The sequence below is a fragment of the Paenibacillus sp. alder61 genome, assembly GCF_020179875.1.
GTDB lineage: Bacteria > Bacillota > Bacilli > Paenibacillales > Paenibacillaceae > Fontibacillus > Fontibacillus faecis.
The window spans coordinates 1-56,872 of the sequence record NZ_JAIUDG010000028.1 but is presented as its reverse complement, the minus strand read 5'-3'; the positions used below and the strand labels follow the sequence as shown (position 1 = coordinate 56,872).

Below are 56,872 nucleotides of genomic sequence, written 5' to 3'. Positions count from 1 at the left end.
GTACGGGGATGGATGCTGCAAATCAGCCTCCGCCCGTAAGTCTCGGCGACCTTGTTCAAGCCGGACATAATCTCGCGCAAATGCTCCGGCCGATCCACGTTCTCCGCGCGGTGGGTCGTCACCAGGAAGTAATCACCCGGCCTGAGGCTCAAGCGCTCCAAAATGTCGCTGCTTGCGATTTTTTTCTCGTAATGGCGCATCACTTCATAAATCGGATTGCCGGTCAGCACGATGTTTCGGCTCGGATAGCCTTCGGCGATCAAATGGCTTTTGCTCTGGGCCGTATATGGCATATTTACGGAGGAGATCGCGTCGATCACTTTCCGGTTCTTCTCCTCCGGCACATCCAAATCAAAACAGCGGTTCCCCGCCTCCATATGCACTACGGGAAAGCCCATCCGTTCCGCAAGGATGGCGCACAAGGCGCTGTTCGTATCGCCCAACAACAGCACACGGTCCGGTTGCTCCAGCTCCAAGATCCGCTCCACTTGGGAAAACATCGCCGCCATTTGGCCGCCAAGCGAGGCCTGGCGGTCCTGCAAAACGTAATCGGGCGCACGGAGACCGAGCTGCTCAAAAAAAATACCGCTCAGGCTGGCCGTAAAATTCTGGCCCGTATGGACCAGAACATGCTTGCTCGCATACCGGTCCAGCAAGGGAATAATCAGGCTCAAGCGGATGATTTCCGGTCGCGTCCCCAGGATCGTCATAACCTTCACCTTAATCTCCACCCCCTGAAGTTAAATGGTCTAATCCGCCTTCACGGTTACCTTCTTCCCGCCGCAGCTCTACGCCGGGAACGACGGCGTCTCGAACGACCGCGCCGCACCGTCCGGCGGCTTCTTCCCGGTTTTCGCCTCGCCTTCCGGCTTGCGGAGAAGCGAGTCCGCCGCCGCGGCAATCCTTTGCGTTTCAGCCTCCGGCCCCGCCGTTTAAGCGGTATTCCCGCGGGTCGGGCTGGTGTCGGTCCGACAGGCTCCGGCAAAGGAGCGGGCGCCTCCGGGGAGGCGTCGAAGGCATACAAAGCTTCCTCCATCGGGACCGTCTGGCCCGAAAGGGACAAAATATGCCCCAAAATGCTGAGCAACCGGCTCTCATAGGCTTCGGAGCCGAAAATGCTCTCCACACGCCTTTGGTTTTCCAAACCGACTTGTTGCAGCGCATCCGGTAATTCCAGCAGCTCCGAAATTTTGGCCGTCAACCCTTCTTTATCTCCGGTCGGTACAAGGTACCGCTCATTTCCCGTAAATTGGAGAATCTCCCGAAGCCCGCCGGAGGCATAAGCCACCACAGGCTTACCGAAGATCATCGCTTCCATGGCCGTCATGCCGAACCCTTCACTGAGCAGGCTCGGGATGACCACCAGGTCCATCGCGGAATAAGCTCCTTCAATGTCCTTCTCGTAATCAATGAAGAGAAACCGGCTGCTCCGGCCCGAATCGGCGGCGTTCTTTTTGAGGGAAGCGTAGTAAGTCCGGTCCACCTCGCCGCCGATCACAACAAAATACAGCTCCGGGTATTTCTTTACCAGCAGTCCCGCCGCTTCGACGAAATGATCCGCCCCTTTCTCGGCGATGAGAAACGAAGAGATGTATCCGATCACCTTCGCATCGGCTGAAATCCCCCAGGCCTTTCGTTTCGTCAGCCTTTTGGCGGGCCATTGGTCCGGATGAAATTCATCTCCCCAGGAGGGATACAGCAAACTCACCTTGGATTCGGCCGGCTTCCCTTGAAAAGGAGCGACCGCGGTCTCCGAAATCCCAATAATCCAATCGCTGTATCGATCGACAATCGCCACAGCCCCTTCCGTGTGGGCGTTGTCCCGGATGATCTCCGTAATGTGCCAGATGACCGGAATGCCCCGGGATTTTGCGGCCATAGCGGGAACGATGTTCACGCACGTATTGACGAAAACGTAAGCGGGAGCTTCCCGAACGAGCAGGTCCACCAGACCGGCCGTGGCCGGATGGTTCTTTAACTGCTGCGCATCCCGGTTCAGAAATTCGTTGGGGTCACACATGGTATAAAGCATGGGCGTCTCATAAAACAGCACCCGGATGCCGTAATCCTCGGCGAGTTTCGTTAAAATTCCCTCATGGGGAGCCACGATCACACAATCGAAATGGAGCGACAGCTTCCTGGCCAGAAACAAGAGCAGCTTTTCGGCACCCGTGATACTCCGGGTATTGCATACATGTGAAAAAAGCATCAGCTTTTTTCTTTCCGACATCTTCGATCACCTCAGCATCGTTATGAGGAGCTGCCGCCTCCCGGTATAGTCCGTATTCGCACCGGTTATCCGAAAATAATGCGAAGCATTTCGTCAATCCGGTTGCTGTACGTGTGCTCACGGTACGTTCTCTCCAAGGCCCGGAGGGCGATGTCCTGTCTCTCTTTTTCATGGGTCAGATAAAAGTCCACTTTCTCCAAGAGCTCCTGCGGCGAGGTAAATGTCTCGATTTCCACGCCGGGTCTATAGAAAGAGGCCAGATCGTCCCGGGCGTCGACCATTTGCAGCGTCGCGCACGCCGCAATTTCAAAGGTCCGCGGGTTTGGCGATATGGCGGGAATTCCGGCCGCGTTTTTATTCACCGTCTCTTCAAAGGGGGAACGATGCAGATTGATCATAATTTTTGTGCTGCCGTAGACTTGCGACGTCTCCAGCGGCCCCATCCATTTTCCGAGATCGATTCGTTCGGCGTAAGCCGGGTATTCCGGGAGGCGGTCCCACCATAGGCCGTTCATGCTCAATCCCCGGTCCATCAACGGTCCGATAATCGGCTGGAAGAATGTTACCCGGTTCCAATACGCGGATCCGATAAACCCGACGTTCCGGATCTCGGGCACTCTCGCGACGATAGGCCGATAATGTTCGGGAAACGCCGCAAACGGCAAATAATGGACATTCGGGCATCCGAGAGACCGATAAAGGTCGATGCAATTGCGCTCCAGCGTAAAAACGTAATCGTAATGAGGCGCCATATTAAAGGTAATATCCGTATAATAAGGGTCATCGGTCATCCATACGGCCGTCCGGATGCCGAGGGTACGGACCTGGTCGATATGCTCCAGCGATTGTTCCATACCGTCCAGCACCAGCACCAGATCCGGCCGGGTTGATGCCGCAAGCTCGGGCAGGGGAACGCCGGCCTCGCAAATGATCGTCTCCGCGGTCATCTGGCGCAGGGTGGATATCACAGCCTCATCGATCGGCGAGTAGGGGAATCCTTTACCGGAACCGACATAAAGCACCCGGACCTGGCGAAACGGAAACTGAGGTTTGACCCTTTCCACAATCGCATTGGAGCGTCCGCGTAAATATCCTTCGAGATAACCGTCTCTCAATCCGTCCTGTCTTCCCCGTTCCCAGGAGGTCAATAGTTCCCCGCCCACAGGTGAAAAAACTGTTGTGGTCATTTCGTCACCGTCACTCCTTCTGTTATTTTCGCGAAAACACCGCCTTCAGAGTTGCATCGCCCCAAGCAGCCGGTGGATCCGGTCGGTGAACGTATGATACCGTCTCGTCGTCCACAGGGACCGCCAGGCGATTCGAAGCCGATCTTGCTCGTGATTCAGATAGTGCTCGATTTTGTTCCGAAGTTCGTCCGCGTCCCGGAACGTTTCAATGTCATATCCCGGCCGGTAATAGTCCGTCAGGTCCTGGCGGATGTCGGTGATCTGGAGCGTCCCGCACCCGCTGATCTCATAAGTTCTCGGATTGATGGAGGAACCCGGCACATTATGGGAGTTGCGGTTATCGTGACCGGCGGCCGTAGGCCGGTGCATATTGATCACGATTTTGGCTCCGTTATAGAACGAAACCGTTTCTTCGACGGGGATCCATCCATTGTGAATAAAAGCGGATAACGACTCATAATTTTGAAGACGATCCCAATGTCCTCCGGCGATCATCACTTTCTTGCCCTGCAGGAATGGGGCCAACCGATCGAACAGCTCCACCCTGTTCCAAAACGCGTTGCCTATAAAGCAAATGTCGTATTGCTGCTCCCGGGGAACCTGCAGCGGGCGAAAGAGCGCAGGATCCGCGGCTAGCGGAAGATAGTGCACCTGCCCGCAGCCGGCTTGGCGGTACAGCGGGACACACTCCAGTTCGTGGGTGAATACGGCGTCGTAATATTGCGACAGGCGTACCGTATCCTCCGTAAAATAAGGATCGTCTACAAACCATACCGCCGTCCGGATCCCAATTTGACGAATCTGTACGATCTGATCGGCGTGATTCTCGGGGAATACATGCAGCGCGTTCATCACGAGCACCAGATCGGGACAATGGCTGATAGCGGCCTGAAGCATCGTATCGGGGGAAGCCACGATGCATTCTTCCGTCATCGCTCGGAGCGCATCGGCCACACCGCCGTCGATCGCCTCAAACCCTTGCTGAACATAGAGCACGCGGAGCTTCCGTTTGGGTGCGGAAAATTGCGGAACGCGGGCGAGAACCGCCCTGCATCCCCCGTAACGGTAGCCTTCGGTATACCCGGCCCGGTATTCGTCTCCGGTTCTCGCATCCATCACGTTGTTCAAGGCATTCATCCTATCTTTTTGGATTTCCTGGGTCCCTATAAATATATGCTCCAAGGACACGTGCATCATGGACGACTACCCGGTAGCCTGAGAAATTGGCGAATGCCTTGAATGCCCCTTGAATGCCAATAAAAAAAGAACCCCCTATCCCGAATGATGATCGGAATAGAGGGTTCTCCCCCATGAAGCCGGGCAGCCGTGACCTGATTAGACCCGCTCGGTATAAGCCATCGTATGCCCGTCCTCGTAACCTTTGGCAAAACCGGAATTAAATCCTTCCTGGTACGCTTCGTTATAGGACTGTTCATAGGCGGCCGGATCTTCCGGAGCGGCGGCTGGCGGAGCCGATTCCGGAGCGGCCGTTGGCGGGGCCGCCTCCGGAACCGCGGGTACATTTTGAGGCAAAGGCTGTTCCGGAACAGGCGGAAGCAGGGCGGGGCCGGAAGCTGGGACCAAATGCAGGCGCCGCTTAGGGCGAAGCTGTCTTTTACGCCCCCGCTTCAGGCCAAGCAGCCTCCGGCTGCGCCGCACGATTCGCTTGCGCTTGGGTATCCGCGCCTTTACCGGCTTTCTCGTTTTAACCCGGCGTCTCCGCCGCAATTTCGTCATCGTTGTCATCTTATCCCTGATCCTCCTGTTCTCCTCGGGTGGCGGATGCTGCTGGGTAGCACAAGTTCGTAATCCATGGCGACGAAGGAGTTCCATAGTGTACGCGATGTACGCGGATGCCGCATACCGTCCGCGCCATCGCGTCTTGGTATTTCGCCAGAATGGTGATATTGGCGGCCAAATGGCGGGCCGTCTCCCCGGAATGGACGGAGACGTCCGCCAAGCTGTCCAGAATGCGGGCCATCGCCATCTGGCTTCTCGCAATCGACTCGATGAGTTTGAGCTTTACCGCTTCTTCTTCCTGAAGGTTCCAGGTCATTTGTCCGAATCCTCCAGGTCGAGACTGCCGCTGAATAAGCCGCCGAAATCGCCGTCGTCCCCCCCGGATTCCTCTTCTTCAGGAGGAAGCACCGTCTTTAAGTTGCTGCACAATCCGTTCTGCAGCTTGGTGAGCCCCTCGATCACCTCCACGAGCTGCTCATGGACATCAAGCGGATCGGACAGCTGCTTCTCATGCGTTTCGAAGCTGTGGGCGTGCACATGATTCACGATCCAGTTGCGAACTTTCTCGGCCTCCACCGCCTTCGCTTCCAAAATCATCGCGACGTTCCACTGGATTTTGGAGGCGGCGTCCAGTATTTGCAAATAAGCCTGTTCTCTGCTCATCCCATCATCCCCGCAATCCTCATCCTACTCTTCCTCCTGCCCCCGGGTCTCCTTCAGAACCAGGCCGAGATTCTCGGCCATAGCCTCTTGAAGATCCGCTATGGCATTTAAATAGGAGATCACGCTCTTGTTTACGCGACCTGTATTCTCCAGCAACCCCGGCGTCCCTTCGAAAACCGGTTCCCCATCAGGAATGGCATGCACAATCTGAGCCATGCGGACGGCGACTTCCCGTTCGGCATCGATGATTCGCGCCATTTGCTGGTGGGAATTTGACATATGAACGATGATCTCCGATATTTTTTGCTCCATCCTGATTCCTCCAACTAAGAGCTTGGATTGCCCCGCAGGAGCCACGGCGCTTCCGCCGGTACGATCCTGTTCTAGCATATGCCGGAGTGACCGGAGCCGTTCCTTGGCGCCCCCGGTTTATAGCACATCCGAAGCCAGAATGACGGGCGGCAAAATAGGATTTCCTTCGGGCATTTCGGACAATCCGGCGACCGATGAAGACGGAGACGGCGTCGACAGCCCCCAGATTTGGCAGGTGTAGGGCGACAAAATTTCCCTTCGCGCGCCCCGGTCGATTAAATAGAGGCGTCCCCCCGCATCCTGAAGAACCGTCAACTGTTCTCTCTGTCTCCGCTGCAAAGCAAACAGTTCCTCCGGGGCTGAAACTTCGGGTCCGGCGGGGATCTGCATCAGGTCGACGACGGACAACCTTACCGCCCGATTTCGGATCTCCCCGGTCGTCAAGTGCGGGGCCAGAAGTCTGCGGGTGCCGCCTTCCAGCCAGTAAATTCGTCCCGAAGCGCTTCGGACCCAGCACAACGGCGGATAAAAGTCGGACATGTCCATAACGCTGCCGGCGGTCCGCAACCGCTCTTCCCGGGTTTGCAAATAGGCATAGACGGATCCCCACTTCTCATTAAAATAACCGCCGTTTTTCCCGTTCACCTCGGAAACCTTCCGTTCGCCCAGTTCCTTCATCGTCACGCTTCCATAGTGATGGACGAAGGTATCCCCGGCGATCTTCAGCTTTTTCCCTTGAAGCCGCAGCCGGAGAATCCAGTCATCATCCTCGTAATTACCGACTTCATAACCTTCGTCAAAATAACCGATTTGTTCAAAAGTACTCCGCGGAAAGAGCAGACAAAATCCGACCAGCCGATCCGCGTCCCGCCATTTTCCCCGATCGCTCCGGTTATGGGAGGCCGCGAAAGCGCGCATCCCCGGGATATCGCCATAAGCCGTCTCGATCTGCTGCTCGCCGCTGATATAATTGGTAACCGGCCCGACGGCGGCGGCATCCGGACTTTCGCTCAAGCATTTTAACAATTGGACGATCCATCGCTCCGTAACCAGCACGTCGTTATTCAGCAGGACCAGATAGCGCCCCTTGGCCATCATCAGGCCGGTATTGACCGCCCGGGCAAACCCCAGGTTGGTCTCGTTGACGGCCAGACGAAGCGGACCTCGCCGCCTCCGCAGTTCCTCCACCGTACCGTCCTGCGACCCGTTATCAACGACGATCAGCTCGTAGGGATAATCGGTAAAGGCCTCGATACTGTCCAGGCACTCCATCAGCATTTCCTTCTTGTTAAACGTAGGAATAATGATGCTGACGCCGTCAAAATACCTGCCGAAGCTTTGCCTTCCCGCCGAAACTCCTTGGGCATACCCCGCTTCATACCCTCTATGAAAATCGGCCTGTCGATTCGGCATCCGGCACTCCACCTCCCATTATCATATCAACGGGACCTCCCCGCTCACGAGTTTGTCGGCCATGTGGCCGAAATCCAGCGCGGCCTTTCCCGATACGGCGGCGATGCCGGCGCAAATTGTCACGGCCGCGATGCCGGCGGCCACGAGGGCGAGATCAAATTCGATTCCCGCCGCCTGTTTGACGATCCGGTCCGCGTCATGGATCCCGTTGACGGGAGCGATCACGCCGCAAATCCGACAGCCTTCGGCCGCCAGCCGTTCGGCCAGGGCCGGCGCGGCATTGCCGACAAGGAGCAGGCGGCGCCCGGCAATCAGCTTGCGGAGCCAGCCTTCCTCATTGAGCGCATAATTGATCGTTGAGGATGTCATCTTCAGCGCCCGATAGTCCAGGCCGTAGTACCGGAGAACCGGAAACAGCAGACCTTGGAAGAAAGGGTGCCTCGATTCCGGCACGCCGACCAGATCCGCTTGCCGCAGCGCCCCGGCCAGCGCCTCCCGGGCCGCCCGGTCCGGCAAATCAACGCCGGCATAAGGAAGAAACGTGCCGTACCGCTTGACCTGTTCGGTCGGAAGGACGGTATCATGCGCCAAAGTGAGCAGTTCCCCGTCGCCCAGGCGAATGAGGGAGAGCGGTTCTCGTTCGTGCAAAGTCCGCTCAAAGGCCTTATACACCTCGGAGGGCGTTTTGAGCCGCATCAAAAACGAAGACAGCGCCTCAAGACCCGCACGGATCACGTCATCCAATCCCAGCTCGGGAAGGATCATATAGCGGGGAAGCTGAAGGCCCACCCGGGCTTCGCCGCCGTCAAACAGACCCGAACGGTATCCCTCGTCATAGGCTTCCGCCCGGGCCGCCTCCAGGCTCTGCTTCTTGGCCGGCAGCGGAGCCATGCCCGGCGGGAGCCCGGCGGAAATACCGCCATGCGAAGCAGGCGGCGAATCCGCTGACGGTGGCGGCGCTGCAACACCCGCTTCTCTCTCGCGGTTTACGGCTATCGTCCCGCCATGGCTCCCCGGGATCCCCTGCTCCCCCCTCCGGGTCAAGACCCCGCTATCTTGCGGTGAGCCGACCCGGAGCGTTCCGTTTCGGGTCGGTCCGGGTCTGCGACTGGCGGCGAAGCGTTTTTTGCGTCGTGCTGGGGTCAACCGCAATTTTCTTCGTTTCGGGAACCTAAGGCCGAACCTGGACAACGGTCTCTTCCGGCGTCTGGCTCGCATTCGCATTTTCTCCCTTCCTTGGTCTATGGCAGTACCCCTTTCATATGCTCGGCGGCTTCCTTCAGCGATTCGAAGGTTCCGGCATCCCCCCACCACAGCTGCAGTACGTCGTATTCCAGCTTTCCGTTACGAGCGTACAGATTGTTCACATCCGTAATTTCCAGTTCCCCGCGCGCGGAGCGGTTGATGCCCTGAATCCACCCGAACACCGCGCCGTCATACATGTAAATGCCGGTGACCGAATAGTTTGATTTTGGGTTCTGGGGCTTTTCCTCAATATAAGAGATCAGATCCGGGCGATCCGGGTCGAAAACGGGAACTCCGTACCGCCGGGGGTCCTTCACGGGTTTAAGCAGCACTCTGGCGCTGCCCGGCGGCTGCTGCTTAAATTTATCCACGTAGGGCGTCAAGTCGTCCAGAAACAGGTTATCCCCCAGGAGCACCACGAATTTTTCGTCCGGGGCAATGAATCCTTTGGCCAGTTCCAGCGCTTCCGCGATGCCCCCCGCCGACTCTTGAACCCGGTAAGTCAAATTCACTCCAAAATGTTCCCCGCTCCCGAAATATTGGGTGTACAATCCACCCGACTGCTTTCCGATCACCATGAGAATATCGGTGATTCCGGCTTGGCGCAGCCGTTCTATCCCGTAACTAACCATGGGATGATTCCCGACCGGAAGCAGATGCTTATTGATCAGCCGGGTTAGCGGGTATAGACGTGTACCGGTGCCTCCCGCCAAAATCACACCTTTCATGAGCTCCCCTCCTAGTAAGATTCCTTGATATTGGAGCGGGCGGTTTCCGCGGAATTTCAGCTAAACGAATTCCCATGGATCCACCCCCCATTTATCGATAAACAGCCTTCGGTTTTTTCGGATCAGGTCGTTCCAGCCCTCCGGATTCTCGGCTTTAAAGCTGGCGCTTCCCGCGTGGTAGACCAGGGTGTCCCCGCACACGAGCAGTTTGTACCCCCGCTGTCTTGCCCTGTAGCTGTAGTCGTCATCTTCATAGTGTCCCGGTGAAAATCGTTCGTCCAGGTAGCCGACGTTCTCCAGCACCTCTCGCTTCATCAATAGACACATCCCGATGAGGCGGCGAACTTCCTGCCACTTCGCCGGGTCCGGTCGGTTCATCCGCTCGGCGAGCGAGGTAAAATCCGCTTCTCCGGCCCACGGAAGATCGATTTGCTGGCGGCCGCTGGCGAAGTTGGTAACCGGTCCGACTAGACCGACCTCACTTGCGCTCCATAGCGCCGCCAGCATGTTGGAGAGCCAGCGCGGCTGCACCTCTACATCGTTATTGAGCAGGAGCAGTTGATCGCCGGACGCGATCGACATTCCCCGGTTGCAGGCCTCGGGGAACCCCCTGTTTCCCGGCAACGCAAACAGCACCAATTGCTCCCGCACCGCGTAAGCGACCGTCTCATCGGAGGAGCCGTTGTCCACGATGATAATTTCATAAGGAACCTCCGTATGGCGCCGGATCGACTCCACGCAGGAACGCAGCAGACCGAGTCCGTTGTAGGAAGGAATGATGATGCTGGTCAGGCCGAATTCGCTCACCTTGCGTTCCTCGCTTTCGCCAGCTCGCTTCGCGATAACCGCGTTGTATCGAGCCGGATTCCCTTCATCTGCATTACCGTTTCCAACGCCTCGATATGGTCGCCCACGATCAATTTCGCCACGGCGTTCCCGGCACCGGTATTTCCGGCGCGTATCCGGTTTTTGCGCAGGACGTTAACCGCGGAAGGAGCCGTCACTTCGAAGCCCCGGGCTATCGCGAGAGCTTGGGCCTTCGGGGGAACGGCCAATGCCGGCGTCCCGATGGCGTCGATCAGCTTCCGGGACAGGGCGTGAGGCACCGCCGTCAGCGAATTGGCCTGCAAATCCGGCCGGCCCAGAAGCAGATTGAGAAGCGTTTTGCTTCGGGTCACCTCATCCTGTTGGGGAAAAGGCGGGAGAAAGGGCGTTATATCGTTCAACGCCATATCCGTCCCGCGGTCGACGGCCAGCAGAAACGGGGCCAACTCCTCGGCGACAACCGGAAGGTCTCCGTCGACGAACAGGATCGTTTCCCCCCGGACCGCCTTGGCTCCCACCGCCCGGCCCACGTCGTGGCCTAGGCGTTCCGGAAAATGGAGCTTCAGCACCCGAGGATGGCGGAAAACGGCCTCTAAACTTCCGTCGGTGCAGCCATTGAGCACTACCATGATCTCCTGAAGCGGCAGCTTCTCCAGTTCGGAGAGCACGAGAGGCAGCGTCTTTTCCTCATTGCTTGCGGTGACGACCGCCGATGCGGAGCGTTGCAGCGGAAGCGGAATCTCCTTCGGGGGGATGCCCGAGCCTGCCGAATACCCTTCGCGGAAAGCCAGCGCGCAGTCCGTGATTTCCCGGACCGTCCCGCCCCCCTTCCGCGATTCCGCCGCTGCGGAAAACCAATCGTTAAAGGCTTCCCTGAATGTAGTTCCGCATCCTCTCGAAGCGGCATGGCCGGAGCCTGCCGTAAAACCCGCCTTTCTCGCGGCCGTTTCCATCCACCCCGGTCGTCCGGTTTCATCGGAAGCCGCGCGCTGACTCAGCGGCGGAATTCGGCCGTGTCCGGTACGCTTTCGTCTTATGCCTCCGGCACGGCTCTCCGGGCGGCCTCGGCGTAATCCCTTGCGGTTCATGTTATCACCTAACCTTATCGCGCAATCGTCCAAGATCGTCATAGCCGCCTCTTGCGCCTTTCTCCCGGATCAGCCCGTGGATCGCTTGCAGGTGATCCCCCAGCACCAGCGAGGTCAGTAAATCGCGGCAGCCCTTCCGGCGGCGGCGGGGATTTAATCGTCCCACCTGAACCGTATGAACCGCGCGGACCTCCAAGCCCCGGAGTACCGCCGCCGCCAGCGCCAGAGGCGGGACGTCCAGAACGGACGAACCGATCGTCTGCAGCGCTTTCCGGCTCAAAGCGTGGGGAATTGCCGTCAACGAAGCTCCCCGCAGGTCCGGACGGGCCAGCCAGGCGTTCAACACATGCTTCGCGACGACAACCGGATGGGGTTCCCGCCGGTTCGGCGGCCCCGAGTAGCCGTTAAGCGCCACGTCCACGCCGCCTTCAAGCACGGCTTCCGCGAATGGGCGCAACTGCCAGGCGGGAATGACCATATCGGCGTCGATGAACAGGAGCGCCCGGCCCTTCGCCGCCTCCGCCCCTACCCGGCGTCCCACGTCATGGCCCAGCGGGTCCGGGCTCCAAATGACCCTGGCGCCGAGTCTTCGCGCCACATCAGGCGTCCCGTCGGTCGACCCGTTCGCCACCACAATCGTTTCGCTTCGCGGATGAACCCGTCCCGCTTCGCGCAGGACAGCCGGAAGCGTGGCCTTCTCGTTCAAGGCCGGAATAATGATAGAAACCAGGGGCTCGGGATGATTGATGAGCGGCTTCCGCTTCTTGGGACGAATCGTTTTTTTTCGGTTCGTTCGAATGCGGGGGGTTCGCTTGCGAATCAAACCTGTCACCTCCCAGTCCTGTATATACTGAGCATATACCTCAGTGTATGTCGGTTGCGAAGGGTTGCAACGGCAAACGTACAGCCTTTCGGGTGCCTTCCTGAACAAAGAAAGGCACGGGGGTATCCCCCGTGCCTAAAACTTCGGAATCCTCAACAAGCCGGAATCCCGTTAATATCGGCCCTCCCGAATCAGTCGGACCCAGCGGCTTGCGGTATGATCCCAGCGAAAATGCTGCCTGGCCAGCTCTCTGCCGCAGCAGCCCATTCTTCTTCGCAAATCCCGGTCTCCGAGCAATTGCAGAACGCGTTCGCTGAGCTGCTCCCTCCAGGCTTCCGGCGAATAAAGAAATCCGGCTTTGCCGTCAGCCACGACTTCGGGGATGCCCCCGACCCGGGCGGCCACCACCGGTACGGCCGAAGCCATGGCTTCGACGTTGACCAGCCCGAACGCCTCCTCCTCTCCCGAGGGAACGACGAGAACGTCGGCCAAATTGTACCAGTCCGCCACTTGGGGATAAGGAACAAACGGCAAAAACCGGACCGAACCGCCGTACGTCGCGGCCTCCGCTTTCAATCTCCTCGTATATCCCGTCTCCCGGTCGTTCCCGTAAAAGGCGCTGCCGACCATCAGCAGCATAGCTTGGGGCTCCGCCTTCACGATCTTCTCCCACGCCGTCAGCAGGTGATGCCCCCCCTTGGATGGAATGAGCCTGCCGACGAACAAGACGATTTTGGCGCCTTCCCAGCCCAAATCTTTCAACCTGGCCTCACGCAGCGCTTCTCCCGCCGGGGTCCAGCGGGGAGCGAAATCATCAAGGCTGACTCCCAGCCGGTTGACGTAAATTTCCTTGACAAGGGAGGGGAATCTCCGGCGGATCTCCAGCTTCAGATACTCGCTGTTCACGATCAGGCCGTCCAGGGCTTCCAAGTAACGAAGGGCCCGGTCGGGCCGAAGGCGGGGCGCGGATATGAAATTCGTCGAATGGAGGGTGAGGAGGACACGGGAACTCGGAAGTTTTGCCTTTAACCGATAAGCCAGGGCGGGCCGGTTGTGGACTTCCACGGCATCCGGCCGCCATAATCTCAAGTGACGTAATATGGAAGGAATGTACCGGGAGCCTCCCGGCAGCCGCCAGCACGGAACCCCGGCTACCTCCCCCTTCGCCGGAAGCCCCGAACCGGCCACCCCGTAGATCCGAACATCGAGCAGCCCCGAGGCCAAAGGAGACACTTTTTCCACCACGCGCTCCACCGAACTGCTGCGCCCGGAAGGAATGACGAAGGACCCCGGGGTAACGATCGCCACCTTACGATTTGCCATTTCCCATCCCCCTCTTTGAGATCCTATACGTAAACCTTCAAGCTCCGCCGAGGGTTTTATAAAACAGGCTGTCGCCGGAGTACAGTCGTCCACGCCATTTCGCCCGCATCCCATATATTGAACAAGAAGCCGTATCGAGGAGGAGACACCTATGGGACAGAACCATGTCGGTATTCTGCTTAATTCCAGCATGTACAGGGGGATCCCCCGGCGAAAGACCGGTCAGGAGTCGCTTGGCAACTATGAAGAAGCCGCACGGAGATACGGATTAATTCCCTGTTTTCTTCGTCTCGGGGATATGGATTTAAAGCAAAACAAATGCGTCGCCTATATCTGGAACGGACGGGATTATGCCAAAACCGTCATGCCCATTCCGACCGTCATTCATAACCGGGCGCTCTATAGCGATCAGGCCGCTCTCCGCAAATTGGCGGCGTTAGGCGCTCGCGGTAAAATTATATTCAACATGAACAACCGATACGGCAAAGACGTCATTCACCGGATTTTATGGAGCGATCCCGATCTGCGTCCTTACCTGCCCGAAACAGTGTCGGCATCGGCGGGTTCGCTGCAAACGATGATGAAACGGTATTCCGATCTAATTTTGAAACCGGTGCGCGGGTCGGTCGGCCGGGGAATTATGAGGTTAAGAGACACCGGCAGCGAGTGGGAGGTTCTGTATCCTCCCTCCAAAAAGTCGTTCCCGCCTCGTTCGCCTGCCCGCCTCAAGCGGGAGAATGCCGCAGCTTGGCTCAGACGTCAAAGACTCCCGGTCCCCTACCTGATCCAGGAACGGATTCCGCTGGCGGAGGCGGAGAGTCGCCCCGTCGACCTTCGCGTGACCGTACAGCGCGGGCTCCGGGGCACCTGGGCGGTTACCGGTCTGTTCGCCAAAGCCGCGCCGCCGGGCAGTTTCATCTCCAACATCGCCAAAGGCGGCGGCGCATATCCCGCGGCGGAACTGCTATCCACCGTACTCCCGGGGCACCTCGTCCCCGCCATCATCAGCCATGTGGAGGCGCTCTCCCTGGCGGTGGCGCGACGCCTATCCTCCGGTTTGCCGCTGCTCGGCGATCTGGGGATGGATATCGGGATCACCTCCAAGGGGTACCCTTACTTTATAGAATGCAACGGCCGTGACCAGCGTTACGGTTTCCGGAAAGCCGGGATGGAGAGCGTCTGGAAGGAAACCTACATCCAGCCTATGGCCTACGCCAGCTACTTGCTGGAGCAGCGGGAGTTTATGGCCCGGTTTCCCCTCGGAAGCCGGGCGGAACAATTATAACCACCCGTCAAACGGGTGGTTTGCTCTTAGGCTATAAGCCTTTATTACCGGCTCAAGTCTAAAGACGCTAGCTTTCACTTCATTCAAACTACTATGCCGTTGCTGCTTTTGACGACCCCTGAAGGGCTGCGTTTAATACTAGTCCCGCTTCAGACAACCTTGATCATATAGAATTCCTGCAAATCTGCATGTTTTTTTCTCGTTCGGGGCCCAAAATTTCAAAGTTCCTGCAAATCTGCAGGAATTTTCGACGAAACCGGCTCGTTTCTCTAAAATCGCTGGAAATGCCTGCAGATTTGCATCTTTTTCGTTTTCCCCCGCGGGGATCGGCCTAAATACCTGCAGATTCGCATCTTTTTGGAGTTTGGAGTTGGAAGCTTGGAAGCAAGCACACTAGGCGCCTCTTTATATGTGACATATCACTTCGATTAGCCATCAAGCCACCTTTCCTTTCGTTATACATAGCGGCTTGAACGCTCCTATTATAACGACCCCATCGGGTGTTTTGTTGTTTCGCACACTTCGCGTGCTCAAATGGCTAAAGCCGCTAACAAAACGGCTGTCTCCTGTAAAGGATGCAGCCGTCGTTGTTAATTTTGGGGTGTCTGAACACCGCCGAGCCCGAGCTCTCTTTTTCTTGAATTCTTCCTGCAAATTTAGTAATTTCTAATATCCGCTATACTGAAAACCGGCAGCGTGCCGCCAAGCAGCAGCGCCAGACTTACGGCTCCGAGCAAGAGCGCGGCGATCAGCAGATCGAACTTCGTGAAAACCGAGGGATAGTAATACGTTCTTCCCCCTTTTCCGTCGAACGCTTTGGACTCCATCGCGACGGCCACCCGGTGAGCCCGGCGGATGCTTTGGGAGAGCAGCGGCACCGCATACAGCCGGATTGCCGCCACCCATCCGCGGGGACCGCGAAGCCGCTGTCCCCCCCTGATTCGCAGCGCATTTCTGCGGATGAGAAGCTCCTCCCAAACCATGGGGAGAAGGCGAATGGAGGCCATAAAGCTGTATGCGAATTTGGGCGGAAGCTTGGCGTTTTGCATCAGGGCATAGAACAAGCCCACCGACGGCGTGGTCAGCACAAAGAGCAGCCCTTCCGCCGCCAGCGTAACCGACTTGAGTCCGATATGAATCCCCCGGTAAAAACTTTCCTCCGTGATCCGAATAAGCCCCCATTCCCACCATAACGCCTCTCCTTTACCGAACAGCATCATGGTAGAGGAGGACGAGATAAACACCAGAATGAAGGACAAAACTACCAACAGGATTTTCCAGAAGGCATATCCGCTTTGCCAAAACAGCAGCAAGATAAACACAACGGCCTGATACAGCATAAAATCGGGCCGATGCGTAAACAGAGCGAGAAAAAACAGCAAGATCGACCCGCCCAGCTTCAGAACCGGGTTGGCCCGGTGCATCCAGGTCCGGTACGAAGGGGCAAACACGCCTTTCATACGCTCACCCTTTCGCCATTCGCGGCGGCCGTTCCCTCAACCCCAACGGTAGCGGGATTCGCGATGCCCGCCCGCGGCCGCCCCCGCTCCGTCAAGCCGCAGTCGGTCAGCACCCCGTCCCTGACTTCCCACTTCCGGGTAGCGATCGTTTCCGCGATTTTTTCCTCGTGCGTGACCATGAGAATGGCGGCCCCTTCACGCCGGAGCTCTTCGCACAGATCCAAGATCGCAAACGTATTCACCGCATCCTGACCAAAAGTGGGCTCATCGAGCAGGAGCACCGGTCTTTTCAGCACCGCGGCTCCCGCCACGCTCAACCTCCGTTTCTGGCCGAGCGACAACTGATACGGATGACGGGCCTCCAAACCGGCGAGACCGAAGCGGATCAAAGCCTCATCGACCAAGCGCGATACTTCCTCCGAGCCGGCCGTCTCTTCCAGTAAGGAAAAAGCGATTTCTTGGTCTACCCGGTTCCCGACAAACTGGAACTCGGGATTTTGAAACACAAAGCCGACCTCCCGGGCGACGGCTCGAACCATCTTGTTGCGGAGCTTGCTCCAGCTCATGTCTTGGCCTGACAGACGGTAGCCCCCTTCGGAGGGGAGAAGTCCCATCAGGCTGAGCAGCAAAGAGCTTTTCCCCGCTCCATTCGGCCCCGTCACCGCGATAAAATCGCCGGGGTATACGCTGGCCTGCGCGGCGTGGATAACCGGCCGTCCCTGACGGAATCCGCGAAAGTCCGTCAGGACCATGACGGGTTGCCCGACAGGTTGCCCGGCGGGTTCTCCGACGGATTTCCTTTCCGTCAACGGAGCGGTTTGCCCGTGCTTTTTCCCGGCCGGCTTGCACACCTGCGCCCCCTGCTCCCGGCCTTCCGGCGCTTGCCTATACGAGTCCGCCTTCTGCCCGCCGACTGTCGGACCGGTCTCTTGGTATGCCTCCAGGAAGTCGGCAACATAGCCGTCCCAAACTCCCGGATGCCAGATTCCGTACGCCAGCAGCTCTTTGCGGTAACTGCGGAACAACTCTTCCGGCGGCCCCTGTCCCAGCAAACGGCCCTCCGGCCCGAACAGAGCGACCCGGTCGACGAGCTCCAGCTCCAGCAATTCTTCGATCCGGTGCTCGACGATGATCAGCGTCCGCGCTTCGGCCACCTCCCGCACCGCCTGCCAGATTTGTTTCCTTCCCGGCGGATCGAGCAGGGCGGACGGCTCGTCGAGAAACAGCACCTCCGGCTCCATCAACAGAATGGACGCCAGGGCCAGCCGCTGCTTCATCCCTTGCGACAGCGTCCCGATCGGCACGTGGAGCTCTTTTAGCTCGAGCCCCACCTTCTTCAGGACATCCCGCATCCGCGGTGCCATTTCCTCACGCGGCACACGCCGGTTTTCCAGCACAAATGCCAGTTCCTCATCGACATACGGCATGCAAAACTGCGTGTCGGGGTCCTGGAACAACATCCCCCAGGCAGAGGGAAGCACCCGCTCCGAATAGCGCATGGGGACATCGACGAGCTCCGGGATCATCCCGGAAAGCACCTGCAGCAGGGTCGATTTCCCGCTGCCGCTCGGTCCGAGCAGCAGCAGCTTTTCCCCGCGCTCCACCCGGAACGTCAGATCTTTGAACACGAACGTGTCCTCACCGGGAAACTTTAACCTGAGATCCCTTACCTCTCCTGCCGGTTCCCCGGACATCGGCGTTTTCGCTGCGCCAGCCGGCGGGAGATCCGCATGGAAGCCGCCCATATCAATCGTCCAATGCCGCCACGTCTTTGGCGGTAACGGGACGGATCAGCGAAGTAACCCCGGTGGCCTCCACCGCCTTAGCCAGGGCATAAGCCAAATACCCCGCAAACAGCATGGAGCTTATGGCGCGCATGCCATACTTCGCGAACAACATCCACGTTTCATAATCCGCCACATAACCATAGTAGATATCGGGAATGAGGGAACCGATCGCCGAGCCGACTCCGGCCATGGCAGCCACCGTGCCCGAATAGTTGCGGTAGCGGAACAAGGCGAAGACCAGCTCGGCCCCAAGCCCCTGCAAAACGCTGTAGAGAACGAGCTGTATCCCCCACTCGCTGCCGAACAAAATTTCCACATGGGCGGCCGCCACTTCGGCCAGCAAGGCCACCCCGGGCTTACGAATCAGCAGAAACACGAGCGTGGCGGCAATAAACCACATCCCGTAAACGAGCTCATCCGCTTGAAAAAATACCGGAGGTACCAGGCCGTAAACAGAGCTCCAAAAATGATAGACGACGCCGATTACCAAAGATACCAGCACAGTCACCAAAATATCGCTCAGTTTCAACCCCTTTTTTAATACCGCATTCTCCTGTTGTTTCATGTGTTACCCCTCTCCTTTTTCGTAAATATCGTTGGAATGGAACAAAAAAACCGCCTGAATAAGCTCAGACGGCTGCTAGGTCCACAGGAAAATACACCCCATAAAGTGAACGTGCATTTCGGACGACAGATTCTCTACGCTGGCATTATCCAGTTCAGATTAACGGTCCGCAGCGGAGTATGCTGCCATCTCAGCCTGATTCACTCAAGCCCCCGTATCCCATATGCGATTGCAAATAATATACTCCAGATGTTTACAAATAGGCAAGGAAAAAATTTAAGCAATCGCTTTCGCGGTTGATTTCGTACCTATTCTGTGTCAATATAAGCGGAAGTGGAAACGGGTCCTGAGCGACCCGTTGAACCTGATGATGTTTAGGAGGAAACGACTTGGCTGCACACTGGATGAAATGGATGACTGAACTAACCTCCCGGAAGTGGATTTCCGGGCTAATGGGCAGGTTCTCGCATTCCAGGGCGAGCCGCCACATGATCCCGTGGTTCGCCAAATCCTATCGGATTCCGCTGCATGAAGCGGAAAAAGAATTGAAAGAATACCGGACATTAAACGAATTTTTTACGCGCAAGCTGAAGAGCGGTATGCGCCCGATTCACCCGGAACCTTCGGGACTAATCAGTCCGGTCGACGCGCTCATCACGTTTATGGGCGAGATTCAATCCGGCACGATTTTTAATGTAAAAGGACAGGATTACACTCTGGATGATTTGCTAAACCATTCTCCCCGGGTGGAATCCTACGCGCACGGATACGCCTTCGTGCTTTATTTGAGCCCGACCGACTACCACCGGATTCACGCGCCGGTAACCGGCACCCGGCTGGAAAGCGAGCACATCAAAGGAAGAGTTTACCCGGTGAACGACTTCGGAATGAAACATATGAAAGGCGTACTCACCCGGAATGAAAGACTGATTACATACCTGTCCCATGAACGCGGCGAAATCGCCTTGGTCAAGGTGGGGGCCATGAACGTCAGCAGTATCCGTTATAGCGACGAATCCGCTTCATCCTGGAACCAGGGCGATGATTTGGCCTATTTTGAGTTCGGCTCCACCGTCGTCCTTTTGATGGAAACCGGGACTTTCGAGCCGCTCCCAGACAGAGCCGTCGGCCAAAAAGTGCGGATGGGCGAACCGCTGGGCCGATTCTTCGCGCCCTCTACGAAACAGCCCTAATCCCAATCATGAGATCATGCGGTAAAAAAGGAAGAGCCATTACTGTACCGTAATGGCTCCCACGGAAGCGTTCAGCGACAACAGCGGTCCTCCGCTGCCCCGCCGGCTCCGGCCATCGGGGACCCCGCTGATTTCGCCCAACTCCGCCTTGGCCTCCACCTCGCAATTCAAGGAATCCGCCAGCTTGGCTTCAATGCTGCCGATCTCCGCCTCAACCTGCAGATCCGCTGCCTCTTCCATCCGCGCGATTCCCAGCTCAATGCTTCCCGTAGAGGCGCTGATCGAGGAAGCCCCTGCTATTCCCGCATCACTTAATTGCACCGAACCCACTTCACTCCTGACGCGGTAGCTTCCCTGAAGTCCGGTCATAGCCACATCGCCAACCTGGCTCGTAACATCATAGGAGACGATGCTCTCCGGAAGCCCGAGCGTATAATCGATGCTAAAATCGGAGAACCGGTATTTCTTTTGCGCCCATTTCCACAAGTTCATATCCGGATCATCCTTGGCATGCACGGCAATATACATTTCATTGCCTTCGGTAGTCACCGATATTTCCGCCTGGTCAAAAACCTCGGTAAGCACATCCCGGTTAGCCAACTTGTTCGCGGACCAGATTTCCGCCTCAATTTCGAGGTCGCTGCCCTCCGCGGCCCGGATCGCGATATTTCCCACCTCATTCTCCAGCCGGATTCCCGTCGCCCGCCCCGCCGGTTCGGTTGCGGATAAGGATCGTGAAGCGCCTTCCTTTTTCAGTTTGCCTACATGGGCGTCGACCGTATCGCTGACCGCTTGCCCCAGGCTTTCCGTCGTCCGGCTAACGATTTGCTTCGCCTGTTCCTCCGCCTTCAGCGTCTCCGTACATCCCGCCAACAATACCAGCACGGCCGCCGCCCCCGCCATTGCCGCGAGCTTGGATTTCGTTTTCATTTTTATCCTCCTGACAATGATGAGATCGGGGGACCGAGCATCATAAGCGCTTCATCAATTCGGCCCCCCGCCTTTATGTATGATCCTTCACAAAACAGATACCCTTATCATAATTCTTCACGAGCCTGCCGCACACGGTCTATGGACCGGACCCTCCCTGGACTTAAGTCGGGAAAAGTTCCTGCCTGCTTAGGGGATAGTGGAGTTGGTGGAGTTGGTGGAGTTGGTGGGGTGCGTTGAATGCGTTGAGTGCGTGGAGTTTGTGGAGTGCGTCGAGTGCGTGGAGTCGTCGAGTGCGTGGAGTGCGTCGAGTGCATGGAGTCCGTCGAGTGCATGGAGTGCGTGGAGTGCATGGAGTGCGTCGAGTGCGTGGAGTGCGTCGGGTGCATGGAGTCGTCGAGTGCGTGGAGTGCGTGGAGTGCGTCGAGTGGATGGAGTGCGTGGAGTGCATGGAGTGCGTCGAGTGCATGGAGTCGTCGAGTGCGTGGAGTGTCGAGTGCGTGGAGTGCGTCGAGTGCATGGAGTGTCGAGTTGCATCGAGTGCGGCGAGTGCATGGAGTGCGTCGAGTGCGGCGAGTGCATGGAGACGACTTCGGCAGCCGCTATTGCTTAGCTGCCCGCCGCCTTAACAGCCTTTTGGGGCGCTATTTCGGCCAAAATCGGCTTTTCCGGGTGAATAGCGGTCAAAAGAGGCCTTATTTTGCTTCGGCGGGCCCCAAAACGGGGGTTGCACCGCTTTTTCCCCGAAATAAGGCCTCAAACGTCCGCTATTTCTCTCCACTCAGCCATTTTCGACAAAATAGCGCCTCTTATGGCCCTTATGGCTCTGCCAGGCTAAGCGGACGACTTCGGCAGCCGCTATTGCTTAGCCGCCCGCCGCCTTAACGGCCTTTTGGGGCGCTATTTCAGCCAAAATCGGCTTTTCCGGGTGAATAGCGGTCAAAAGAGGCCTTATTTTGCTTCGGCGGGCCCCAAAACGGGGGTTGCACCGCTTTTTCCCCGAAATAAGGCCTCAAACGTCCGCTATTTCTCTCCACTCAGCCATTTTCGACAAAATAGCGCCTCTTATGGCCCTTATGGCTCTGCCAGGTTAAGCGGACGACTTCGGCAGCCGCGGATTCCTTAGCCGCCCGCCGCCTTAACGGCCTTTTGGGGCGCTATTTCGGCCAAAATCGGCTTTTCCGGGTGAATAGCGGTCAAAAGAGGCCTTATTTTGCTTCGGCGGGCCCCAAAACGGGGGTTGCACCGCTTTTTCCCCGAAATAAGGCCTCAAACGTCCGCTATTTCTCTCCACTCAGCCATTTTCGACAAAATAGCGCCTCTTATGGCCCTTATGGCTCCGCTAGGCATAGGCAGAAATAAAAAACGGCCGGCAGGTATCCCCGCTCGACCGTTTTTGCCTATGATTTGCCTATATGAAGACCGGGAATCTTCATCCCCGACTTAATATCAAGACTGTGGTTAGAACCAGGTTTCTTCTTCCCGATCGGGACGTCTCCAACGCCGGAAACGATATCTGAATATGCTGCTGCCCGGCACCGAAATTCCCCGGCTGCGCATCCGCCGTCTTCTTCCCATACTGCCACCTCCTCCCAGACTCCGGCTATAAAATGGATTTACCCGCCAAGAATTGGGATGAAACAGCCAGGGAGAATTTTTTTTGCGAATTTGGAGATATCAGCGAATTTCGGAGGGACTTTTGCCGGTGTATTGCTTGAATTGTCGGCTGAAAAAGAAAATATCCCTGTATCCGAGCGCATCCGCCACCTCGGTTACATTCATCCCCGCATGGAGCAGGAGATGCTGGGCCCGGTCGATCCGCGTCTTGATGATATAGGACTGGACGGATTGCCCGATGATTTCCTTGAATTTTATGGAAAAATATCGCGGCGACAAGCCGGCACGTGCGGCCAAATCCTCCACTTTATGCGGTAAACCGGGATGCTGAAGGCAATAATTGGCCACCTCTTGAATCACTTCGTTCAACTGGTGACTGACCTTCTTTTCCTTCGGCGTTTCCTTTTCCGCACGCAGCAGGTAAATGAGCAGTTGCTTCAGAATCAGCCGGGCTTCTTCCTCGGCGCCATACGCCTTGATCAGGAACAACCGGACATACCGGGAAAGCATATATTCAAAGTCCAGCGTCTCCTCCAGCTTGCGGTAAGGACCGGGAACTTCATCAACCGGTTCGTCGATATCGAAATGGATGTACGTTAACACCAGCGGGCGCTGAGGATTATGCGTGGCACTGGTATGGTCCCCCTTCCGGAACAAAAAGCAGCTTCCCGGACCGACCTGAATCGGCTGATCGTTCAACACCACGGTGCCTTCACCGCTCCATACATAAAACAAATCGTAGTTTTGCAGCGGCTTCTCCCGCTTATGCCATTTCCAACCGGGCTCGCATACAATTTTGGCGAACGCGGGCTTCAGGATAAACGAAGACGGGGATACGTGAAGCATCTCCTCACCTCCTCGGATTAAATGATTGTATTCATTACCTGGTCTTAAAAACCGATTAAGCCGATTATACTCCTATTTTTTCATTTCATAAATATCTTTCCACGCCTGCCCCATGCGGTATACCCCTTCGACCAAAGCGGCGTCATCCAGATGGGAAAGACTGAAGCAGGCCGCCGGTGGGCCTGGGGTCAGCCGGTACAACTCCCCGTCGCGAAACGTAACCCCTCGGCGCCCGGCCGCTTCCCGAAACGCGGCAAATTCCTCGGGCGCCCGCTTCCAGTCCGCATAGACGAGCAGGCCGGCCTCAGCCATCCGCAGCCCGAACAGTTCCGGGATGACCTTGGCCAGCGTTTGACGGAACAGCTCGTGTTTGGCGCTGTAGATCCGGCGCATCCGGCGCAGATGGCGCTCATAATCGCCCCTGCGCATGAAGCAGGCCAGCGCGCGCTGCTCCAGCCGCGCGGGGGAAACCGGCTCGTACAGGGCTTTGGCCCGTACGGCCGGGCCGACCAGGCCGCGCGGCAGCACGGCATATCCAATCCGCAGGGAGGCGAACATCGTCTTGGAAAAAGACCCGATGTATACGACCCGATCCTCGCGGTCCAGCGCCTTGAGCGGCTCCAGCGGGCGGCCCCGCCAACGGAACTCGGTGTCGTAATCGTCTTCGACGATGACCGCGTTCCGCTTGGCCGCCCAGGCCAGCAGCTCCTGCCGCCGCGCCGGCGACAGCACCGCCCCGGTCGGGAACTGCCGACCGGGCGTGACGTACAGCACCCGCGCGTCCCAGTCGCGCGGGAGGATGCCGTCCCCGTCCACGGGGGCGGGGACGGCCACCCCTCCGCAGGCGGCGACCGCCCTGGAGATCCCGTGATAGCACGGGTCCTCCAGCACGGCCGGCTCGCCCTCCCCCAGCAGCAGCTGGGTGAGCAGCATGATCGCCTGCATCGAGCCCTGGAACAGGCAGATCTGCTCCGCCTCTGCCGCAATGCCCCGGCTTCGCCGCAGGTGCGCGGCAATGGCGGCGCGCAGCTCCGGATCGCCGGCGGCTTCCGCCGCGCCGGCCGCGGGCACGGCCCGTTCCCGCGCGGCCCAGGCGAGCGCGCTCTTCCACGCCGCCTGCGGGAACCCGGCGGCGGGCGGCCCCGCATCCTGGAACGTGATGGTTCCGGCAGGGTCCGGAACCGGCGGCGAAGCGGATGCGGCACCCCCCTCCAGCGGCAGCGCCGGCTTCATCACCCTTTGTCCCCAAGGGGACAAAGGGATGTCCGCCGCGGCAGCCCGCCCGGGTATGGCCCGCCGGGGCTCGATGCGGGCCACGAAAGTGCCGCTCCCGACGGCCGAGCGGACGTAGCCTTCCGCATGCAGCAGGTCGTAAGCATGCGCGACACTGCCGCGGGACAAGCCATAAGCTGACGCCAAATCGCGGGAAGAGGGAAGGCGCGCGCCTTCCTGCAGGGTTCCGTCCAGAATCGCCGTCCGGATCGCATGATAGAGCGCCTCGTATTTGTAGCGGTATTTCCGCCCTTGCGTTTCCAGCGGAATCGAGAAATCCAACAGGAGGCCCCCATTCTTGATCTTTTTATAATTGGACTATAAAAAATAATGTAAATTGGTTCTTTTTATATGTCAATCGAGCGGCTAGACTTGGAGAAAACGTCAAAACTATCAGCCGAAAACAAGCTTAAGATTAGGATCAGGAGGAACTACAGATGAGAAGAAAAGAATTTACCGTCGAGGACCCCAGGGAAATCGAATCCTTTTTGCGGGAGATGAGCTTTGGATTTCTTGGCACCGTAGGCCCGGACGGATGGATTCGGGTCACGCCGCTCAACTTTGTGTACGACGGCCGCTGTATTTATTTTCACGGCAGTCGGGCCGGCGAAAAAATGAAACACCTGAAGCAGGATCCCCGCGTCAGTTTTACCGTTGCCAAGGAGTATGCGATCATCCCCTCTTATTTCACCGATCCGCAGCTGGCCTGCCCGGCCTCGGCGTTCTTTAAAAGCGTCATGGTCCGCGGCCTCGCCGAGTCTGTGGACAACCCGGAAGAGAAGGCCTCGGCGCTCACGCTCTTCATGGAAAAGCTCCAGCCGGAAGGGGGGTATGATCCCATTACCCCCGAAGACCCCAAATATACGGGGCAGCTTAAGGCGGTATCCCTTTTCAAAATCGTTCCGGAGGAGATCAGCGCCAAATTTAAATTCGGGCAAAACCTGACCGAGCCGCGCTTTAACGATGTCACGTCCGGATTGGAAAATCGAAATCTGGAGCTGGACCCCGACACCGTTTCGCTGATGAAACGATTTTGCCCGCAGCATGCCGGAGAGACTCCTGGGGACGCGTGATTAGACCGTGACGGTAGAGGGACGAAATGATATAATGTTAGGCAGTCAAAACGGCATTGTCCCTTAATAACCGATTGGAAGGATGAACGCGTGATGAACCCACTTGCGGAGCAGTTAAACGAGAATCTGAAAGCCGGCAATATCCATGTGTACGAAATGCTGTCCACCTTGGGGAAGGAGATTTATTTTCCCAAGGAAGGCATTCTGAGCCAATCCGCCGAAGCGGCGGCCGGGGCGAAGAAGTACAATGCGACGATCGGGATCGCCACCGAGGACGGCGGGCCGATGCATCTGTCGGCCATTCAGGAAACCTTGTCCGCATACAAACCGCAGGATTTGTACCCGTATGCGCCGCCGGCCGGGAAACCGGAACTCCGCAGCGCATGGCGCGAGAAGATGATCGCGGAAAATCCGTCGATCGCCGATAAAAGCTTCGGCAACCCGGTCGTTACGAACGCGCTGACCCACGGTCTCAGCATCGTCGCCGATCTGTTCGTAGATGAAGGCGACGCGGTCATTTTTCCGGACAAGAACTGGGAAAATTATGAACTGACCTTCGGCATCCGCCGTCATGGTGTGATCGTCAACTATCCGCTTTTCACGGAAGACATGAAATTTAACAGCCAGGGGCTTCGCGAGGCCCTGCTGTCCCAGAAGGATAAAGGAAAAGCGATCGTCATCCTGAATTTCCCGAACAACCCGACAGGCTACACGCCGGGAGCGAAGGAAGGGGACGAGATCGTCGCCGCGATTACGGAAGCCGCCGAGGCGGGCATCAACGTTGTCGTGGTGACGGATGACGCTTATTTCGGGCTTTTCTTTGAGGAGTCCTTGTCCGAATCGCTTTTCGGCAGATTGGCCGGACGCCATCCACGGATTCTGCCGGTGAAGGTCGACGGCGCGACCAAGGAAGAGTATGTCTGGGGCTTCCGGGTCGGGTTCATCACTTATGCCGCCGAAGATGCCGCGGTTCTCTCCGCGCTGGAGCAAAAGACGCTCGGCATCATTCGCGCGACCATATCGAGCGGCGCCCATCCTTCCCAAACCTTCGTGCTGCATGCCTTGAAATCTCCGGAATTCCATGCCCAGAAGGCGGAGAAATTCCGGGTTATGAAAGGCCGCGCCAACAAAGTAAAGGCGCTGCTGGACAGCGGAAAATACGGAGATGTATGGGAATACTATCCGTTTAATTCGGGATATTTCATGTGTCTCAAGCTTAAAAACGTAAACGCCGAGACGCTGCGGCAGCACTTGATCCGCGAGTACGGCGTCGGGACGATCGCGTTGGGAGATACCGATCTGCGGATCGCCTTCTCCTGCATAGCCGAGGAGAATTTGGAGGATCTGTTCGATCTGGTGTACCGGGGAGTGCAGGATCTCCAAGCGTAAACCCAATTGTCGGGAAGCCGTTATATACGCCCAAGCAGGGTTCCCCCCCTGCTCATAGAATACTGTGTACTAAATGATATCTATGAGAAAGGGGATTTGCAGAATGAGCGGTGTTGGAGAAGATAGAGGCGGATACGGCGGCGGATATGGCGGGGGCTTATGGACTAGCACGGGGGTTATCCTGGTGCTCTTCATCCTGCTGGTGATCGTCAGCCGTTCGTTTTTGTACTAATTGATATGCCAAAAGACCGTCGGAGCTTCGTGCTCCGACGGTCTTTTAAATTGGGAAGGCGGCGGCCGCCCGGTAACCCCAAGAAAGGCATCGTTCCCGAATTTTATCGAAAGAAATCCCCGTTAAGCTTGCCTTCCCTTACTCTTCCTCTTCTTCCCGCCATTTTCGCTTCCAGGTGGACCGTAGGCCCACAACCAGGACGATTCCTACGGCGAGACTGCCGATCAGATAGGTGAGGTTCCCGCCTGGGCCGAAGATCATCGGGATCCACAGAACCACGGCGATTCCCGACAGGACGCGGGTGGCGAGATTCACGATCTCCTTCGGGCGGGAGCCAACGGGAATCGGGTAGTAGGCGTCCGCGGGTGTGTCGCTATGGACATGCCGCAGCGCGCTTAACTGGGTTCCGGCGAGAAAGATGAAGAACAGGTAGATCGCCGCGCCGAGCCAGGTTTGTCCGTTCCATCCCACAATCAGCATTCCCAGCAAGGTCAAGCGGGCGATGATGCCCAGCAGCTCGCTGCGAATGAACGTTTTGGTCAACAGATAGCGGTAGGCGCCGGCCCGGGACCACGGGATGCGGTTTCCGAACGCGGAAAGCCAGCGGCGGCGAATGACCTTCTGCCCTTCCGCGGGCACGTCCACGAACCAGCCGAGCAGCAGCATAACCCGGGCGGCTCCCGATTTTTCCGCGGCGATGAGGTTTTCCCAAGGAACGTTGTGCTTCATGGGGAACCGCAAAGCCAAAACGTAGTTAATTCCCACCAGAACCGTAAACAGGGCGCTCTTCCACGCCGGCTGCCATAGCCAGGCGGCCAGCATCAGCCAGAGAAAGGACCAGCGAAGCAGCCTGTAGCCCATGCGGGCACGGGCGGTCGAGATCCGCAGCTCCTGCCATGCGCCGTAGGCGCTCAACAGCTTCAACACAAACAACACCGACACGATCAGCCACAGCGGGTGCCGCACTTCAAGATCCGACCGGATGTAGAGCGGCCACACTGTTAAAAGAAGAATATAAAGGCCGATGAGTTTATACACGATTCCGTTTCGGAAAGCGGGCTTAAGATATTCGCTCATCCCGGCTTCCTGCGGCAGCAGAAAGATCACGTCGGCCGGCTGCATATAGGTCCGGAAACTGGAGTACACCGTCAGCGGCCCGAGGAGAATCAACAGGATCCAGAGGACGGGAAGCCCCGGCGGCAAATTTTGCAGAAAAGCCGTATACCAGGCGGAGAAGGCAATCAGCAGCAGCAGGAACAGGACCGCTACTCCACTCTGGAATATATAAGGCACAAACGGGAGCACTTTGCTCCAAAAAGACGATTTACGCTGCCTGTACAGCTCCTGAAGCTTCATTTTCTAATCTCCGCCTTTAACTAAGCTGTAGAAAATATCTTCAAGCGCGGCACCCGGCATCCCGGCCTGCTGAGCGATCTCCTCCAGGGTCCCCCGCGCGATGACCGCCCCCCGGTGAAGCACGATAAACCGGTCACAGTAATTTTCGATCGTGGACAAAATATGCGAGCTGAGCAGGATCGAAGCCCCGCTCTCTTTCATTTCCAGCATAAAATCGAGAAGGGAACGGATCCCGAGCGGATCGAGACCCAGAAAAGGCTCGTCGATGACGTATAACGAAGGCCGGGCCACGAAGGCGCACATGATCATGACCTTCTGCTTCATCCCTTTGGATAGATGGATGGAGAGGCTGTCGGCTTTTTCCTCCATGTGGAACAGCTTAAGCAGCCGCTCGGTTCTTTCGCGGTAATCATCCGGGTTGACCCCGTAAGCGCGGGCGGCAAATTCAAGATGCTCCCGCACCGTCAATTCCTCGTACAAAAGCGGGGATTCGGGGACGAACGCCAGGGAGGATTGGTAGCCTTCAGGGTCCTCCTCCCGCGTCTTCCCCCGGACGGCCACTCCGCCGCGATGCGGTGTCATCAGTCCGAGGATATGCTTCATCGTCGTGCTTTTGCCGGCACCGTTCAGGCCGATCAGACCGACCATTTCGCCCGGCATCACCTCGAAATTGATATCATGAAGAACCGGACGTCCGAGGCTGTAACCCCCGGTCAACTCTTCTATTTGTAAAACGGGCGTTTCACTCAACACAAGATCCTCCTCTAACCAAACTCGTACTACCGCTGGATTCCATCACTAGCGTTCCTAGCCGGCTAGCTCCGCGACTGCTTCTCCTTCAGCCATCTTGGAGCCCCTTTGTTCTTCCCGTCCGTCTTCTTCCGGTCGTTCTTGCGGGAAGCGGACGGTTTCGGTGCCGCTTTGCCCGAGCGGGCGGACGGGCCGGGCTTGCCGCGTCCCGGCGAAGCTTCAGCCGTCCGGCCGGAGGCGTGGCGGGCTCCTGCCGTCTCAGCGGCTTGGAGCGCTTCTCCGCTTCCGGGCTTCCCGCTTTCACGCTTCTTTCCGGGGGCGGCTACCGTCCCGTTCCGGCGACTGCCCTGCGCGGACTGCGGATCCACCACTTGTCCGCCGTACATGCCGCGCTGCCGGATTTCGATCCCGAGCTCCTTGGAGAATTTGCGCATGATGAACTCTTCTTTCGGCGCGACGATGGAGACGGCCAGACCGTTTCGCCCCATCCGGCCGGTCCGTCCTACCCGATGGACGTAATGCTCCGAATCGATCGGCGGATCCAGGTTGACCACAAGCGATAACTCTTCGATATCGAGCCCCCGTGCCGCCACATCCGTGGCCACCAGCACCCGGATTTTACCTTCCCGGAATTTGCGGAGCGTGACGCTTCTTACCGTTTTGTCCGCATCCCCATACAGAGCGCCGGCGCTCAGGCCCACGAAGTTCATCTTCGCCTCCACCTCGGCGATTTCCGAGGTGTTATTGATAAACACGATCGAACGAGCAGGGTCATAGTGACGGAGAATCCGGCGCAGCATATCGATTTTGTCACGTTCGCTGACGAAGTAAACATGCTCCACCGTCTTGGAGGTCCGATGCTCCGGCTCGATGCCGACTTCCACCGCGTCCTTCATCTCCTGCCCGGCCAGTTTGCGAATTTCCGGATTGATGGTCGCGGAGAGAAACAGGAGCTGCCGCTCGCGCAGGGTACCGCGCAAAATATGCTCCAGGTCGGCCGTCCCACCAAGCTGGAACATTTGATCCACCTCGTCGACGACAACGGTTCGGACCGTGTGCAGCTTCAATTTGCGCAGCGCGAGCACCTCCCGGATCCGGCCCGGCGTCCCGACGATGAGCTGCGGATGCTGCTTCAGCCGCTCGAGCTGGCGCTTGATGGCCGCACCCCCGATCAGGGCCTGTACCCGGATTCCCAGCGAATCGCCGTATTTCTCGGCCTCCCGGACGATCTGCATCGCCAGTTCCTGGGTCGGTGCCAGAATCAATCCCTGCAATGCTTTCTCGTCGGGATTGGTGTTTTGCAGCAGCGGGAGAAGGTAAGCTAGCGTCTTGCCCGTCCCCGTCTGCGATTGCGCCAAAATATCCCGGCCTTCCAGAGCGGCGGGGATGCACTCCGCCTGAACCGGGGACGGCTGCGTAATGCCATAGTCCGCCAATTTCGCGGTCAGCGCCTCGTTAAGGCCCAGACCGGTAAACGTTGTTATCGTCATGTAAGTTCATCCTTTATCAATTCAATCGCGATCATTATTCTCATTATATGCGAAAAAACCGCCCCGACCAAATCCATCCAACCTTTCGGGACTTGCCGGCCGAAAATAAAGGGACGCTGCACCCTTAACGCGCAGCGTCCCCTTTCCATCCGGCACTATTTTATGTGATTAATGAACTGGTGTGTACGGACGAACCACCCACACGCTAGCTCTATAAATATGTCCGTTAAAGGCTGCCGTGATCTGTGTAACCCCGGGGCTAATCCCCCGAATATTCCCGTACTCGTCCACTGCGGCGACGGCAGGGTCATCCACAGCAAACACGGTATCCTCCGTAACCTTGGAGGTCAGGCCCGTTTCATCCGTGTAAAAGGCGGCTATATCCAGTTCGGTTCCTACCGACAGGGAATATTCGTCAGAATCGAGGAAAAAGCGGCCGGGGCCCGTTTGCCCTTCCGTCACTTCCACCGTTACGCTGGCCTGCAATCCCGAAAAAGTTGCCTTAATTACCGTCGTTCCGGGGCTGATGCCGGTAATATTTCCAAGCGGGTCAGCTTTGGCAATGCCCGGGTCCTGCGAATTGTAGCTCGAGGAATAGGTTACATCCGTTACCGTAGCGTCGGAGTAAACCGCCTCAACGACGCTATGCACGGCTTGTCCGACGGCCAGATAAAGCTTATCCGTTTGAAACCGGAGCTTGGAAAACTTCGGGTTAGTCGGGGCTTGGCCGGGCACGGCGATTTTTGCCAAAGGAAACGTTGTTTTAGAGCCCGTTTCTGTTTTTGTTAGGAGGGTCCCCGTGTAGACAAGCCCGCGGTCATCCAGGGAGATGCCGCCTTTCGAAATGTACAATTCGTGCGTTCCGAACAAGTATTTTTTGATCGGAATCGCATTATCATCCGTCAAGGTGACTTTATATTTATAAGACTTTCCGGCATATTCCGTAGACTGGTTGGAGATTACGGCAAACCCGTCCTCCATAGGCTGAGCTTGAACTATATCGCCGATCGCTGAAGCGGATAGCGCATCCGAAACTTTTTCCCACAAAATGTCCCCGGTTTCGGTCATCTTTTGAAGATAGTATCTCTCCTCCTCCGAATTGTATCTGGTCAGCAAGAAGGTTCCGTCCTCGGAAGGGAGCACCGCCCGAATTTCGTCGGTCTCCTTCATTTTTTCCCACTCCTGATCTCCATTCGGGCCGAATTTGGTTATGAACCGATGACTATACGGGCCCCATCTGGAGTTTACCTTCTCACCGGTTACAATAACTCCGTCGTCGGGAGTGACGACCATGTTATGAAAATAGGTATAGAACCCGAATGAATAAGTTTCGTACCAGGCTACATCTCCATCCGCATTTATTTTTAGAAGGAATGTGTGCGTCGGATACCAGTTGTCTGTTCTGGCCCCCCCGCCGATAATCGCCCCTCCATCCGAGGTTTTTTGGATCAGCTCCGCCCGTTGAGTGTAGTATGAGAGGTCAGGATAATTTTTTTTCCACAACAACTCCCCGTCGGGACTCAGCTTGAAGACAAACGGAACCGCACGGCGCTTCCGGTCAATATCTTTCCGGATTTGTTCTCCGGCGATCAGGAGACTTCCGTCGGAAGTCTCCGTCACGGCAAAGGCTCTATTGGTTGAATAATCTCCGTGTTGATCCAACACATCGATATCGTTTTTCCAAACGATCTCACCGTTGCCGTTTACCTTAACGACATGGGAAGCCCCCTTCTCGGTGAGTGAGGAACCACGATAGCCTACGAAAACATAGCCTCCGTCTGAGGTTACAGTAACAGCGCTTCCCTTCGCATCTGTTTTCGAGACATCGATGCCTTCCAACTCATGCGACCATTGCACAGAAGCTGCTTCTTCCGGAGCCGCGGCGTGACCGCTTCCGGACCACCCCGTCCAAAGCAGAACGGATGAAAGCATTACGACAAAGGGCTTGTACAGGTATTTCCGCATGAACAACACTCCTTCTAAAATGGAATATTCGGGAATAACAATGCAATTCAATTCCATTATTCACAAGGATATTAAGGTTTGAAAATACTTCCAATTACTTAATTTTCTGGGACTCTCCCGTGGATTCTGTCGAGCTGATTCTAGTCCTTCAGGATAACAAGGGATTGGTGGGCATGAAGGCCGAATGGCTCCCTCCTTAACGACCCGAATCATCGCCGTAGTCACGGAACGCGTCCGAAAGGACCGTACCCCCGCAATGGGCCTTTGAAAAAAGGGCCCAGAAGTGTCGGGGTCGGCCGCGCCCAGTCCGAAGCCCGATCGTAAAATCTAACGGACGCCATAGCGCCTATTTCGTCCTTTTCGGACGAATCGGAATTCTAACGGACGCAGTAGCGCCTATTTCGGCAAAATGAGCTCAGTTTGGCGGTGAAATCCGCAAATAGGCGCTACTATTTCCGTTAAAATCCAATGGAAGCCATTTCTGGCGAAATAGCAGCTATTGCGTCCGTTAGAGCAATCGGTGTGAGCGTAGCGTGATTCATCCGCTAGAGCACCTGCGTCAGCGCGGCAGCGATTCATCCGCTAGAGCACCTGCGGCGGCGCGGCAGCGATTCATCCGCTAGAGCACCCGCGTCAGCGCGGCAGCGATTCATCCGCTAGAGCACCCGCGTCGGCGCGGCAGCGATTCATCCGCTAGAGCACCTGCATCAGCGCGGCAGCGATTCATCCGCTAGAGCACCTGCGTCGGCGCGGCAGCGATTCATCCTTTAAAGCACCCGCCGCCCCCCCAAAGGCCGTTCTGCTCTATGTGTCGTGCCTCCCGCTGGACAGTTTACGGCCTTGGCCAGATGGTTTCTTTTTTCAAAGGAAGGACAGCCCTGGGCAATCACCTTTTGAGCGGCTATTTCGCTCGGGCCAACAAAAAAACACCGACTGCGGGAAGTCGGTGTTCATCTTATTTCTTATTCAGCATGCGATAACTGAGACGATCGGCCAGACGGGGAAATACTTGATAAAATTTCGCGCCGACCCCCGCGGTCCACGGAAGATTGATTTCCGTCGTACCGGTGCGAACCGCGTGGACCAGCGCCTTCGCCACCCGTTCGGGCTTCATCATAAACCATTTGACATTGTTGACGTAATGCCCCTCCGGGTCGGCCAACGAGAAGAACGGCGTATCGATCGGACCCGGGTTGATCGTGGACACGGTGATGCCATAGGGGCGGACCTCCTGACGGAGCGCGCTGCTGAAGCCCAGTACGGCATGCTTCGTGGCCGTATAAGCCGTGGATTTCGCCGTTCCGATCTTGCCCGCTATGGAGGCGATATTCACGATCCGGCCGGATCGGGCCTCTTTCATCCGCGGCAGAACCGCCTTCGTGCAGCGGACCATTCCCATATAATTCACGTTCATCATCGCTTCAAACTCATGAAGCGGCATTTCATCAAAGGCGGTAAATTTCCCGTAACCCGCGTTGTTGACGAGGCAGTCAACCCGCCCGAACTCCGCGTAGATCTCCTTGAAACCCGCTGCGACGGATTCGTCGTCGCCGACATCGAGTTCCACGATCTTGCTGGGCCCCATCATCCCGTTCCGGATTTCCTTCAACTTATCCGCCGACCTGGCGGCGAGCACCAGCGTGGCTCCCTGTTCCGACAGCATGCGCGCGGCTAAAGCCCCGATGCCGCTGGACGCGCCCGTGACGACGATTACTTTATTGTTAAGCGACATGCTACCCTTCCCTTCAGATCAGTTTCCTCTATTTTAGGAGATCATGACCTGAATATCCAATTCGCCGATTCCGTCCATGACGAGCGGAATGCAAAGCGCCTTGCGGGGAGCGGCTTGGCCGCCTTCGCTTTGGATCACCTTCGGCGGTGTAATATCCACGACATAGCCCTGATTGGACAAAATCGTGCTGGCATTGCCGCTGATCATATTGCCCAATTCGGAGATGGCGCTGCGGCCCATTTCGTCCATTTCCGTCAGCACGAACCCGCCCATCATCGCCGAGACAATGCGGAGAGCCACCTCTTCCTGCAGGCCGAAAATCACCATCCCGCTAAAATGTCCCGTCATGTCGATTTGAATCCAAATATGATCTTCCACCGGCTGGATTTCCTTGACTCCCAAACTTCCCGTCGAAGGAGAAACCTGAACGACCTGCTGAATTACGGTACGAGCCGATTCCAGAAAAGGATTGATTACTTCCGCTTTCACTATTACGCCCCTTTTCGCATAGAAGTTTAATAAACCGATACAAAAGTCCCGAACAAGTTTGGAATTTATTATACTTTATTCCTAGGTATAAGTCATTAAAAATCGAGCGGTCTCCGCCAAGTAAGTCTTATATCCTGAAAACCTTCCGAGGGGTTGTCATATCCGTGTCATTGATTTAGCCTAAAAAAATCCTCTATAATTAATGAATACGAGATTTCGGAGGAAAGGAGGATTCGGGTGAATATCAGTCAATTGGAAACGCTGATCACCATTTCGAAGACCAAAAGTTTTCGAAAGGCCGGAGAACTGTTGAATTTGACGCAGCCCGCCGTTTCCGCCCAGATCAAAAGCCTGGAGGATGAATTCCGCACGGTGCTGGTCGACCGAACTCAGCCGGTGACCTTAACGGACCGGGGGCAAGTATTTCTGGAGAAAGCGGAGCAAATACTGGATATTGTCGAAGAGCTGAAGCAGAAATTGACCGATCTGGAGCATACGCCACAAGGACATATCGTCCTGGGTACAACGACCTCCATCGCCATTCAAATTTTGCCGCGTATCCTGTCTTATTTTCAAGACCAGTTTCCCCTGATCAAAACAACGATTCAATCGATGCCCTCCAGTTTGATTTATCAAAATGTGGAACAAGGCCTGGTCGATATCGGGATCGGCTATTTAATCGAAAACAACCCGCAGGTGCTATCCACGGTGCTGTATTACGATACGTTTGAGCTCGTCGTCTCCCCACTCCACCCCTTGGCCGGTAAACCCATTCCCACGCTCGAATCGCTGCGAGAAGTACCTTTGATCATGCTGTCCCCCGATACGGTCGGACGCCGCTTCGTGGACGAAGTTTTCCGATCGCATAACATCGAGCCGCATATCGTCATGGAGCTTTCCAGCAGCGAGGAAGTGAAACGGATGGTGGAGATCAATCTCGGGGCGGCTATTATATCGAAGCAGTCCATCCTGAGAGAGCTGCGCCAAGGCTCCTTAAAGGTCGTACGCATCCCGGAACTCGAAGTCACGCATCCGGTGGGCGTCATTTACAAATCCAGCAGGTACGTCAATTCCGCCATGCAGCAATTTCTCGGAGACTTGAAAGGCATGCCGGAAAACCGCTTTATCAGTTCCGAATAAAATCCAGCCAGAAGGTTAACCAGGAAGGAGCCAACTGCATGAAGTTCGATTTGCACACCCATCATTTTCGCTGCGGCCACGCCGACGGCAACATCCGCGACTATGTGGAAGCCGGAATCGCCGCCGGTCTCGCGGTGATCGGAATCAGCGACCATACGCCTTACTTCGGTGACCCCGAAGAGCACCCTCTTCCGCACATCGCCATGGCCAAGGCGGAATTCGCCAATTATGTCAATGAAGTGCTGAAACTGAAAGAGGAATACGCCGGGAAGATCGATGTCCTGCTCGGGATCGAATCCGATTATTTTCCGGCTCATGCCGAGGTTTACCGTAAGATTCTCTCCCAGTATCCTTTCGACTACATTATCGGGTCCGTCCATAGCGTGAAAGAGGTCAGCATCTTCAACAAACGACGTTGGAAAGGCCTGAATGAACAGCAGCGTATTGCGGATAAAGAAGCCTACTACGCGCTGATTCGGGATTCGGCCCGCAGTGGCATGTTCCAAATTTTAGGCCATATCGATGCGATGAAAGGAAACTATCCCGCTTTCTCCGATATTCCGGCAGCGGCGGCGATCGACGAAACCCTGCGGGTTATTGCCGACAACAAGGTCGCGATCGAAATTAATACGTCCGGCAAAACCAAACTGTCCGGTGGCTGGTATCCTTCCGATGAAATATTGGAGCGCGCCTTATTTTTCGGCGTGGATGTCACGTTCGGGTCCGATGCCCACACGCCGAAGCGCGTCGCCGATGAATGGGAGGATGTGGCCAAGCGTTTGAAGGAAATCGGGTTTACCGAATGGGTATATTACAAAAACAAACAGAGAATGCCCGTCCCCCTGTAGGGGAAATTGCGGGCAAAAAAAAGGGAACCCGTACGCTACTCGCCGGATTCCAAGAGACAAATATATTCAAAAGGGGGTCATGTAATAAGTGTACCCTCTCTCTATTAGAGATTGATCACAGGTATATTTCATTTGTGTAACAAATGCTCGCCGGCTTGCTTAAATAAAAGGAATGGATCTCGTTCCCCGGCCCGCCGCCATAATCCGAACCGGATTGAAGCCGCTCGCCCGCAAGCTTGACCGGCGTAAACCCGCATTTGCGCAGCACCTTTTCCGATGCCGGGTTATGAATGCTGCATCGCGCCTCGATTCGGCTTAATTGCAGGATGTCGAATCCGAATTCCACCACGGACCGGGCCGCTTCGGTGGCGAACCCCCGGTTCCAGCAGCTCGGAGCCAGCAGATAGCCCAACCGGGCCCTGCCGGCCTCCCGATCCCAAAACTGCAAGGAGCAGATGCCAATCAGCCCCGTCCCCTCCTTGATTTCTATCCCGAAGTGAAGATCGCGCAAACTTTGATAAGTGTCGTCAAAATACCGAAACAAACGATCGGGAAACAGCAATGTTCCCTTTTGAAAGGACGTATGGCGCCGTACCGACGGGTCATTGACACAAGCAAACAGCGTTTCCGTGTCCTCCTTTTCGATTCTCCTTAGTCGCAGCCGTTCACTTACCAACACCGGAAACCGTTCCCTCAAGCGATTTCGCAGTTCCAAACCGACCCTCTCCTCTCCGGATTATTCGGGGGATGCCCCGGCATCTTCCTCGAGTTCCTTTTCATTACTCATCGATTTCGAGGCGTCTCCCCCCATCTCCTTGTTAAAGATTTGGCGAAATACCCCGATCATCGATAGCGCGTAGGCGACCGTAATAAAGCTGAAAAAAATCTCCATCACCACAATCAGCCTCGACGTATTATCCATCGGTTGGATATCTCCGTACCCTACCGTCGTAAATGTCGCCACGCTGAAATAGAAGAACGTAATCAATTGGGACAAGGTATCTTCCCCCAAATGATCCCCCGCAAAGCTCGCCCCTTTAAACAGCTTGTATATCGAAGTATACACGACCGTAAAAAAAACAATGCAGCTCATGGCGGCAATGCTGATCCGAATCACGGCGGACTTGAGACTGACCTCGCGCTTTACCGCCGAGTCCGCTATCTCATGAAAAATAAAGAGAAGATAGAAAATAACGGATCCTAAGACAAACAGAAGGATCACGGCCCTTAATATGGCCTCCGATTGAAAAACCGCTCCGAAATCAACGAGGCCGAGCAAATCCTCCAGCGAGACGGCGACGTAAACGAGAATCGGTGCCAACAAGATTACCCGGCTGGACAATTTTTTGTCGAGCAGATAAAAGAGCAGGGACAAGCCGATCAGACCAACCGCATTGAGCCAAAGCACCCAGGATTGCAAACGAATCCCCTCCCCTAGACGGCGTTTGGGAACCTGAATAACTATCATTACCCAAACAGGGGAGGGGAAAATCGAGCTTCCCGCTGGATTTTATTTTTGTTCCGGGACCGGACCCGAGAGCCGCCTAAGACGGAAAGCGCCAAGAAAGTAGGCAACTGCGTAACTGAACGCCGTGAGAAGAAACATCCATTTGCAAAAAGCCAAAGCATGCCGTAAATGGCCCGGATCCATAAAATAGACGGCCATTTCCCTAAGGATATAGATCGGGCGATGCCAAATATCCCAGCTGTTAAAGCGGATAAACCGGCCGAGATAAATCCCGAAGCTGCTGAGCAGCAGGACCGATACCGCGAAAATCCAACCCGCAGCGCTTCCGAGCCAGCGGCGAACCAGTCCGTGAACGGAAGCCAGCGAGACAGTTCCCAGGGCCAGACCGAGCAGCGCCGTAAAGAGAACGGTATACAAATGATCCCAGAACAGTATATCCGACCAGAACCGCCCTGCCCCGGAAATGGGAAAACGGGCAAACGGATGGAGCAGATCGGTTACCATGTAGGCCGCATTGGGATAAAAGAACAGCCATAACAGCCCGATGAACAACACCATCGCACTCTTCAACACGCTCCGGCGCATCAGGCTGGCCAAATCCAGCAGAATCGCAAGCCCCGCCGGGATCCAAGCCAGGAACGTATTCCAGACCAGGAAAAGATAGGGCGGTCTACCTCCATCCGGCAGTCTCACCTCAATCACGTATTTCATGCCGATTATAGTGGCAGCGACGAGAATCGCATATAATATCCCTTTTTCCGGGTAACCCAATTGTCGTAACGGATGTTGCAAAGTCGCTTCCTCCCTAGTCAGCCTTTTTTAAACGTCCATAGCTTATTTACAGCCTATATACGTCCGGGCAAGGCCGAAAGTTACGGCTAAAGAGGGAGCAGCTTGGCCATGTAGAACTCGTCGATATACCGGTCTCCGAGCCGTATCGCGTGCTTTCGAATGCCCTCGACTTCAAATCCGCATTTTTTGTACAAGGCGATCGCCGCCTCATTGTGGGCCATCACCGTAAGCTCCAGCCGATGTATCCCCCGTTCCGCCGCCCAATCATTCAACTCGGCGAACAGCCTGGCCCCCACACCTCTTCCCGAGTAGGACTGCAGAATGCCTAGCACCAGGCTTACCGTGTGTTTGTTCCGCTTGTAATTCGATCCGAACGCACCCAAATAGCCGATCCATCGCCCTTCCGCCTCGGCCGCAAAGATCATCGAGGTTCCCTGCTCCAACAGCGAAACCAGTCGGTTTCTCTCCTGCTCCAGCGTGGTGACGCGCTCGTCAGGCTGGAGCAGCATAAACTCAGTTTCCCGGTCCAGACGACGGCGAAGCTCCAGATAGGCCTCGGCGTCGGCTTCGGTGACTTGGCGAAACTTGATTTGTGGTTCCTCTCTCATGTCAGGATGCTTTCCCCTCTCCCAAAATACATCGTTCCTATTCCATGGCCTCGTTCCGCAGCACCATATGAATGTGATCCTCCCATTTTCCATGGATGTTCAAATATTTCAAGGCCAACCCTTCGTGATAGAACCCCAGTTTCTCGACCACGCGGAGCGAGGCCGCGTTCCTCGGCATGATGTTCGCCTCGATGCGGTGCAATCCTAATTCTTGGAAGGCGTACTGGACGACGGCCTCGACCGCTTCCGTCATAAAGCCCTTCCCTTGCTCCTCCCCATCCAGCCTGTATCCGAGATGGCAGGACAGAAAAGCGCCCCGCACTATATTGCTGAGCGCCACGGAACCGATGATCCGCTCCGGCCGGTCCTTCCGAAAGATCCAAAGTTTGTATAAATTCTCTTGTTCATGTTGGAGCCGTTCGTTGGCCAACAGTCTTTTTTGAACATCCAACGTAAAGTACGCTTCCTCCTTCTCCCGCTCCCAAGGCCTCAGGAATTCACGGTTGCGTACGACATAGTCCAGAACATCCGCCGCGGCCGCTTCATCCAGCACTTTCATTAACAATCGCTCCGAGTGTAAAATAGATTTCATAATTTCCCTCATTTCTATCGTCAGATCCATGTTCTATCACCATAAATGGAAGGAGTATCGGAATGCAACCTTTTACCGCACAAGTAATTGAAATCATTTCCGCCATTCCGGCGGGTAAAGTCATGACTTACGGTCAGGTCGCCGGTGCCGCGGGGAGTCCAAGAGCCGCCCGGCAGGTCGTTCGGATCCTGCACTCGATGAGCGGCAAACACGGTCTGCCTTGGCACCGGGTCGTCAATGCCCGGGGAGAAATTGCGATTCGCGAAGAGGAAGGTTTTTTTCTGCAAAAAATGTTTCTGGAGGGGGAAGGGGTCGAGGTGACGGAGGATGGGCTCGTCAATTTGGCCCGGTACCAGCATCACCCCTCTTAAGCGGTATAAAGGGATATCGTCAACGGATCTCGTACGTTTTCAGAACGTCGGCAATACCCGCGTTTATCGCTTTCTGATCCGCCCCCTGTGCCGGTTTGTCGGTCAAGCCGTATTTTATTTTCAGCTGTAAGATGGGATAAACCCGTTCATCGAGCATTTCCCCGCTGATCTCCCCCTGTTCGACCGCCCGTGTTATCGCCTGAATTACAGCCTCCTGCTTGGCCGGATCATGCCCGACCAGGGCGATATTTCCGCCGGCCCGGATAAAGCGCACCGCCGCTTCTTCGATTTTGTAATGCTGGGTAATCGCCCCCATCGTCAAATCATCGGAAATGACCACGCCTTGAAAATCCAGCTCCTTACGCAGCAGGTCATGAATGATCGCCTCGGAGAAGGAGGCCGGGGCTTTCGGGTCCAGTTTCGGCAGCAGCAAATGTGCGATCATCACGACGTCGGCCCCCTCGCGGATCGCATCCTGAAAAGGAAGAAGCTCCAATTGACGCAGTCTGTTCAGATCATGCGAGAGCACCGGCAGGCCAAGATGGGAGTCCACCGAGGTGTCGCCGTGACCGGGGAAATGTTTGACGACGGGGATCACGCCTTCCGCCTTTAATCCGTTCATAGCGGCGATCCCCATTCCGCCGACCCTTTTGGCCGTGTTTCCGAAGGAGCGGTCCCCGATCACCGGATTATCGGGGTTGCTATGAATATCGAGTACCGGGGCGAAATCCATATTCAGGCCGAAGCCGGCCATTTCCTTCCCGATCAGGCGATACAAAGCTTCCGCCGCTTCCACTCGCCCCGTTCCTCCGATGGCCGCGGCGGACGGAATGTCGCTGAAATCGCCGGGCATCCGGGATACCCGTCCGCCCTCCTCATCCACGCTCAAGAACAGGGGAACCGGGTTGGCGGCATTGTCTTGCTTAAGCCGGTTGAACAGGGCCAGGGATTGGCGGCTCGTTTTGATGTTGTCCTTGTAAAAAATAAAACCTCCGACATGAGCGTCTTCGATAAATTTCCGGGTCTGCTCGCTCGGTGTCGTCCCTTCCATGCCGACGAGGATCAGTTGGCCGATTTTTTCCGCCGTGGTCAATCGGTTCAGCAGTTCCTCGGCGGGATCGGCCGAGCCTGACTCCGGGGCCGACGGATCTTGGGACTCCGACGGATTCTGAGGATTCGGCTGGGGAGACGTCGCGTCGGAATGTCCCGGTCCGGCGAAGTCGGCGCGCTGCGGAACCGTTCCCGCTCCATTCTTCGCCGGTTCGGAAGTCCCTCGATTCGAGCAGCCGCCAAGGGTCAGGATGACGGCGAGAAAAATGAGAACGGCAGGCCTGGATTTCCAGTCAGGTCTCATAGCGTAGCGTATCCTCCTCTCCTTATTCCCCGGAAGGGGATGTCCCCTCCGTTCCGTTCCGCGGCGGCACCTTCGCTTCCTCGGAAGCAAGGCCCCAGCGGTGACGGTATTTTTCCAGCCTGGGATGCAGGGCCTTCGGTTCTTCCGTTAATAACAGACGGATTTTAACGATCCATTCCTCAAAGGAGGAAAACGACGCAAATTGGTTCCCCATCTCCGGCGTGAGGTACAAAAAATAAGGGGAAGGATACTTTTCGGTCAAATACCTCAGCGCCGAGTCGATCGGCGTGTATTTCTTCCGTTTGCCCTCCCAGCCTTCAATGGAAATATCTGCGTTGTCCTGCCCGCGTTTCCAGTCATGGAGCTCGTCCTCCCGCTTGTAGAACGAACGCACCGCGTCCTTCGTCATTCTTCTGACGGTCTCCTCATGAAGCGGGTAGAGCACCAGGCGCTCAAACGCCTTTTGCCTGGCAACCGTCGCGGCCCTCTCCAAATCTTCCGCCGTCGTCCGCTCGAAAGCGTCGTAAAAGATCAACGTGCCTTTCCGCTCCTTCACAGGCGGCTCATAGCCGTAAGGAACCTGAATGTTATTTCGTCTCATCGCCTCGGTCCTCCAGTTCATTTAACATCGAAACCTTTGCGCAGAAAGAATCAAGTAAAAATTACCCTTCCCCCTCCCGTTTTATTCGCTTTCCGCGAGAATCGCCAATGTTTCGTTATCTTGCTATTCTATCCCAAAGCGCGTACATACGCACGCGGATCGAGGTATAATGAGGTCCAGAGGGGTGAACGAAAATGAGCGAGATTACGCAAGAACGCTGGCAAGCCATCATCGGGAACGACGCCGCGAGCGACGGGCAATTCTACTACGCGGTCAAAACGACGGGGATATTCTGCCGTCCTTCCTGCAAGTCCCGGCCGCCCAAAAAGGAGAACATCTCGATCTTCGCCAGTCCGGATGAGGCGATGTCCGCGGGGTATCGCCCGTGCAAACGATGCAAACCCACCGGCAGCCGGCTGCCCGACGAGGAGTGGGTGGCGGTCGTCACGGAATACATCGACGAGCACCCCCATGAAGCTTTGAATCTCCATTCGCTGGCCGAATTGTGCCACGGGAGTCCTTATCATCTGCACCGGACTTTTAAACGGGTAAAAGGGATCACGCCGCTGGAATATATCCAGGCTGTACGTGTGGAACGGGCCAAGCGGCTGCTGTTGGGTACGGACCTGCCGGTTTCGGACGTCGGCCGCCGGGTAGGTCTGCCGAATACACCTTATTTCATCACGCTGTTCAAAAAAAACACCGGCCTTACACCGGCCGGCTTTCGCCAATCGCCGGTTTCTCCGGCTCAAGGAGGCTTATAAAATGAAGACGAAACCTACTCTGTCCATCTACTGGATGCATTATCGCTTCGAGAACTGGAGCCTTTATCTCGCGGCCACGGAGCAAGGACTCTGTTATGTAGGATCGCAAGGGGCGGATTTTCAAGAGCTCGTCGACGGGATCAACCGCAGATTCCCTCGCGCCGCCCTGATCCGGGACGAAGCACGGCTACGGCCTTACGCCGCGGAGCTCACCGCCTATTTTCAAGGAAGCCTTAGCCGCTTTACCCTACCTTTCGATTTACGGGGGACGGCGTTTCAATCGGCGGTCTGGGCCGCGCTGCTTCAAATCCCTTACGGGCAAACCTCGTCGTATTCCGATATCGCTGCGCTCATCGGCAGGCCGTCTTCCGTCCGTGCGGTCGGGTCGGCCATCGGCGCCAATCCGGTGCTCATCACCGTGCCCTGCCACCGTGTCGTGGGCAAAAACGGGACCCTAACCGGTTATCGCGGAGGACTCGAGATGAAAGCCCGGCTGCTGGAACTGGAGCGGAAGGGGAGCGAGGGAAACGCGAGGGGCACCGAGAGTCTCGACCGAACGGTAGGCTAGACCGACAGCTCCCACAAATAAATGGAGGCGACGGAGCCATAGGGCGAATACCTGGCACGATAGGCGTCGAACTGGGCTTTCGTCAAGGCGGACAGCCCATACAGCCTCATCATCCCCCGGCGAATCGCCAGGTCTCCCCAACTGACGACATCCGGCCGCTCCAGACTGTGCAGGAGCAGCATCTCCGCCGTCCAGCGGCCAACCCCTTTTAACCGCATTAACTCCGTGATGATGTCTTCATCCCCAAGCCGGGACAAGCCGCTGAAATCCAGTTCGCCTTCCGCCGCCTTTCGGGCGATTTCCCAAATGCACAGCGCTTTTTTCATCGTCATGCCGCAGCCCTGGATCTCATCCGCCGAACGGGACGCCAGGCTACCCGGCGAGATCTCGCCAAACCTCTCCTGCATGCGTCCCCAAATCGTATTCACCGCCTTCGTCGAAACCAACTGGCCGATAACGGCGTGTACAAGCGCCGTAAACAAGTCAGGAATGACGGGCCGCTCCGGGCGGCCGATTCTGGCTATCGCCTCCCCCAAATCCGGGTCCGCCTGCGTCAAATAATCGATCTGTTCCTGACCATAATCAAAATATTTAATGGATAGGCCACTCATTTCGCGATCGCCTCCTCTTATACCTCTAACTATAACGGATCAGAGGGTTGAACATCCCTTTTGGCGAGTGAAAAGGCAAGATATCGAAAGGTAGTATTACATGCCGTACAGCAGGGGGACATGAAAACCGAAAGATAGGATTACATGCCGTACAGCAGGGGAACATGTAAACGTAACATAGGATGGACATGCCGTGCAGCAGCCGAACATGAAACCGAAACATAGTATCACATGCAGTGCAGTAGCCGAACCGCGTCTTGATGCAGCCCGATTGTCTCTAGTCTGCGGCAGATCATCCGGAGCGCCTCTGTATCCGTATTGAATTCCGCTTGAAAATCCCGCACAAATGCCAGAAACGGCACCACATCCGCCCGCGCGATAAAATCCTCGATTTCGTCCGGAGCGTTCCACGGAATTTCCGTCCCGGACCACGGGTGCGTCGGATAGGTTTTCCCCATCTCCTCTTCCGAACGCGGCAGGATGCCTAACCCGTCTTTTGTGGGAAGCACTATGGATTTTTCGCGCTCAGCCCGCAAGGTTTGAATATAGCGAAAAGGATGTTCAATAGGCTCGAATTGAAATTGATCGATCGCCGCCTCGCTGACCCGCTTTTTTTGTTCTCTCCATTTGCGGTGATCAAAATACGCCGTGGTTTGGTCCTCCTCTTCCCCCACCCGATACCGGGCATATTCCTGTTCCGTACGAAATTCATTAAACAATAATCCCTCGTGACCATAGAAGAGAAGGGAGAAAAAGTCGCTGAGATTCCCGGCAACAAGGTTTACGCAGTTCCCGAAATCCATAGGAGCTACGCGAATGACCGGAGCTTGTTCCAAATCCGCCGCCTTTCCGAAATCCGTTAACAGCGAATAGTGGACCCCATCCATGCCCGTGTTGGCGAACAGGATCGAGTCGGCCGGGGAACAAGCGTAGCCTCCGTTTTCATTTTCGCGAAATCCGAGAAACAGCCCCGTCGGCTTTTCAAGATAGGGAACCTCAGGTACCATACGGCGCTCCCACTCGATGATTCTTCTCAAAAGGTCGGGAATGGAGTAACTATCGTTCATAAATATAAGACCCCCTTATCTATTATAAAATGTAAACTCCCCTGTCCCCCCGGTCCTGTGTTACGCTTATGAGCGGAAACGCAAGGCTAGCTTTTTCAAGACAGCACCAGGATCGGAGGAAAACTTAAATGGACGTTACCTCATTTCAAGAATGGGTGAAAGACTACTATGAATCCAGAGGCTGGTCCGAGTTGGACATTTTTATAAGGATCGGCTTTCTGGCGGAGGAAACCGGGGAAGTCGCCAGGGCCATCCGAGCCTTGGAAATCGGCAGAGATCGACCGGACGAGCCCCCGGGAACGTATGAGCACAACAAGCAGGAATTAACCGAAGAGCTGGGGGACGTACTGGGCAACCTAATCGTGATCGCCAATAAGTACGATATCCCGCTGGAAGACATTTTTCAGTCGCACAAAAATAAACTGTCGGCCCGTTATGCCACCGTCCAGCGGAAGGAAGCTTCATCCCGATTGAAGCGGGCTGACGTCGCGCTAACGGAAGGAAACACCATCCCGATAGAAGCGGGCTGACGGCGCGCTAACGGAAGGAAACACCATCCCGATAGAAGCGGGCTGACGGCGCGCTAACGGAAGGAAACACCATCCCGATTGAAGCGGGCTGACGGCGCGCTAACGGAAATAATAGCTGCTATTTCGCGAATATTCGCCTTTTTGAAATTCTAACGGACATAGTAGCGCCTATTTGGGCTCTTTCCCGCCAAAATGACCTCATTTTGCCGAAATAGCGGCTACTGCTTCCGTTAGAATTCTAGTTCGGCCTTTTTGGACGAAATAGCGGCTATAGCTTCCGTTAGAAATTCGACCTCAGCCCGGACAGGCCCCGGCGGAACATGGTAGAGCTACGCGCTGTTTTTTTACAATGGAACTCTCGCTCTGCCCTGCTCTCGCTCTGCCCTTGCCCTTTACGAAGCCTGCTACCCGCGCTAACGGAAATAATAGCTGCTATTTCGCGAATATTGGCCTTTTTGAAATTCTAACGGACATAGTAGCGCCTATTTGGGCTCTTTCCCGCCAAAATGACCTCATTTTGCCGAAATAGCGGCTACTGCTTCCGTTAGAATTCTAATTCGGCCTTTTTGGACGAAATAGCGGCTATAGCTTCCGTTAGAAATTCGACCTGAGCCCAGACAGGCCCCGGCGGAACATGGTAGAGCTGCGCGCTGATTTTTACTATGGAACTCTCGCTCTGCCCTGCTCTGCCCTTGCCTTGCCCTGCCCTTTACGAAGCCTGCTAACCGCGCTAACGGAAATAATAGCTGCTATTTCGCGAATATTGGCCTTTTTGAAATTCTAACGGACATAGTAGCGCCTATTTGGGCTCTTTCCCGCCAAAATGACCTCATTTTGCCGAAATAGCGGCTACTGCTTCCGTTAGAATTCTAATTCGGCCTTATTGGACGAAATAGCGGCTATAGCTTCCGTTAGAAATTCGGCCTGAGTCCGGACAGGCCCCGGCGAACATGGTAGAGCTGCGCGCTGTTTTTTTACAATGGAACTCTCGCTCTGCCCTACCCTGCCCTCGCTCTCGCTCCGCCCTGCCCTGCTCTCGCTCTGCCCTGCCCTGCTCTGCCCTGCCCTGCTCCGCCCTGCTTTGCCCTGCCGTACTCTCGCTCTGTTCTGCCCTAACCTCACTCTGCTCTTCCCTACCCTTTCGAAGCCTGCTAGCAGCAGGAATATCTCCCTTCTCCGGCCGGAGTCACTCCGCTCTCCATCTCGTCTATTCAGCTGCCCCCATCAGCGATTCCGCAGCGGCGGCCAGATAATAAGCCAGGCCGGTTTGCTGTCCTTCCAGCATGCGCCGGTGAAAGTCGTCCTCCCGGAAAAACCGGGTCTGCTCCACAAAATCCTCGATCCGGGCGGGATGGCCATGCCGCTCCAGGAAGTTTAAATGACGGCGAATCAGTTGTCCAACCTCTTCATCATTATGCTTAATCCCATCCCTCAGCGCTTCGGCCATCCGGGCCATGAAATCCGCCGCTTCCGCCGCCTGCTCGTTTAGCGTCGGAACATCGATCCGCTCCGAGTCCAACAAATCGACGCCATAGCTTTCTTTTAAATGCCGGTTTTGCTCTTCCAGCGCTTCGGCCCAAGCCGCTTCGTTGTCAAAACCGCGAAACATCTCCCGCCCGTCCATCGGCTCGCCCCGTTCCGCCGCAGCGATCGATTGTTCCAAGGTCTCAAGGATGGCACCCAGTTTCCTCCGCTTCCGCAACAGTAGTTCCTTTTGCTCCTTCAAAATAGTTCCCCGATCGGTTCGCCCCGCAAGCAGCTCCTTGATTTGCTCCAGAGGAAAGTCCAACTCCCGATAAAACAAAATTTGCTGAAGCCGCTCCAATTCCCCGTCACCGTATAAGCGGTAACCTGCCTCCGTGACTTCCGCCGGGGCCAGCAAGCCGATTTTGTGATAGTGATGCAGCGTTTTTACCGTGACCTTTGCCAGTTCAGAAACCTCTTTTACAGAAAGACGCATCTCGCCTCACTCCTTTCGCTCCCCAGCTTAGCCCCTGCCCTAAGGTAAGAGTCAACACTTTAAAATTTCCGGCCCCCCTTGACCCTCTCCTCGGGTTAGAGCTTACGCTGATCCAGAAAAAATAAAACTGAGGAGGCCGTTCTACATGGTAAAAAACAACCCGTTAAAGCTGTTCCGGAGCCGGTATGTTCGTGCGGTTATCGGATCCAGTCTGTTCTCGCAGTTGGGGATATGGATTCGAAATTTCGCCGTACTTCTTTTCGTTATGGAAGATACGGACGGCGATGCCTTGGCTGTATCGCTGGTCTCTGTAGCCGAGTATGGCCCGATCTTGCTATTCTCGTTGATCGGCGGGGTATTTGCTGACCGCTGGCGTCCCAAAAAAACCATGGTTTGGTGTGAAGTGCTGAGCGCCTTATCGGTCATTTTCGTCTTCCTGATGCTTCAATCGAACTCCTTTTTGGCCGTTTTGCTTAGCCTACTGGGCTCTTCAATTCTGTCACAGTTCGCTCAACCGGCCGGCATGAAGCTGTTTAAGCAGCATTTATCGGAAACGGAGGCCGCCCCATGCATGTCTCTGCTGCAGGCTTTGTTTGCCGTGTTTATGGTTGTCGGACCTATTCTGGGAACCTGGGTATACGGACATTTCGGCATTGAAATCACACTGATCATCGTCTTTACGGCATTCCTTGGCTCCGCGGCCGCTTTGCTGCGCATTCCGCCTGATCCGCATTCGGAAGCCCAATCCGCAGCCTTGCCCGCTTCTTTCTTAAGGGAAATCGGCGAAGGGTTCCGGTACGTATGGGAGAACCCTATCCTAAAACGGCTTTCCTTCACCTTTGCCGCGGTCGGATTCGGAGTTGGCCTAATCTCTCCGCTCGGTATTTTTCTCGTGACGGAGAAGCTCGGCTTGCCCGCCCAGAATATCCAATGGCTCAGTGTCCCGTATGGACTGGGGGAAATCGCCGGCGGCATGGCTGCCTTTGCTTTATCCGCCAAAATTCCCCCTCTTCGCATGCTGCGGATCGGTCTCTTGTGTAATGCCATTGGCATCGCGACAACCGGCCTCTCCCCCGTCCTGTGGTTGACCATGCTGACCCAAGGGTTCGTGGCCTTGCTGCAGCCTGCGATTCTTATCGGAAACCAGACGCTCGTCATGCAGCATACGGACTCCGCTTTAATCGGGAGAGTTACCGGTATTCGTACACCGCTTATGACGGGGACGATGCTGCTCGGCATGAGCCTGTCCGGGCTGCTGAAAAAAGCCTTTCCTTTGGAGGCTTGGTATGGAGCCGCAGGGCTGTGCTTCCTGGCCGGGTTTCTGGTTCTGATCCCTTTACGGAAAAATCTCCCGGCCGCATAGGGATCGGTACTCGGAACCAGCCAATCGGCGCTCGGCTCCCATTCTCAACGACCGGGTCCCCGTACAAAGAGGAGGGATCCTCACGGACCCCTCCCCTAAACCTGATCTTTCGTTCCGCATACCGGCTCGAACCCACTAACCTGTATTTTAGCGCACACCGGCTCGGTCCCACTAAGCTGCACTTTACCGCATATCAGCTCGGCGCCACTAACCTGCGGTTTACCGCACGGATTGGTCTATCTTGCCCTGCAGCTTTACCAAGGTCATGATCACCGACGCTGCTTCGGCCCGGGTCACTTTGCCGGCCGGGTTAAACCGTCCGTTTTGCCCCTGCAGCAACCCTAGCTTCATGGACAAGGCGACCTCGCCCTTATGCTTGACTTCTTCCTTATCGGACAAGGAATTCAGGCTCTCGTCTTCCGTCAAAAACGAAGCCATCTTGTTATACTTGACCATCGAGGCCAGCATAACGGCCAACTGCTCCCGCGTCAGCTTCGCTTCGGCTTGGAAGGCCTCCTCGGGGTTAATCCACTTCCGTTCCGCGGCATACACCACTCCGTTATAATACGGGCTGTCGGCGAGAACTACGGAAACCGCCTTCGACGAAGCGGGCGAGTCGAGGCCATAATTCTCCGCATACGGATTAACCGCCTTCGCCATCATCGTCAACCACTCTCCGGCCGTGATCTCTTCATCCGGCTTGATCTGTCCGTTCAAATCCGGAGAGATGAGGCGATATTGAAGCAGCACGGATAAATCTTTTTCCGCCCGATGGCCTTTCAGATCGGTAGGCTCCGTCTGAGGTCCGGTACCGTCCCCATTCTCATATAACGTAATCCACCGCCCGCTCGTTGCATCCAAAACTTGGCCGTTCTTTGCCGGGTCTTTGAATTCGGCCACATAAGCCAACCGGATCTTTTCTTTTACATAGGAATTATCCACATAATGACCGCCGGTCTGCATATACTGCAGCTTTGCACCATATTGATCCCGGAATATCTTAAGCGCCTCTTCCTTCGCTATCTTGGTCGCCGGATCCCCGTTCAACTTATCCAAGCCCGGCTCACGGCCTATGCCAAAATACTGCAGGTCTCCGTTCAGATCTAAAGTTAACGTCAGTTCACGGTTATTTACCGGGATATCTTTAATAAAACGTCTGAAAGAGTAGCGATATCCCGATTTATTTTCCGTAAGGTGGTCTTCGCCCTCCTGTTCCACCAGCTTATAATCGATGTCGGCCCGGGGTACCAGTTGATTCACCAGTTCAAAAGCTCTCCGCTTCGCCGCTTCCTTCGAAAGGGTGGGCACTTGCGCCGCTATGGAGGCCGCCGTCGTTCCGTCGGTTTGAACACCGTATTGTTCCATCTGGAATTCAAGCAATTGTCCGGTTGACGCGTCGACTTCCGCGCTGGTCTGTGCCGGAGGCGTGTTAAGGTTGTACTTTCCGTCCTGTCCGTCCCATGTAAGCCGCCAAATCTTCCGCTCGGGATTCATATAATCCGTATCCAGTCTGGAGTAGGATAGCGTTCGCCCTTCCGGAATCTTGACCGCCTGCTTCACCACTTTTACCGCTTCGTCGGCGGTCAGCTCTTTTCCCGTGTTGTTCGGCACAAACCGTTTCTTTCCGGCTGGAATCGGCGTATATCCCCGGGGAGCCTCCGAAACGTCTTCCCCCTGGTAATCGAAACGCTTTCCGGTGACGGCATCCAACGGATAAGAAGAAAGCTCGGTCGGCTTCCAGGCCAGCACCCAGTCCGTGATTTCCGAGTTTCTATAGACGGGACTATAAGTCAGCTCCACATTCAGTTGGTTCTTGAACAGCTGTTCCGCCTCCGTCTGCTTGATCGTGGCCGCGGCTTCCGGGTATACCGGGCGATCCGATGATTTCGAGAACGAAGTCACACGACCATTGCCATCGATGGCGATATAGACGTATTCGGATGAAGTAGGAATTCCTTGATGCAGCACATTAAAATGAAAATTGTATTCCACCGGGCCAAACAAGGTGGCCGTCCGCCCCCATACATCGGTATCCCCGGCCTTCAGATCCTGCAGCGAAAGGGAGGGCGCCGCCTTGGCAATAAACGCTTTGGCTTGCTCCAGCGCCTCTTCCCGCGTCAGCTTGGGAGGATAGTACGTCTCGTTCTCATCGCCCGGGATCGAGAGATATGTACTGATCAAATCTCCCGTCATCGCGTCCACCTGCGAGTCGAATCCATGATAAGTGTTACCGTTCCGGAAGCTCCAGCTAATGTTCCAAACCATTTGATTGGCCGGACGAGGATAGACGTTTGTGATACCTAGTTCGATCCGCTCGGCTTCAGCGTTTTTTAAATCCGGAAAAAGCTCCTTGATTTTGGCCACGGCCTGCTCTTTCGAGAACTTGGCCAGCGCGGGGTCCGGCGTCTCCGTACCCGGCATCGGTATTTCCCCGGAGGCGATCTTCAGCTTCATCTCGTCGGACAGGTGATCCAGGGAGATCCCTTCCGAGGTACCCGCTTCAGCTTTCGCTGCAGCAAACGAATGGACGTGCGGTCTTGTCCCAGCTCCCTCCGCTCCTGCCCATCCCGCAGGCATCGCCATTGAAATCGCTATCATTCCGGCGAATGACGCCCTGGAGGCAAACTTGTAGCGGTCAGCCTTTTTCTTTGACACGAAATCCCAACCTTTCTAGATCCCATACTTTCTTCTTATTGTAGCGGGGTTCATTTGGGATTGCCATAATTATCCTCAAAATTTGCAAAAAAAGGAGACCGGCTGGCTCCATGCCCGGTCTCCTTTTCAAGACGATCTTATCGGTTTCCCCTTTGCTGCAGCAACCGTTCAACAGCCGCCGCCGCTTCATCCACACTTTGCGCTTGAACGGTAATGAACTCGGCTCCTTCGTACTGTTCTTCCGTGTAGGCGTAGCGCGGATCATAATAGTACAAGAGCAGCAGTTCCACCGCTCGATCGTAACCGCCGTTCTTCAAACATTCGCCGATCTCCACCGCAACGGGGCGATGGATCCGGGAGGCGATTTTGTCAAAAGCTTTGAGGCAGGATTCGGGATGCTTCCAAGGCTCATAGTCTTTCAGGATATTTTGAACCCTCGCCTCGATCGGAAGTTCGATGCGGATATGCGTGCTTTGTTCTTTTTTGGCCATGACCAGTTCGGGGATCACGACCTTCCCGATCCGCTTGCTTTCCGCCTCCATCAAGACATAAGGCGCGCTGGCGGTCTCGATCAATTCGTCCAGCAGCAGAGCATCGAACGTCTTTTGGTTGTGCGCGCGCAGCCCGATCTCACCGAATACCGAACCGCGGTGCCCTGCCAATCTTTCGAGGTCGATGACCGGATAGCCCCTCTCCTTCAACAATCTTAGTAAAGCGGTCTTACCGTTGCCGGTATGCCCGTGGATGACATAGGCCGGAGGCTCGTAAGACATGCTCTCCAGCATGGCGACCACCCATTGCCGGTAGGCGCGATAACCGCCGGTCAGCCGGTAAGAGTGAATGTTCATCAGGGAGAGCAGCGTCGCCGTCGTCCGGCTGCGCATCCCGCCCCGCCAGCAGAATACCGCTTTTTTCCCGGGGACCGCGGCGAATTGTTTAATAAATCCCGGCAGCTTGGCCGAAATGATCTCAAGCCCGCGTTCCTGGGCGGCGTCCACGCTGACCTGCTTGTAGAGCGTGCCGATTTCCGCCCGTTCCTTGTCGTCAAAAAACGGGATGTTCAAGCTGCCCGGAATCGTCGACTCCGCATACTCGGACGGAGAACGGACATCGATCAGTACAAGCCCCTTCTCCCTCTGCTCTGCCAATTCTTCGATGCTGATATCCTGAAACATGGGGTTATCTCCTTTATTCGACCACGATGCGGCCCGGATGGGCTTCCGTCGTTTCGCCGATCAGACTGGCTTCGACCCCCGCCGAAATAAGCGATTGAAGCAATTCGTCCGCCTGCGGGGCAGCGACGGCAATCAGCAATCCTCCCGAAGTCACCGCATCGCATAAAATATAGCGTCCGATCTGATCCAGCTCCGCCGGAAAATCAATGTCTTTCTCCACATGGGCAAAATTGTTCTTCGTTCCGCCCGGAACGAAGCCTTGTTCGGCCAATTCGCGAACGCGCGGCAGGACGGGCACATCCTTGTGCCGAATCTTTACGCCGACGCCGCTCCCCTTGGCCATTTCCAGAGCATGCCCCATCAGCCCGAACCCGGTGACATCCGTGCAGGCATGCACGTCATAGGCCTGCATCGTTTCGGCGGCCGTTTTGTTCAGTGTGGCCATGACACGGGTTACCCGTTCGATCTCTTCCGGCGTGAGCGCGTCCTTTTTAATCGATGTCGTCATAATACCGACCCCGATCGGCTTGGTCAAAATCAACCGGTCGCCCGGTTTGGCGCCGGCGTTGGTTCTGACTTTATCGGGATGGACCAGCCCGGTCACGGCAAGGCCGAACTTCGGCTCCTTATCGTCGATGGAATGGCCTCCGACCAACGTGGCTCCCGCTTCGTTCACTTTATCCGCGGCCCCTCGCAGAATGTCCGCCAGGATGCTTTTATCCAGGGTGGAAATGGGAAAAGCTACGATATTAAGCACCGTCAGCGGCTTCCCACCCATGGCGTAAATGTCGCTGATCGCATTTGCGGCAGCGATTTGACCGAACGCATACGGGTCGTCCACGATCGGCGTAAAGAAATCCACCGTTTGAACGAGCGCCATTTCGTCGGTCAAACGGTAGACGCCCGCATCATCGCTCGTGTCCAGACCGACGAGCAAATCGGGATTCGGAACGGAGGCGGGCAGGCTTCGCAGCACCTGGGACAAATCGGCGGGACCGATCTTGCAGCCGCACCCTCCCTTGCTGGATAAAGACGTCAGTTTGATTGCATCGGATGCTGCCATATATAAATCACATTCCTTCCGTGAAAAATGATAAAGGTTTTGCTCCATACCTTATAAAGCCTACTCCTCTAATCCCGGGAAAGCAATGCCCCCGACTTCTCCGGGCGTTTGTGATATACTAGAATGCGTTTCTGGAAATGTCGAATTGTGGAGGTAACATCCATGTCAACTACATCACGATCAAACGCACAACATCCGCACCCTGCAAGCCGGGGAAAAATGTGGCTCTTCATCGCCCTGTTTGTCATCATTGCCATCGCCGGTCTAAGTTATGTCAAATGGTGGCCCTATTACGAAAAAGCCTTTAAAGCCGCGACCCAGCATACGATCGGCTCCTCGATACTCGGGTCCGATGCGGCCGCCGCCCCTTCCTGGGGAGCCGCCGTCGACTATGCCGCCGCTTATTTTAAATCGGTCTGGAAAGCCGCGGTCCTGGGCATTCTGCTCGGATCTCTCGTCCAGGTTCTGCTTCCGGCCCAATGGCTGTACAAAGTTCTGGGCAAAGCGAACTTTAAAAGCACGCTGCTGGGCGGAGCCGCTTCCCTGCCCGGGATGATGTGCAGCTGCTGCGCCGCTCCGGTCGCCTGCGGCCTGCGCCGCCGCAACGTCTCGATCGGCGCGAGCCTCGCCTTCTGGATCGGCAATCCGGTGCTGAATCCGGCAACCCTGGTCTTCATGACCTTCGTGCTGTCCTGGAAATTCACGCTGCTCCGGGTAGGTTTCGGATTGATCCTGACGTTCGGGGTCAGCTATTTGGCAAACCGGTTGGCCGACTCCAAAACCGCACCCGACAAGCTGGCGGAAAAAGCCCAGCTACCGGTCGAAGACGAAGAGACGGCGAAGCTGCCGTTCGGCATCCGCTGGCTCAAGAGCCTGGGCCTGATGATCCTTAACGTCGTCCCGGCTTATTTGATCTCCGTGCTGCTGCTCGGCGCTTTTCAGCACACGATGTTCCCGGTCGCTCTGGGCGGCGGGCTCCTCGCCATCATTGTCTTCGCCTTCGTCGGTACCCTGTTCGTGATTCCGACCGCGGCGGAAATTCCGATCATCCAGTCGTTTGCCGCTATGGGACTCGGTGCCGGCCCGATGGCCGCCCTGCTGTTGACGCTGCCGACCATCAGCCTGCCTTCCCTGTTGATGGTGGCCCGCGACTTTCCGCGAAAAGTGCTCCTGTTCGTCTTCGCCGCCGTCGTCTTTATCGGAATGGTGGGCGGTGCGGTGGGCGCGCTCGTGCTCTAAGGTTGGCAGCACCGGCTTATGGAGGGTGAATTCCTCAGGCCTTTGCGGGATAGCGTCGGCCTTTGCGGGAAGAGCCGCTTCATTAACGGGAAAACCTCCCGTTAATGAAGCACTCTTATCCTCCCGGTTGAATTTAGCTGGAAAAGTTCCAGCTAATTCGCGGTCCCAGTGCCGAAGTCTCCCATTTCCGGCGAATTAGCGGTAGAATTTCCAGCTAATTCGCTTCGGCAGCGGCATAGGCACCAAATTAACGGGAGGAATTCCATCTAATTGACCTAAGACAACAGCCTGATGAGTAAACCTATAATAAGTTTTTTACAGCTGCTTATAGTAAAAAACCGTAGCCTCCAACCGGCCGTCCGAGGAGCGCGCATACCCCGGAATCCGCCCGGCCGCCCGATATCCCAGCGATTGATAGAGCAGATTGGACGGGTCGCCTTCCCTCGTATCCAGGATGAGCAAGCTTCTCCGCTCTTCGAGCGCGGCCCGCTCCACTCGCTCCATCAACCGGCGGCCGATCCCCTTCTTCCTGTAACCGGGGTGCACCATCAGTTTAGCCACTTCCGCGCGGTGGGCCCCGTTTGCCTTCATCGCCAGATGCAGTTGAACGGTCCCTACTACCTTTCCGTTGATCGCCGCAGCCCAGAGCAGCACATCGGGACCCAGGACATGATCCCAATAATCCAAAGCTTCCTCCCGGCTTAAAGGTGCCAGAAAGCCCACGGACGCGCCGTCCGCCACGACGGAGATCAGCAGTTCGGCCAATTGTCCCCTCTTGGGTTCGTCCAATCCCTCAACTTTCATGATTTCTACTTGTTCGCTCATGACCATCCTCCACCTATTTGTTGGTGACCTATCTCCTTTTTTTCAGGATAAATAGGACAGGACTAATTTGAAAACATAAAATTCCTGCAAATCTGCATGTTTTTTTCTCGTTCGGAACAAAAATTTAAAAATACCTGCAAATCTGGTTACTACTTAGGTAGCAGTTTAGAATTGGAGACGGCCCTGAAGAGCGGAAGAGAGCGATTCCAGGATAGGGCGTTTTTGTTTGAGGAGGGTAGAGATGACTCCGCGAATACGGGCGAAATGTTC

At 56.0% G+C, this 56,872-nt stretch carries 54 protein-coding genes, 2 pseudogenes and 1 riboswitch (1 of these 57 cut by a window edge); of the genes and pseudogenes, 14 read left to right on the top strand and 42 right to left on the bottom strand.

All coding sequences use genetic code 11. From position 1 onward, the window contains the following. The 15 genes from wecB to LBW89_RS23905 all read right to left on the bottom strand — a co-directional run. Window positions 1-719, bottom strand: partial view of a non-hydrolyzing UDP-N-acetylglucosamine 2-epimerase gene (gene wecB, locus LBW89_RS23975; protein ID WP_148456990.1) — the 5' portion only. 373 nt of this gene lie to the left of the window's left edge; only the first 719 of its 1,092 coding nucleotides appear in the window; the start codon lies at window positions 717-719; its stop codon lies off the left edge, out of view. A 47-nt stretch (window positions 720-766) separates the two neighbouring features. Continuing rightward, on the bottom strand, window positions 767-2,230 hold the full coding sequence (locus LBW89_RS23970; RefSeq protein ID WP_225040629.1) for a glycosyltransferase family 4 protein: 1,464 nt from the start codon (window positions 2,228-2,230) through the stop codon (window positions 767-769). Between the two features lie 65 nt (window positions 2,231-2,295). Continuing rightward, a complete protein-coding gene (locus tag LBW89_RS23965) occupies window positions 2,296-3,417 on the bottom strand; it encodes a glycosyltransferase (protein ID WP_225040627.1) in 1,122 nt (373 codons plus the stop codon). Window positions 3,418-3,462: 45 nt separating this feature from the next. Continuing rightward, the gene (locus LBW89_RS23960) at window positions 3,463-4,545 is read right to left on the bottom strand and encodes a DUF3880 domain-containing protein (RefSeq protein ID WP_225040625.1); all 1,083 of its coding nucleotides are present in this window, start codon (window positions 4,543-4,545) and stop codon (window positions 3,463-3,465) included. A 207-nt stretch (window positions 4,546-4,752) separates the two neighbouring features. Continuing rightward, complete coding sequence (locus LBW89_RS23955; protein WP_225040623.1) at window positions 4,753-5,163, bottom strand: hypothetical protein; 411 nt, start codon at window positions 5,161-5,163, stop codon at window positions 4,753-4,755. A gap of 1 nt (window position 5,164) precedes the next feature. Next, the gene (locus tag LBW89_RS23950) at window positions 5,165-5,473 is read right to left on the bottom strand and encodes a hypothetical protein (RefSeq protein WP_213508252.1); all 309 of its coding nucleotides are present in this window, start codon (window positions 5,471-5,473) and stop codon (window positions 5,165-5,167) included. Next, window positions 5,470-5,820 carry a restriction endonuclease subunit S gene (locus LBW89_RS23945; protein ID WP_213508253.1) on the bottom strand — a complete coding sequence of 117 codons (351 nt, stop codon included), beginning with the start codon at window positions 5,818-5,820 and terminating at the stop codon, window positions 5,470-5,472. Before LBW89_RS23945 ends, LBW89_RS23950 begins: the two co-directional genes overlap by 4 nt. A gap of 24 nt (window positions 5,821-5,844) precedes the next feature. Further along, window positions 5,845-6,132 carry a nucleoside-diphosphate sugar epimerase gene (locus LBW89_RS23940; RefSeq protein WP_213508254.1) on the bottom strand — a complete coding sequence of 96 codons (288 nt, stop codon included), beginning with the start codon at window positions 6,130-6,132 and terminating at the stop codon, window positions 5,845-5,847. A 117-nt stretch (window positions 6,133-6,249) separates the two neighbouring features. Beyond that, window positions 6,250-7,545 (bottom strand): glycosyltransferase family 2 protein, encoded by a 1,296-nt coding sequence (locus LBW89_RS23935; protein ID WP_225040621.1) that lies wholly within the window; start codon window positions 7,543-7,545, stop codon window positions 6,250-6,252. A gap of 21 nt (window positions 7,546-7,566) precedes the next feature. Then, a complete protein-coding gene (locus LBW89_RS23930) occupies window positions 7,567-8,763 on the bottom strand; it encodes a GT-D fold domain-containing glycosyltransferase (protein ID WP_225040619.1) in 1,197 nt (398 codons plus the stop codon). 23 nt (window positions 8,764-8,786) lie between these two features. Continuing rightward, window positions 8,787-9,518, bottom strand: coding sequence for a sugar phosphate nucleotidyltransferase (locus LBW89_RS23925; RefSeq protein ID WP_148456969.1), 732 nt, complete (start codon window positions 9,516-9,518; stop codon window positions 8,787-8,789). Between the two features lie 60 nt (window positions 9,519-9,578). Continuing rightward, a complete protein-coding gene (locus LBW89_RS23920; RefSeq protein WP_148456967.1) occupies window positions 9,579-10,325 on the bottom strand; it encodes a glycosyltransferase family 2 protein in 747 nt (248 codons plus the stop codon). Further along, window positions 10,322-11,431, bottom strand: coding sequence for a glycosyltransferase family 2 protein (locus tag LBW89_RS23915; protein WP_225040617.1), 1,110 nt, complete (start codon window positions 11,429-11,431; stop codon window positions 10,322-10,324). Before LBW89_RS23915 ends, LBW89_RS23920 begins: the two co-directional genes overlap by 4 nt. 4 nt (window positions 11,432-11,435) lie before the next feature. Then, window positions 11,436-12,263, bottom strand: coding sequence for a glycosyltransferase family 2 protein (locus tag LBW89_RS23910; protein ID WP_318249449.1), 828 nt, complete (start codon window positions 12,261-12,263; stop codon window positions 11,436-11,438). Between the two features lie 162 nt (window positions 12,264-12,425). Further along, the gene (locus LBW89_RS23905) at window positions 12,426-13,577 is read right to left on the bottom strand and encodes a glycosyltransferase family 4 protein (protein ID WP_148456963.1); all 1,152 of its coding nucleotides are present in this window, start codon (window positions 13,575-13,577) and stop codon (window positions 12,426-12,428) included. Between the two features lie 151 nt (window positions 13,578-13,728). Here LBW89_RS23905 and LBW89_RS23900 point away from each other — a divergent pair, with 151 nt between their 5' ends. After that, a complete protein-coding gene (locus tag LBW89_RS23900) occupies window positions 13,729-14,862 on the top strand; it encodes a YheC/YheD family protein (protein ID WP_148456961.1) in 1,134 nt (377 codons plus the stop codon). A gap of 656 nt (window positions 14,863-15,518) precedes the next feature. On the opposite strand, the gene LBW89_RS23895 is transcribed toward LBW89_RS23900, so the two are convergent. The 3 genes from LBW89_RS23895 to LBW89_RS23885 form a co-directional block, all read right to left on the bottom strand. Next, window positions 15,519-16,322, bottom strand: a complete 804-nt coding sequence (locus LBW89_RS23895) for an energy-coupling factor transporter transmembrane component T family protein (RefSeq protein ID WP_148456959.1) — start codon at window positions 16,320-16,322, stop codon at window positions 15,519-15,521. Then, window positions 16,319-17,950 (bottom strand): ABC transporter ATP-binding protein, encoded by a 1,632-nt coding sequence (locus tag LBW89_RS23890; protein ID WP_412067027.1) that lies wholly within the window; start codon window positions 17,948-17,950, stop codon window positions 16,319-16,321. The genes LBW89_RS23895 and LBW89_RS23890 overlap by 4 nt, the downstream gene beginning before the upstream one ends. Window positions 17,951-18,068: 118 nt before the next feature. Beyond that, window positions 18,069-18,674 (bottom strand): ECF transporter S component, encoded by a 606-nt coding sequence (locus tag LBW89_RS23885; protein ID WP_148456955.1) that lies wholly within the window; start codon window positions 18,672-18,674, stop codon window positions 18,069-18,071. A 114-nt stretch (window positions 18,675-18,788) separates the two neighbouring features. After that, a riboswitch (TPP riboswitch) is annotated at window positions 18,789-18,900 on the bottom strand. A 163-nt stretch (window positions 18,901-19,063) separates the two neighbouring features. Between LBW89_RS23885 and asd the strand changes: the two genes are divergently transcribed. Continuing rightward, window positions 19,064-19,867: an archaetidylserine decarboxylase gene (gene asd, locus LBW89_RS23880; RefSeq protein ID WP_148456953.1), complete on the top strand. Its 804-nt coding sequence runs from the start codon at window positions 19,064-19,066 to the stop codon at window positions 19,865-19,867. 39 nt (window positions 19,868-19,906) lie between these two features. On the opposite strand, the gene LBW89_RS23875 is transcribed toward asd, so the two are convergent. From LBW89_RS23875 to LBW89_RS23865, 3 genes are all read right to left on the bottom strand, one after another. After that, the gene (locus tag LBW89_RS23875; RefSeq protein ID WP_148456951.1) at window positions 19,907-20,797 is read right to left on the bottom strand and encodes a DUF4097 family beta strand repeat-containing protein; all 891 of its coding nucleotides are present in this window, start codon (window positions 20,795-20,797) and stop codon (window positions 19,907-19,909) included. A 1,677-nt stretch (window positions 20,798-22,474) separates the two neighbouring features. Beyond that, on the bottom strand, window positions 22,475-23,260 hold the full coding sequence (locus LBW89_RS23870; protein ID WP_148456947.1) for a helix-turn-helix domain-containing protein: 786 nt from the start codon (window positions 23,258-23,260) through the stop codon (window positions 22,475-22,477). A gap of 72 nt (window positions 23,261-23,332) precedes the next feature. Then, window positions 23,333-24,493, bottom strand: a complete 1,161-nt coding sequence (locus LBW89_RS23865; RefSeq protein ID WP_318249450.1) for a PLP-dependent aminotransferase family protein — start codon at window positions 24,491-24,493, stop codon at window positions 23,333-23,335. Between LBW89_RS23865 and LBW89_RS27780 the strand changes: the two genes are divergently transcribed. Then, the gene (locus LBW89_RS27780) at window positions 24,417-24,611 is read left to right on the top strand and encodes a hypothetical protein (protein ID WP_318249451.1); all 195 of its coding nucleotides are present in this window, start codon (window positions 24,417-24,419) and stop codon (window positions 24,609-24,611) included. The two genes, LBW89_RS23865 and LBW89_RS27780, sit on opposite strands and share 77 nt — an antisense overlap. A 23-nt stretch (window positions 24,612-24,634) precedes the next feature. Here the strand turns inward: LBW89_RS27780 and LBW89_RS27775 are convergent. Further along, a pseudogene (locus LBW89_RS27775) lies at window positions 24,635-24,814 on the bottom strand (GntR family transcriptional regulator); the annotation flags it as partial. 155 nt (window positions 24,815-24,969) lie between these two features. On the opposite strand from LBW89_RS27775, the gene LBW89_RS23860 reads away from it, so the two are divergent. From LBW89_RS23860 to LBW89_RS23850, 3 genes are all read left to right on the top strand, one after another. Next, window positions 24,970-25,605 carry a pyridoxamine 5'-phosphate oxidase family protein gene (locus LBW89_RS23860; RefSeq protein ID WP_148456943.1) on the top strand — a complete coding sequence of 212 codons (636 nt, stop codon included), beginning with the start codon at window positions 24,970-24,972 and terminating at the stop codon, window positions 25,603-25,605. A gap of 93 nt (window positions 25,606-25,698) precedes the next feature. After that, complete coding sequence (locus LBW89_RS23855) at window positions 25,699-26,994, top strand: aminotransferase class I/II-fold pyridoxal phosphate-dependent enzyme (protein ID WP_148456941.1); 1,296 nt, start codon at window positions 25,699-25,701, stop codon at window positions 26,992-26,994. Between the two features lie 103 nt (window positions 26,995-27,097). Further along, window positions 27,098-27,226: a YjcZ family sporulation protein gene (locus tag LBW89_RS23850; RefSeq protein ID WP_211373355.1), complete on the top strand. Its 129-nt coding sequence runs from the start codon at window positions 27,098-27,100 to the stop codon at window positions 27,224-27,226. A 138-nt stretch (window positions 27,227-27,364) separates the two neighbouring features. Here the strand turns inward: LBW89_RS23850 and LBW89_RS23845 are convergent, their stop codons facing one another. From LBW89_RS23845 to LBW89_RS23820, 6 genes are all read right to left on the bottom strand, one after another. After that, window positions 27,365-28,582, bottom strand: coding sequence for an ABC transporter permease (locus LBW89_RS23845; RefSeq protein ID WP_148456939.1), 1,218 nt, complete (start codon window positions 28,580-28,582; stop codon window positions 27,365-27,367). 3 nt (window positions 28,583-28,585) lie between these two features. Beyond that, a complete protein-coding gene (locus LBW89_RS23840) occupies window positions 28,586-29,332 on the bottom strand; it encodes an ABC transporter ATP-binding protein (protein WP_148456937.1) in 747 nt (248 codons plus the stop codon). Between the two features lie 65 nt (window positions 29,333-29,397). Beyond that, window positions 29,398-30,822: a DEAD/DEAH box helicase gene (locus LBW89_RS23835; protein ID WP_148456935.1), complete on the bottom strand. Its 1,425-nt coding sequence runs from the start codon at window positions 30,820-30,822 to the stop codon at window positions 29,398-29,400. 168 nt (window positions 30,823-30,990) lie between these two features. Further along, window positions 30,991-32,787, bottom strand: a complete 1,797-nt coding sequence (locus tag LBW89_RS23830; RefSeq protein WP_148456933.1) for an Ig-like domain-containing protein — start codon at window positions 32,785-32,787, stop codon at window positions 30,991-30,993. A 955-nt stretch (window positions 32,788-33,742) separates the two neighbouring features. After that, entirely contained in the window at window positions 33,743-34,519 is a 777-nt protein-coding gene (locus LBW89_RS23825; protein ID WP_148456931.1) for an SDR family NAD(P)-dependent oxidoreductase, read from the bottom strand. 33 nt (window positions 34,520-34,552) lie between these two features. Next, window positions 34,553-35,008 carry a chemotaxis protein CheX gene (locus LBW89_RS23820; protein WP_148456929.1) on the bottom strand — a complete coding sequence of 152 codons (456 nt, stop codon included), beginning with the start codon at window positions 35,006-35,008 and terminating at the stop codon, window positions 34,553-34,555. Window positions 35,009-35,245: 237 nt separating this feature from the next. Here LBW89_RS23820 and LBW89_RS23815 point away from each other — a divergent pair, with 237 nt between their 5' ends. Next, window positions 35,246-36,148, top strand: a complete 903-nt coding sequence (locus LBW89_RS23815) for a LysR family transcriptional regulator (RefSeq protein WP_148456927.1) — start codon at window positions 35,246-35,248, stop codon at window positions 36,146-36,148. A 38-nt stretch (window positions 36,149-36,186) separates the two neighbouring features. Next, window positions 36,187-36,996 carry a histidinol-phosphatase gene (locus LBW89_RS23810; protein ID WP_148456925.1) on the top strand — a complete coding sequence of 270 codons (810 nt, stop codon included), beginning with the start codon at window positions 36,187-36,189 and terminating at the stop codon, window positions 36,994-36,996. 115 nt (window positions 36,997-37,111) lie between these two features. Here LBW89_RS23810 and LBW89_RS23805 read toward each other — a convergent pair whose 3' ends face one another. The 5 genes from LBW89_RS23805 to LBW89_RS23785 form a co-directional block, all read right to left on the bottom strand. Then, a complete protein-coding gene (locus tag LBW89_RS23805; protein WP_148456920.1) occupies window positions 37,112-37,711 on the bottom strand; it encodes a GNAT family N-acetyltransferase in 600 nt (199 codons plus the stop codon). 21 nt (window positions 37,712-37,732) lie between these two features. After that, the gene (locus tag LBW89_RS23800) at window positions 37,733-38,416 is read right to left on the bottom strand and encodes a potassium channel family protein (protein ID WP_225040615.1); all 684 of its coding nucleotides are present in this window, start codon (window positions 38,414-38,416) and stop codon (window positions 37,733-37,735) included. A gap of 90 nt (window positions 38,417-38,506) precedes the next feature. After that, window positions 38,507-39,256 carry a DUF1361 domain-containing protein gene (locus LBW89_RS23795; protein WP_225040613.1) on the bottom strand — a complete coding sequence of 250 codons (750 nt, stop codon included), beginning with the start codon at window positions 39,254-39,256 and terminating at the stop codon, window positions 38,507-38,509. A gap of 86 nt (window positions 39,257-39,342) precedes the next feature. After that, on the bottom strand, window positions 39,343-39,864 hold the full coding sequence (locus LBW89_RS23790) for a GNAT family N-acetyltransferase (protein WP_225040612.1): 522 nt from the start codon (window positions 39,862-39,864) through the stop codon (window positions 39,343-39,345). 37 nt (window positions 39,865-39,901) lie between these two features. Next, window positions 39,902-40,456: a GNAT family N-acetyltransferase gene (locus tag LBW89_RS23785; protein WP_148456916.1), complete on the bottom strand. Its 555-nt coding sequence runs from the start codon at window positions 40,454-40,456 to the stop codon at window positions 39,902-39,904. A gap of 62 nt (window positions 40,457-40,518) precedes the next feature. Between LBW89_RS23785 and LBW89_RS23780 the strand changes: the two genes are divergently transcribed. After that, window positions 40,519-40,827, top strand: coding sequence for an MGMT family protein (locus LBW89_RS23780; RefSeq protein ID WP_148456914.1), 309 nt, complete (start codon window positions 40,519-40,521; stop codon window positions 40,825-40,827). Window positions 40,828-40,846: 19 nt separating this feature from the next. On the opposite strand, the gene nagZ is transcribed toward LBW89_RS23780, so the two are convergent. Next, window positions 40,847-42,181 carry a beta-N-acetylhexosaminidase gene (gene nagZ / locus LBW89_RS23775; RefSeq protein ID WP_148456912.1) on the bottom strand — a complete coding sequence of 445 codons (1,335 nt, stop codon included), beginning with the start codon at window positions 42,179-42,181 and terminating at the stop codon, window positions 40,847-40,849. A gap of 22 nt (window positions 42,182-42,203) precedes the next feature. Further along, window positions 42,204-42,782, bottom strand: coding sequence for a hypothetical protein (locus tag LBW89_RS23770; protein ID WP_148456910.1), 579 nt, complete (start codon window positions 42,780-42,782; stop codon window positions 42,204-42,206). Window positions 42,783-42,976: 194 nt separating this feature from the next. On the opposite strand from LBW89_RS23770, the gene LBW89_RS23765 reads away from it, so the two are divergent. Both LBW89_RS23765 and LBW89_RS23760 read left to right on the top strand, forming a co-directional pair. Beyond that, window positions 42,977-43,546: a bifunctional transcriptional activator/DNA repair enzyme AdaA gene (locus LBW89_RS23765; RefSeq protein ID WP_148456908.1), complete on the top strand. Its 570-nt coding sequence runs from the start codon at window positions 42,977-42,979 to the stop codon at window positions 43,544-43,546. A gap of 1 nt (window position 43,547) precedes the next feature. After that, window positions 43,548-44,114, top strand: coding sequence for a methylated-DNA--[protein]-cysteine S-methyltransferase (locus tag LBW89_RS23760; protein WP_148456906.1), 567 nt, complete (start codon window positions 43,548-43,550; stop codon window positions 44,112-44,114). Here LBW89_RS23760 and LBW89_RS23755 read toward each other — a convergent pair. After that, window positions 44,111-44,725 carry a DNA-3-methyladenine glycosylase family protein gene (locus tag LBW89_RS23755; RefSeq protein ID WP_148456904.1) on the bottom strand — a complete coding sequence of 205 codons (615 nt, stop codon included), beginning with the start codon at window positions 44,723-44,725 and terminating at the stop codon, window positions 44,111-44,113. The genes LBW89_RS23760 and LBW89_RS23755 overlap by 4 nt on opposite strands. Before the next feature lie 227 nt (window positions 44,726-44,952). After that, window positions 44,953-45,792 (bottom strand): hypothetical protein, encoded by an 840-nt coding sequence (locus tag LBW89_RS23750; RefSeq protein ID WP_225040609.1) that lies wholly within the window; start codon window positions 45,790-45,792, stop codon window positions 44,953-44,955. 128 nt (window positions 45,793-45,920) lie between these two features. Here LBW89_RS23750 and LBW89_RS23745 point away from each other — a divergent pair. Then, window positions 45,921-46,235, top strand: a pseudogene (locus LBW89_RS23745) (MazG nucleotide pyrophosphohydrolase domain-containing protein); the annotation flags it as partial. A 1,294-nt stretch (window positions 46,236-47,529) separates the two neighbouring features. On the opposite strand, the gene LBW89_RS23740 reads toward LBW89_RS23745, so the two are convergent. Beyond that, complete coding sequence (locus LBW89_RS23740) at window positions 47,530-48,282, bottom strand: MerR family transcriptional regulator (RefSeq protein WP_148456898.1); 753 nt, start codon at window positions 48,280-48,282, stop codon at window positions 47,530-47,532. Window positions 48,283-48,427: 145 nt separating this feature from the next. On the opposite strand from LBW89_RS23740, the gene LBW89_RS23735 reads away from it, so the two are divergent. Next, window positions 48,428-49,645 (top strand): MFS transporter, encoded by a 1,218-nt coding sequence (locus LBW89_RS23735; protein WP_148456896.1) that lies wholly within the window; start codon window positions 48,428-48,430, stop codon window positions 49,643-49,645. Between the two features lie 219 nt (window positions 49,646-49,864). Here LBW89_RS23735 and LBW89_RS27770 read toward each other — a convergent pair whose 3' ends face one another. The 3 genes from LBW89_RS27770 to selD all read right to left on the bottom strand — a co-directional run bounded on the left by LBW89_RS27770 (window position 49,865) and on the right by selD (window position 54,538). Further along, window positions 49,865-52,300, bottom strand: coding sequence for a YcdB/YcdC domain-containing protein (locus tag LBW89_RS27770; protein WP_148456894.1), 2,436 nt, complete (start codon window positions 52,298-52,300; stop codon window positions 49,865-49,867). Window positions 52,301-52,437: 137 nt separating this feature from the next. Next, window positions 52,438-53,475 carry a tRNA 2-selenouridine(34) synthase MnmH gene (gene mnmH, locus LBW89_RS23725; protein ID WP_148456892.1) on the bottom strand — a complete coding sequence of 346 codons (1,038 nt, stop codon included), beginning with the start codon at window positions 53,473-53,475 and terminating at the stop codon, window positions 52,438-52,440. A gap of 13 nt (window positions 53,476-53,488) precedes the next feature. After that, window positions 53,489-54,538: a selenide, water dikinase SelD gene (selD, locus tag LBW89_RS23720; RefSeq protein WP_148456890.1), complete on the bottom strand. Its 1,050-nt coding sequence runs from the start codon at window positions 54,536-54,538 to the stop codon at window positions 53,489-53,491. A gap of 162 nt (window positions 54,539-54,700) precedes the next feature. On the opposite strand from selD, the gene LBW89_RS23715 reads away from it, so the two are divergent. Further along, window positions 54,701-55,777 (top strand): permease, encoded by a 1,077-nt coding sequence (locus LBW89_RS23715; protein WP_148456888.1) that lies wholly within the window; start codon window positions 54,701-54,703, stop codon window positions 55,775-55,777. A 315-nt stretch (window positions 55,778-56,092) separates the two neighbouring features. Here the strand turns inward: LBW89_RS23715 and LBW89_RS23710 are convergent, their stop codons facing one another. Next, window positions 56,093-56,602 carry a GNAT family N-acetyltransferase gene (locus LBW89_RS23710; protein WP_148456886.1) on the bottom strand — a complete coding sequence of 170 codons (510 nt, stop codon included), beginning with the start codon at window positions 56,600-56,602 and terminating at the stop codon, window positions 56,093-56,095. Window positions 56,603-56,872: the final 270 nt, after the last annotated feature.

What these genes read in the sequence shown, in the direction of transcription:
- LBW89_RS23970 (WP_225040629.1), bottom strand. Translation starts at nt 2,230, where the DNA reads ATGTCGGAAAGAAAAAAGCTGATGCTTTTTTCACATGTATGCAATACC.
- LBW89_RS23780 (WP_148456914.1), top strand. Translation starts at nt 40,519, where the DNA reads ATGCAACCTTTTACCGCACAAGTAATTGAAATCATTTCCGCCATTCCG.
- LBW89_RS23740 (WP_148456898.1), bottom strand. Translation starts at nt 48,282, where the DNA reads ATGCGTCTTTCTGTAAAAGAGGTTTCTGAACTGGCAAAGGTCACGGTA.
- LBW89_RS23935 (WP_225040621.1), bottom strand. Translation starts at nt 7,545, where the DNA reads ATGCCGAATCGACAGGCCGATTTTCATAGAGGGTATGAAGCGGGGTAT.
- LBW89_RS23835 (WP_148456935.1), bottom strand. Translation starts at nt 30,822, where the DNA reads ATGACGATAACAACGTTTACCGGTCTGGGCCTTAACGAGGCGCTGACC.
- LBW89_RS23940 (WP_213508254.1), bottom strand. Translation starts at nt 6,132, where the DNA reads ATGGAGCAAAAAATATCGGAGATCATCGTTCATATGTCAAATTCCCAC.
- LBW89_RS23915 (WP_225040617.1), bottom strand. Translation starts at nt 11,431, where the DNA reads ATGAACCGCAAGGGATTACGCCGAGGCCGCCCGGAGAGCCGTGCCGGA.
- LBW89_RS23900 (WP_148456961.1), top strand. Translation starts at nt 13,729, where the DNA reads ATGGGACAGAACCATGTCGGTATTCTGCTTAATTCCAGCATGTACAGG.
- LBW89_RS23905 (WP_148456963.1), bottom strand. Translation starts at nt 13,577, where the DNA reads ATGGCAAATCGTAAGGTGGCGATCGTTACCCCGGGGTCCTTCGTCATT.
- LBW89_RS23885 (WP_148456955.1), bottom strand. Translation starts at nt 18,674, where the DNA reads ATGAAACAACAGGAGAATGCGGTATTAAAAAAGGGGTTGAAACTGAGC.
- LBW89_RS23965 (WP_225040627.1), bottom strand. Translation starts at nt 3,417, where the DNA reads ATGACCACAACAGTTTTTTCACCTGTGGGCGGGGAACTATTGACCTCC.
- LBW89_RS23755 (WP_148456904.1), bottom strand. Translation starts at nt 44,725, where the DNA reads ATGAGTGGCCTATCCATTAAATATTTTGATTATGGTCAGGAACAGATC.
- LBW89_RS23830 (WP_148456933.1), bottom strand. Translation starts at nt 32,787, where the DNA reads ATGCGGAAATACCTGTACAAGCCCTTTGTCGTAATGCTTTCATCCGTT.
- nagZ (WP_148456912.1), bottom strand. Translation starts at nt 42,181, where the DNA reads ATGAGACCTGACTGGAAATCCAGGCCTGCCGTTCTCATTTTTCTCGCC.
- LBW89_RS23850 (WP_211373355.1), top strand. Translation starts at nt 27,098, where the DNA reads ATGAGCGGTGTTGGAGAAGATAGAGGCGGATACGGCGGCGGATATGGC.
- LBW89_RS23945 (WP_213508253.1), bottom strand. Translation starts at nt 5,820, where the DNA reads ATGAGCAGAGAACAGGCTTATTTGCAAATACTGGACGCCGCCTCCAAA.
- LBW89_RS23710 (WP_148456886.1), bottom strand. Translation starts at nt 56,602, where the DNA reads ATGAGCGAACAAGTAGAAATCATGAAAGTTGAGGGATTGGACGAACCC.
- LBW89_RS23760 (WP_148456906.1), top strand. Translation starts at nt 43,548, where the DNA reads ATGAAGACGAAACCTACTCTGTCCATCTACTGGATGCATTATCGCTTC.
- LBW89_RS23860 (WP_148456943.1), top strand. Translation starts at nt 24,970, where the DNA reads ATGAGAAGAAAAGAATTTACCGTCGAGGACCCCAGGGAAATCGAATCC.
- LBW89_RS23765 (WP_148456908.1), top strand. Translation starts at nt 42,977, where the DNA reads ATGAGCGAGATTACGCAAGAACGCTGGCAAGCCATCATCGGGAACGAC.
- LBW89_RS23955 (WP_225040623.1), bottom strand. Translation starts at nt 5,163, where the DNA reads ATGACAACGATGACGAAATTGCGGCGGAGACGCCGGGTTAAAACGAGA.
- LBW89_RS23715 (WP_148456888.1), top strand. Translation starts at nt 54,701, where the DNA reads ATGTCAACTACATCACGATCAAACGCACAACATCCGCACCCTGCAAGC.
- LBW89_RS23865 (WP_318249450.1), bottom strand. Translation starts at nt 24,493, where the DNA reads ATGAAGCCGGCGCTGCCGCTGGAGGGGGGTGCCGCATCCGCTTCGCCG.
- LBW89_RS23950 (WP_213508252.1), bottom strand. Translation starts at nt 5,473, where the DNA reads ATGACCTGGAACCTTCAGGAAGAAGAAGCGGTAAAGCTCAAACTCATC.
- LBW89_RS23810 (WP_148456925.1), top strand. Translation starts at nt 36,187, where the DNA reads ATGAAGTTCGATTTGCACACCCATCATTTTCGCTGCGGCCACGCCGAC.
- mnmH (WP_148456892.1), bottom strand. Translation starts at nt 53,475, where the DNA reads ATGTTTCAGGATATCAGCATCGAAGAATTGGCAGAGCAGAGGGAGAAG.
- LBW89_RS23845 (WP_148456939.1), bottom strand. Translation starts at nt 28,582, where the DNA reads ATGAAGCTTCAGGAGCTGTACAGGCAGCGTAAATCGTCTTTTTGGAGC.
- LBW89_RS23870 (WP_148456947.1), bottom strand. Translation starts at nt 23,260, where the DNA reads ATGCTTCACGTATCCCCGTCTTCGTTTATCCTGAAGCCCGCGTTCGCC.
- LBW89_RS23875 (WP_148456951.1), bottom strand. Translation starts at nt 20,797, where the DNA reads ATGAAAACGAAATCCAAGCTCGCGGCAATGGCGGGGGCGGCGGCCGTG.
- selD (WP_148456890.1), bottom strand. Translation starts at nt 54,538, where the DNA reads ATGGCAGCATCCGATGCAATCAAACTGACGTCTTTATCCAGCAAGGGA.
- LBW89_RS23770 (WP_148456910.1), bottom strand. Translation starts at nt 42,782, where the DNA reads ATGAGACGAAATAACATTCAGGTTCCTTACGGCTATGAGCCGCCTGTG.
- LBW89_RS23895 (WP_148456959.1), bottom strand. Translation starts at nt 16,322, where the DNA reads ATGAAAGGCGTGTTTGCCCCTTCGTACCGGACCTGGATGCACCGGGCC.
- LBW89_RS23735 (WP_148456896.1), top strand. Translation starts at nt 48,428, where the DNA reads ATGGTAAAAAACAACCCGTTAAAGCTGTTCCGGAGCCGGTATGTTCGT.
- LBW89_RS23790 (WP_225040612.1), bottom strand. Translation starts at nt 39,864, where the DNA reads ATGAGAGAGGAACCACAAATCAAGTTTCGCCAAGTCACCGAAGCCGAC.
- LBW89_RS23930 (WP_225040619.1), bottom strand. Translation starts at nt 8,763, where the DNA reads ATGCGAGCCAGACGCCGGAAGAGACCGTTGTCCAGGTTCGGCCTTAGG.
- LBW89_RS23855 (WP_148456941.1), top strand. Translation starts at nt 25,699, where the DNA reads ATGAACCCACTTGCGGAGCAGTTAAACGAGAATCTGAAAGCCGGCAAT.
- LBW89_RS23785 (WP_148456916.1), bottom strand. Translation starts at nt 40,456, where the DNA reads ATGAAATCTATTTTACACTCGGAGCGATTGTTAATGAAAGTGCTGGAT.
- LBW89_RS23750 (WP_225040609.1), bottom strand. Translation starts at nt 45,792, where the DNA reads ATGAACGATAGTTACTCCATTCCCGACCTTTTGAGAAGAATCATCGAG.
- LBW89_RS23925 (WP_148456969.1), bottom strand. Translation starts at nt 9,518, where the DNA reads ATGAAAGGTGTGATTTTGGCGGGAGGCACCGGTACACGTCTATACCCG.
- LBW89_RS23825 (WP_148456931.1), bottom strand. Translation starts at nt 34,519, where the DNA reads ATGTCGCTTAACAATAAAGTAATCGTCGTCACGGGCGCGTCCAGCGGC.